The sequence below is a fragment of the Vibrio sp. B181a genome, from assembly GCF_030248375.1.
Taxonomy (GTDB): Bacteria; Pseudomonadota; Gammaproteobacteria; order Enterobacterales; family Vibrionaceae; genus Vibrio; species Vibrio campbellii.
The window spans coordinates 1-57,379 of record NZ_JAHGAD010000012.1 but is presented as its reverse complement, the minus strand read 5'-3'; the positions used below and the strand labels follow the sequence as shown (position 1 = coordinate 57,379).

Genomic DNA, 57,379 nt, shown 5'->3' with positions numbered 1-57,379 from the left:
ATACGACGCTTGGGGTCGACTGAAAAAAGAAACCGATCCTGCGAGTCAATCGAAAAGCTATCAATACGATAAGTTTGATCGTGCGATTCATATTACTCAAGCTAACAATGTAGCTCAGCAGATCACCTACGCAGCGCATACTGATCAAACGCAAGTCACCAAACTAGAGATAGGTTCGCAGATCGTTGGTCAGCGTGACGTAGACGGGTTGGGACGACCTCTTGAGCTTCGTCGAGGGGCGAGCAATCGAGCTTCTTTAGCTTGGACGTACGCAGATAGCAGTAATATTCCAGAAACGGAAACCAGCTTGTCTGCGCCAACAAGACGCTTTACTCGTGATGATCAGTTAGGCGTTCTCAACGAGAAAGAATCCGGCGATCAGTTAACGACATACCAATACGATCCCGTTTCTGGCCTACCAACGGGCAGCCAAGATAACAACGGAAGTCGCAGCACGATCACGTATTCCTCAACAGGCCTACCTGAGTTTGAACAGCATGATGGAAGTATCCGCCAATATGCTTACTCAAAAGGCGGCGTGATTTCTTCCATTCAAGGTGCTCGTGATAGCCGTCAGTTTGGCTACGATGAGCTTGGTCGATTGGTCAAACTAAGTACGGATAACGCCACTGTCGAATACGAATACGATCAGTTTGATCGCGTTACTGAAGAGCGTTTGACGTCCGGCAATCAAACACAAATCACCGAGATTGAATGGGATGAATACAGCCGCGAAATCAATCGCGCGGTGGCACTCAACGACGTTTATATCTTTGAGCAGTCTCAAGACTACAACGAACTTGGTTTGCTTCGCTCTCGCGAAAAAGAATGTGCGACGCAGGGCAAGGTAACGGAGACGTACACCTATGATTCACTCTCGCAGCTAAAGCGCGTCGATTTCTCAGGTAATGGTCCGCTCAGTGATTGGGGGCAGCCTATCGTATTCCTTGAATGGAGCCACGATGACCTAGGCAATATGTTGACTCAACGCTGCGCAACCAACGAGTCCCAAGACTTCGCGAATTATTACTACGAAGCGGATGATCCAACACAGTTAACACGCATCACTCACACGCACCCTCAACTTCCGAGTCAAACCGTACTGAAATATGACCAGAACGGAAACATGATTCAGGATGCCGAAGGTCGAGAGCTTCGTTACGATCACTTCGACAAACTCACTAGCGTGTTGTCCGGCAATACAGAATGGCAATACTCATACGACAGCAATGATCGCCTAATCCGACAACATTCTGGCTCCGAAAGTCGTCAATTTGAGTATTTATGGAGTGACCTCGCGTCTATCGAAGAAAATGGCAGCGTCACTCACTACATCTACGATGATGGCGTGCCGAAATGGTCAGAGCAAGGTTCTGTGGTCTCTATGCTAGCAACCGATCAAAACGGTTCTGTCATCGCTTCCAACACAGCTGGTCAAACTGGCTCGATGTACCGCTACTCTCCATATGGACAACGCGAACAGGTGGGAAATACCAATGAGCAATAAAGATTCTGTATTCATTACTCCGCTTAATCGACGTGAGTTTCTGATTAAAATCGGCCAAACCAGTGCAGTGGCTGGTGGCATTTCATTACTGCCAACGTCTGTGCGTCTTGCAATGGCACAATCGATGACGGTCTCTCCTTCACACTTAGGCTTTAACGGCGAATGGTTGGATCCGGTGCTTGAAGGTTATCACCTAGGTCAAGGTTATCGTGTCTACCAGCCGAAGTTGATGCGCTTTAACGCCCCAGACAGTCTAGCGCCATTTAGCGAGGGCGTGCATAACGCTTACGTATACTGTCACAACGACCCAATTAACTTTACTGACCCAAGTGGCCACTTGAACATCAGTAAGATCTTGTTTGGTGCGTTCGGTATCATTGCGGGGATTGTCGGGATTGCGCTTGCGGCTCCAACCGGAGGCTCAAGCTTGGTTCTTGCTGCTGGTATCATCGGCGGCATAGCGGGCATGACCAGTGGTGCGCTCCAGCTTGCGTCAGGCATCATTGATGATGGCGACATCTCACGTAAGCTGGATATCGCCACCATTCCATTTGACATTATTGGCGTGGTCAGTGGCGGCTATTCGGCTTTCAAATCAGTTCAAAATATTCGTTGGATAAGGGCTGGTGGAGCGTTCGATGATCTAACTCAGCCAGGGCTTGGTTCTCGACTCTGGAACAAGATTCGCCCATCCGGCGAGTACAACCTTGAATGGGCTCGAAAAGCGAACCCTGCAATGAGAATCGGTAGTTCAGAAGGTCAAGTTATTGCAACCAAAATGGTACAAGGCGGCAAAACCATGACTTATACGCCGCCCCCGATTCACGGCGGCTTTACTAAGGTTCTTCTTGGTCAAGTAAAAGTTGGGGCTCATGGCTACACCATCTACCAAGGCATCATGACCGCTCGTTCTATCGGCAGTCTTGGTTGGTCAGTGGTAAAAACCATTCCGGGAAGATTAGATAGCGGGAAGTCATCAGCAGAGAGTATGGTGACGGAAGGAAGAAGTGCAAACCCTGAAGCAAGAAAGACCCAGTTGTATTCTCTAGAGGAGACTCGCCAACGCGTCAAATACGGGAATGACGTGCAAAGAATGATACGTCAATTACCTTTGTCGTAGCGCACGATATGAAAAGCCAGAGTGAAAACTCTGGCTTATTCTTCTTAGTTAACTTTTGTTTTTTAATCAGCTTTTGGCTTGTTCGAGCTTACGCAGGTTGGTCATTTGCTCCATGACTTTATCGACGGAGAAGCTTGGAATGTCTTGTCTTGGAGGGAACTCTTTAAATGACTTCAACATTTCAGCGACTTTCTGCTGAGCTGGGACTAACAAGAACACGTGCTCAAATTGCCACTTCTTGTAACCAAAACCTTGATCGCCTTTCTCAAGTGGATCGACTTGAAGATCGAAAATCATAGGAAGGCGCAGATTCGTCAATTCTTTGGTCCACACTTCCCAACCTTCATGTTCTTGGATCTTAAAGTGCATCTTGAAGCGTTTGTCACGCATCGCTAGAAGCTCGCCATCGTCAGACCAATAGAAGAACTCGTCACGGGCTGATTGGTCTGTTTTGCCCGTAATAAAATCAACTTGGTTGTAACCATCAAGATGGTTTTTGTAAGTCTGGTCTGCCGAGGAAGACTTGTATCCTTTTAACAGGTCTTGCTTAATGGTGTCATTACCTGCAATAGATAGTAGCGTTGGGAACCAGTCTTCACTTGCGAACATATCATTCAGCTTGGTATTTGGCTGAATATGACCAGGCCAGCGAATCATTGCAGGTACGCGGAAGCCTCCTTCCCAACCCGTGTTCTTCTCACCACGGAACGGACTGAATGCCGCGTCAGGCCATGTCGCATTCATTGGGCCATTATCTGTGGTGTAAATAACAATGGTGTTGTCCGCTATCTTCAAGTCATCAAGCTTATCGAGCAAATCACCTACCATGTTGTCGTGCTCAACCATACCATCTGCGTATTCCCCAAGCCCAGTTGTACGGTGCTCGGCTTTAACGTGAGTACTGATGTGCATGCGCGTTGCGTTGTACCACAAGAAGAATGGCTTATCCGCTTTGACCTGACGCTCCATAAAGTTCATCGCAGCATCAAGGGTCTCTTCATCGACCGTTTCCATGCGTTTGCGCGTGAGTGGCCCTGTGTCTTCAATTTTGCCATCGGCATAAGAGTGGATAACGCCACGCGGGCCAAAGTTTTTACGAAACTCGGGATCTTTCGGGTAATCAGGATTCTCGGGCTCTTCTTCTGCGTTTAAGTGATACAAGTTACCCATGAACTCATCAAAACCATGATTGGTTGGCAACATATCGTCTTTGTCGCCCAAGTGGTTTTTCCCAAACTGGCCCGTTGCATACCCCATGTCTTTTAAAGCTGTCGCCATGGTGATGTCTTGCATCTGCATGCCTTGCGCGGCGCCCGGCAGACCAACTTTCGTTAAGCCAGTGCGAGCCGGCATTTGACCGGTGATGAAAGTGCTGCGACCCGCAGTGCACGACTGTTGAGCATAGTAAGTTGTAAACAGTGCCCCTTCTTGTGCAATGCGGTCGATATTTGGTGTCTCATAACCCAACATACCTTGGTTATAAGCAGAAATATTGCCATAACCGACATCGTCCCCAAATATAACTAGCATATTAGGTTTAGAAGCCGCATGGGCTGCTACTGATGATGTGGCGGCCACCATCGCGAGCGTGAGAGTAGATTTATTTATCTTCATAATATTATTTCTATAATGGTTCTTGGTTGAGTGAATCAATAAATATTTAAAAAGGAAAAGGAGACTCACTACCCATGTTTCAGAACAGCATTGTTTATATAGAAATTGACGGCGGATATATTCAATACGTCCACCGTGTCAGAATTAATATTGAGTGCTTAGCTACGGCCTCTCAACTCTATAGGCTGAGACTCATCCACTTGGCTCTTAGTGACTAAGCCACCAGCACGAGCTTCATTCCGCCCTTTTAACTTGATATTAGAGTCAAGCACACGCTCATACTTTACTTGATTGCCCTGCGGCATAGTCATATCGATCGTACCCGTGTATGTGCCTTCACCAGCAACTGCTGCGTTACCAAAGCAAACTGCAAGACCTAGGATTATCAGCCTTTTCATAACTAACCTCTCTTACTCTATTATTGAAATAGTGTCTTTCTAATAACTTGAGTAAAAATGATTACTCAAGCTTTATCGATATAATGATATAGAGAAGTTAAAACAAACAAGGAAATATCACCTTTCCAAATTGGACAGGAAATTAACAAAGATAAAATTAAAACAAAAAGTTATATTAACTATAACTTAATGTATAACACTAAAAGCGTATAATTAATAAAGACAAGTAAGAGTTTACCAATCTAATATATCGTATTATTTCATTGATAAAATATTTAGCGAACTAAATACCAATACATAAAGAAATGACGGTGATGACTTTCCCTTTACCCCTTATTTAAGTACGCGCCTTCAGATTTTCTACCGATTTACCTACCTCTCGATAGTACTTTAGATACAAGGCCTTACCTGACTTACTTAAAAAGAAAATGTAAAACTGACTTATCATAAGCCACAAGAGCAAACCTTTTTGTTCCAAAAATAAAAACTCAAAAGTAGGCGGGAAGAAAATGGCTATTCCAAGATACATGAGGCTATAGATAGTGGCAGTATATCGAGCCCACCCAGTGCTATACAAATGAGAGGCAATGTCTCGATTCCAATAAATCCAAACTGGAAAGTATATGAGAGCTAACCAACCAAGGATGCCTTTTTCTCCTTGGACAACCCACACAAAGAGCATTGGAACCAATAAAAGTCCTTGAATACGTCCCCTGTAATCCGTCAATACTCGCTGGCGATAATATTTTTTTGGGTCTTTAACTCTTTCAATTTCCTCAGCACTAGCAGTTGCGACACACCCACACTCACTGCAATGAGTCGCCTCTGCCGCATTTCCGAAGCCACATGCATTACATGTCCATCGATACTTTACCATTTACCTATTAAACCAAATTCGACCTTTACTGATTTCAGTTAAACACGGAACCAATAATATCCCGAAAGCAGATAAGTATTATTCGAGCAACTTAACTAGAATCCTTGTTAACTGGTGGACGGATTTACAAATCATTAGACGTAAAGTTAGCTTTAAAGGTAAATGCATATGGTGTATCACCGTTTTCACGAAGGTACTGTAGACGAGCTAAAGCCTCGTCTGCTGTTGGGGTATGATTATCCTCAATCCACCAAAGCACATAGGTATCTTCGACTAAACGATGAAACCATTCCCCCTTACGACGCATGAAATCACGATGATGGGTTTGGAACATAAAATTCTTCAGCGTATCCACGTTATCCCACACCGACATATTGATGATCATATTTGGGTCATCGAATAGCTTAATATTGGTGGCATCGCCGGATTCGTCTTTGAGTCGCCAAACAAAGCCTTCACTCTGTTCCGCTATGCCGTTCACCAAGTCGAGATTATCGACGAAATCCTTTATCTCTGGTGCATCGAGTGGGTACTTCGCTAAAGCAATATTCAATTGAGCAAGTTTCATTTCGTCCTCCTTTGCCCTTATTACTGAGAATTACGACTCACTCAGTGATTTTAATCCCGCTTTCAAAAGCTCTACCGTTCCTTGGTTCAAATCCAAGATACAGACTGACTCTTTATCGAGGGGCATTGTGTATATACATTTGCCAGAATCATCATAAATGTGACTCCCTCCCATCCCTCTCAAATTTGGGTCATTCAAGGCATGAGGCCAATTGCATTGCACGACGAAGGCGCCCGCTTCTTTTGCAATAAGAGATGCTCGCTCGTAGTAGCCCTGCGTTTGCTGCTCTTGCGATTGTTGACCGATGTAGCTGGGCCAAAGGATCAAACTGGCTTGTTCTTGTACCTCAGATAAAAACCATTCGATGTCATCAACCTCTCGACACATGACACTCGTTATTGATGATTGCGCCAAGTTAAGCAGTTCACGTCTTTCGCCTCTTGAAAAGAACTTGGCCTCACTTTCCGTTAGCCCTACTTTATTCCATTGCGCCACGACGTCACCATTAACATCGATACATAGATAGCTGTTAAATATACGCTCGCCTTCCGTTAACGGCGCACCAATAAAAAGCGTGGTCTTGTAATCGAAAGCAAGCTCGCATAACGTCTGAATAGCGTGATAAATAGTTTGAGGCTCCGATTCCCGTTTGATGTTGCGATGGAAACCGCTAAGGCTGAGTTCAGGGAAAACCAGAGCATCTAACGCCCTCATATTCTCAACATGAGACACGATTGTTTTTAGATTTTCTCGGACCGTCCAACCCATCCTCATCTGAACTACACCAATCTTCACTCTTAGCCACCTCCTTGACCTTTCACATTTATAGGATTGTGCGGTTACTCGTCTCACTTCGACGTGCCAACCCTTTCAATTCAAATAACTTTTCAATACCTTTTAACACATTCAAATAAGCAATGAGTTTATGAACAAACGGATTCATTCAAAAGCGTGACATTTAACGGAGATAGAAGCTCTCTAAAAAGAATTCATCACCGATGAACGCTGCTAGTTAGGCTCAAGCAATCATGGACAGGTCATTGCTAAGAAAACAATATCAACAACTTAAAAAGATTCAAAACGTATGGCACGAGAGATGTCGTATTTTGATTTGTCGTCAAAGAAAGCTGGGAGTACTAGGCTCACTTCTCTTTAGAAAATAAAAAGGAAAAACAAAATGCAATGCCCAAAATGCAATTCTGACTTTGAACAACTGCAAACTCCGCTAGGCGATGTTGAACGCTGCACTGAATGTAAAGGCTTATGGATCGATGCCTACGAAGTGGAAGCGATGAAGCCGTTAGCTGATGTGATTGATTCAGGTGACGAAGAAATCGGAAAAGCCTTCAATGCGATTGATCGTATCGATTGCCCTGTATGCCCAAACAATCAACTGCTTCGATTGGTCGATCCAAAACAGCCTCATATCTGGTTTGAAAGCTGTCCTACGTGTAAAGGTCGCTTCTATGACGCTGGTGAATTTAAAGATCTAGCGACACTCGACCTATCCGATTTTTTCAAGAAATTCGGCTTGATTGAGCGCGTGTAATTAGTGACATTGAACTCCAAAGGAATGGTGTTAATACATGGATGTTAAAGCTCAGCTAACACAGAGAAGAGCTGAAAAAGGATTGGGAAAGGCGTGTGAATGCGTATTGAGAACACTTCCTGAATGGTTTGGCCGCGAAGACGCTTTGATGGAGTATGTCGCCGAGATCGACGCCTTAGACACTTATACAACTTGGGATGGTAATAACCTGGTTGGTTTTTTCTCTGTGAACTACCACAACGCTGACTCTGCGGAGCTGCACGTGCTTGCAGTGCATAAAGATCACCACCGCCAAGGTATTGGCCTGCTTTTATTTCAAGCGATTGAAAAAGAGTTGAAAGCAAAGTCCGTGAAGCTGTTACAAGTCAAAACATTAGGTGCTTCTGCTAATGATCCGAACTATGAAAAAACGAGACACTTTTACACAGCATTGGGCTTTTACCCCCTAGAAGAAATCGAAGATTTTTGGGGAGAAGGAACACCTTGTCTCTTTATGGTTAAAGCGCTCTGAATCATTCGCCTCATCAACTGTTAAAAAAGGCGCTGTATTCCCAGCGCCTTGATGATTGATAGCAAACCTATACCGTAGGGATAGAGGCACGCCATGCTTGGTTTTGACTATCAGCGATAGAGCGGAAAAGCTCACGCAGCTCTTTTAGCAAACCTTCTTGGAAGCCAATGTTTTCATCGGCTCTCTGTTTGTCTGCTTGAGCACGAGTTGCTAATACCTCATCCTCTTTGCTTCGAGCTTGAGCTTTCGTTTGCTCTACATTTGCAGCTGAATTCGCCATTTGGCCAAGTCCCTGCAGTACCGCGTTCTTCGATTGGTTTGCGCCCATCATCTTGTCGAACTTGCGACCACCGCTAGCCAAAGTATTTGTCGTGTCAGTAATGCTATCTTTTGCGAACGCATGAGCACGTCTCACTTGATCTTGCTGAGTTTTCGACAAGTTAGTATTGCCCATTAACTCTTCAACTTGATCAAAGCCTGCTTTTTGCGTCTTCAATACATTGTTGCCCGCAACTTCTGCCTTGATTTCTTTACCCGCTTTGAAAGAACCCACGGCACCGATAATAGCAGTCACACCAGCCAATACGCCTGATACTACCGCCATCGCGATCATCGCTTTAGCAGAGTTGTTCAACTCTTCCGCTTGGCTCTTGATACTTGCAACGTTTGCTTCAACGGCAATTTCACGTTGCAGAACCTGTTGCTCACGGCTTAACTTAGACACTTGGTAAAGCAGAGTAATCAGAGACAGTGATTGCGAAATGGTATCCGATGGTGACTTAACCACTTGCTCACCATTCAGTGCTTTTTCTGTGGTTTGCATTAATAGATTTACGGTTGGAGCCAACGCGCTCATCAGCTTTTCTACCACACGCGCTTGATCGCCAATCGCAGGCGCTTTTGGCCCATCTAATTGGTAGTTCTTCGCACCCGTTACTGCACTATCATTGCTGCTACGGATAGCAGCAGCTTCGGTTTTAGTCTCAGACGTTTTCTCTGTCTGAGTTGTTTTGCCTAGTTCACCCAAACCGTAAAGGTCAGCGCGTCCAGTATTACTAATTTTATCTAACATAGTTGCTCCTTAAACCGTCGCTGGACGACTCATTACCGCTTGCATCGTTTCGCCTTTCGCCTGAATCATCTGCATGATGACACTCATTAGCTCTTGGAAATCTTCCATCAGCTTAGCGATTTCTTCTTTAAGTTTGTCGATCACCGCTTGGCTAAGCGTCATCTTCGCCCTTAAATCTGTAATGTCAGCTTGGATTTCAGTTACATGCGCATTGTTCGCGGCATGAATACTGTCCGTGGTCCCCTTACCTACGTTGACGGTAAGGTCGACGGTCTCAGCACCGTAACGGATTGCCTTCGCGGTGGTTGTCGCCGCTTTAGAACCCATATCGGCAATTTTCGCCATGTTTGTCGCCGCTTTGGTTGCGATATCAGTGACTTTTTGCGCAATTGAGCTTGCACTTTTCGCCGCTAACTTCGCCACACCACTCGCAGCTGCACCACCAAATGTGACTACAGCGCCAATGACAGCAGTCGCAATCTCTAACGCCATGACGACTTTATTAAGTATATCGACGTTAATACCGGCCTCTTTCATCGCCTCTTGAACAGCAGGCTCTTGCAGAGTCATATTGATTGCGCCCATCACGCCGCCTGCGATCATTAATGCGCCAGCTGCCGCACCAACACCCGTCGCCACCATGATGGCACCAACGACAATAGAAACCACAGCGCTAACCCAACCGAAGATCTTGGAAGCTAAGCCCGATTTTTGTGCTTCTTTCGCTGCCGCTTCAGACTCTTTGATCTTCTCTAGGTTTTCTGCCATTTCTTGTTCGTGCTTCGCTTTCGCTACCTTCACTTCCTGAATTTTGAGCTCGTTTTGAGCGCTTTTCAGTTTGTCTGTGATAGCAGCCAGTTCAACTTCAAAATCATCTGCATAACCTGAGATGATTTTCACTGCTAGCGAGCCCGTACTGTCGGCAACCGCGTGTAAAACCTTGGCAATCGAGTCTACGATTTTTTGTAGCTGTTCCATGGCTTTAAGCGTAAGGTCATTCACCTTATCGCTGACTGCGGCATTTGGTGCATCAAGCTGAACTTTTACCTTACCGGTGTTCAATGCTTCAGCATCTTTACCTTTTACGTTTTCAACGGTTACTGACGGCGATGCATGAGCAGCGGTCTTGTTAACCTTATTTAACGTAGTTTGGTCAGAATCAGGCGTGTATACCTGATTCTGAATGCGGTCAAGTGCAATAGAATTCATATTCTAGTTACTCCTTTTGTTTCTCACCGCTTCTAACATGATGCCTGCTCGTTGATGCAAGTCTGCATACTCTGATTTCCCAGCAGACATCTCCTTCGCGCTATAAAACCCACTCTCTGCTTCCGTCAGTTGCTCAAGCTTGAGGTGACATTCTGCAGAGTGGAAAGGTGGGCGTGGATCATTTACGTCCACAAGCGCAGCGTAGCTGTAGGCGTCAAGCGCCTGCAGGTACTCACCCAGTTCCTGACGAGCCGCACCCAAACCAATGAAAAATCGCGCTTGATAGTGATCAAGCATACTAAGCAGCTGAAATACCTTAGCGGCCTGCTCTATTTTTCCTGACTGGAAAAAGTTGTATCCAACCGCGTAAATGTGCTCGATGGTGTCTGCTGATACATCGTGCAGCATTTTTAGCGTGCCCCCCTCTTCCAAAAATGAAAGGAGTTCCTCTGCTTGCATTTGAGATGGGTCAGTTGGCGCGTTTTGTGTAGTCATGGTTATTTATCCTTAAAGGGCTCGTAGGATTTCTTGTAAAATACTGTGGTACTTCTGAACAAATTTGTTCATCGCTTCAACGGTGGCGTTGTACTGAGAACTGGTGTCGTTTAACTCGGTCGTTTTAATCTGCACTTCATCGTTGAGCACTTTAGATTCTGCGGTGACAGAACTGGAGAAATTAGACAGCTTGTCCCCTTTGAAAGAGTCGCTTCCAACTTCCATTCCCTGCTTTACTAAAAAGTCTTTATGGTTAGTGATGTTGTTGTCTTTTAAGTATTTGTATTCAGGAGAAGCCTTAAACGCCGCATCGTTGTCGTAGCCAAAATCGCTGGCTTTAAAGTTATTCGCTGCGTCACCCGGCTTGTAAGTGCCATCAACACTTTGGGTCGAGTGTATTTTTGACTGAACAACACTAAACACTTTCAATTGGATCGTTAGATCTTCGAGTTGTTCTTTTTGCTCGTTACGCTTTTCAAGGCGGTCGACTCGGCGCTCGTTTAGAGCAAACAAGACGCGTTCATCAAAGCGGTCACCGATACTAGATTCAATCACCGACAGTAGGTCAATAGCGGTCAATGCGTGCTCAGCATTCACTTCTTTACTGCTAATTTCCTCTGGTGTGATTTTGCCCAAACGATCATTGAGTTTTTCTAGGTTCTCCATCATTTTTTGATGACGTGCAATGAAATCCGTCCCGATGTCTTGGCCTGCGACTATTTTGTCGAAAAGGAGTCGGATATCTTGTGCGGTGTTTTGTTTAATCCGCTCAAGTTGCTCCGGTGTTGTTTGAGTGACCTGAACATCGAGCAAGCCGTGATAGAACGCATCGATCTGAGTGTTGATAAGCGCAATGGCTATATTGGAGAACAAACTCGATAAGGTGATCGCACTGGGATCCGATTTTATTCTCGCGATCTCGGCATCAAGGATGGTTTGAAGTTGAGTAACACCACCTGCGCCGTAAGCATTTTCAAACTGTCCTTTTACTTGTGTCGCTAAGCTATTTAGCGCATCAGTAAGTTCCTGCTTAGACATGCCTGGAATCCAAGCAATCTTGTTCGCCAAGGCCTGTGCATCAGCGGTGCTGATAGTGATCCCAATGCTATTGAAAGAGGCAACAAGTTGAGCGGTAACAGCAGCTCTAAAGCTTTCTTCTGTTAAGAAGTAGTCTGAATTCTTAATCTCATTAAGGTTGACCGAGCCAAGATTAGCAAAGGCATTTCGCAAGAACGGAATAGCACTCTCACGAACCTCACTCGTACTCATCTGCACTGCCAGTGCATTTACAAACGAGCTAATCTCTGCCGTTGCTGCTTTAAGAGCACTCGTATCTAAAGCCTCAATTTGCAGTGCTTGGTTACTCTGGTTTCCCAAACGGAAATTAGCGACAAAATCGGTCGGAAGCGAGCTGTCGACCTTGTCTTTTAGCTGTGTGCTAAACCAAGATTGGAATTGATGTGCGAGCGTAGTATTAACGCCCATCTCCACTTCTTTAGGTGCGATCTGACCATTCAACGCGTGGTGTTGCAGTGACTGCATCCAATGCGCAGCGGTCTCAGCGGCAGCAGTCCCGGTAAAGGCATCTTGCTTCTTTAACAAGGTGTCCAATGAATCGGCATAAAGATCCAAGCTTTCTTGTTCCGTACGCCCAACGACCATGGGTAATTGGCGAATCAATGACTCTAATTGATTCGGGTCGATATGGGCATCGCTTAGAATGGGAGAAAGGGTCTTAACCAAACTCTGCTGGAATGCGATCTGAGAATCACGATTGGCTGTTGTATTGAGAACTCCGGTAATGGAGTTCGTGGTTGTCATATCCGTCATGTAAAAACCTCTAGATCACCATGCCACGCATCATGGTCGGTCGCTTGCGCCTAGTGCCTTTGGTGCTCGCGGCTTGTGGCTGATGCTGTTGTTGTCTGCGGCGTTGTACTTCTTCAAGCAGCTCATGCTCTGCTTGTTTCATCAATTGAGGCGAAGCATTTAACCCATCGAGCAGAATGTTGCCTGCTACCGGACCAACGCCTAATCCTTCGAGTAGTTCATTGAATACGTCAGTCCTGTCTTCTGCATTGCGAATAGCAAGTTCTGAGTTTTCAATGGTTTCAGTAAAGGGTTGCTTCATCTTGGGTCCTATCTTAAAGCGAAGCATCTCTGGGATGCTGTCAGTAACAGTCGAGAGTTTTTACTTTTTTCTCTTTTTAAGTGGGCGGTAATCACTGAGGCGCAAGAAGTACCAATCTTCTTGTTCATCATGGCTCGCGCCGCAGGCTCGTAAGTAGAATTGTGCTAACCGCTGGCTGCTCATGTTGCTACCTCGCAATACATCAACGTTGCCACGAATAGCCCAGTCGGGCGGGTACAAGCGGATGGCATGTTCTGCGAGCATAAATAGCGCGGAGAAAGGGTTGCTTAGGCCTTGGTTTGGGCTGATTCTTCGCAGTAATACGATGATGATTTCGCCCTCTTCGACACGGAAGACCAGCTCCATCCCATCACATTCATAACGATGACCAAGTAAGATGGTACTTTTCTGCCAAAAGTAGGGCGTCACTTCGAAACCTGACGCCACTAGAGACTGAGTGAGAAGGCATTCCATCACATACCTACCCTGCCAAGCGGTTGAATATTGATTTGTTGCGTCAGCTCTTGGAACGATAAAACCGGCAACTCGTAGTATTCAGATTCAATCAGTTTGCGTACGTAACGACGCACGTCCATCGACACCACCAGCACAGGCTTATTTGGCATACGGCTTAAATCACCAATGGTTTGCTTAACGTCGCTGACAAATTGCTGAGTGACAGAAGGGTCAAGCGCCAAGTAACTGCCCGCAGAAGTCTGACGAATGCCGTTACGGATCGTATCCTCCAAACTCTGATCCAACAGATAGGCTGGCAGCATGTTTTGACCACTGGCGTACTTGTAACAGATATAGCGTTTCAAGCTTGAACGGATATATTCCGTCAGCTGTACCACGTCTTTCTCTTTCTGGCCCCACTCAACCATGGCTTCTAAAATCACTCGTAAATTACGAATAGAAATGTCTTCAGAAACCAAACGCTGCAGGATTTCCGTCATCTTTTGCAAAGGCACAATACGTTGCGCTTCTTTTACTAGCTCGGAATAACTGCCTTCCATTTGCTCAAGCAGATAGCGGGTCTCTTGAATACCGATAAAGTCTTGCGCGTACTCTTTCAAAACGTGAGACAAGTGATAAGTCAGAATGCGATCGGGGGTTAAAAAGCCCACGTGACTGTTTTGCAGTTTTTCGTGATGACTTTGAGCAACCCAAATGCTCGTAATACCCGGCAGAAAGTCGTCGTCTTTTTCGTAAGGTACGCCCAGTAAATCAATCTGTTCATTACCTTCGGTCACCAACAGTTTTTCGCTTTCAATTCGTCCGCGAGCTACTGGCACTTCTTGCAATTGAATCAAGTACTCGCCGTTACTCATTCCTTCGTTGAAGCGTAAGTGAATACCGGGGAACGGCACACCGAGATCGAGATAAAGCGCGCGCCTGACTCGTGCAAGCTCATCGTTCAGAGCCACGGCTTCTAAACTCTCTTGTAAGCGAGAATCTAAGTCGATGAGCAGCGGTACTGTCATCGCAAACTCTTCTTGCTCACCCAGCTTGCCTTTGCTGTTGCGAGATGGCGTCGCTTTATTAGGCTTAGCCGCTGGCGAACCAGCACCTTGGGCGACAAAGCTAGGCAAGTCAGAACTGTCGGATTCGCTTTGTTTTTTCTGTTGGTAAAACAAGAAGAAGCCACCACCGCCAACAATCGCGGCAAGAATCAGGAAGGTAACCTTCGGGAAGCCCGGAATAAGAGCAAACAAGATGAGCAGAACGCCACCAACTAACAAAGCTCTTGGCTGAGCAGTTACCTGACCACCAATATCTGAGCCTAAGTCAGAAGAGTCCTCGTTTGAAACTCGGGTAACGATGATGCCGGCCGTGATAGCGATAAACAGTGCCGGGATCTGCGACACCAGACCATCACCGACGGTCAGGATCGCAAACAGCTCAAGTGCCTCAGAGGCTGACATCCCCTTTTGAGTCACACCGATGGTGACACCACCGAGAATGTTTACCACGATGATAATCAGGCCCGCGATTGAGTCGCCTTTCACGAACTTCATCGCACCGTCCATCGAGCCATACATTTGGCTTTCTTTTTCTATCAATGAACGGCGGTGACGCGCCTCATGAACATCAATAACCCCAGCGCGCATATCGCCGTCGATACTCATCTGCTTACCCGGCATCGCATCAAGAGAGAATCGAGCGCTGACTTCCGCAACCCTTTCAGAGCCTTTGGTGATCACCATAAATTGAACAATGGTGATGATCAGGAAAACAACAATACCGACCACCAAGTTACCGCCGACCACGAAGTTACCAAAGGTGTATACGATCTGACCTGCATCGCCTTGCAGCAGGATAAGGCGCGTTGTCGTAATAGAAAGCGACAAGCGAAACAAAGTAGTGATCAAAAGCACGGCAGGGAATGCAGAGAATTCTAGCGGTGTGGTGATGTAGATAGCCAACATCAATAAGACGACCGCAATACTCATGTTGGTACCGATCAAAACGTCCACTAGTGCCGTCGGTAGAGGCAAGATCATCATAAAGACGATCGCAAGTAGCATCACGGCAAGCATGATGTCTTTACGCTGTCCGGCTTTGTTTAGAATATCGATCAACTTATTCATTTGATTCACTATTTAGAGATTGTAGATAACGTCGATGTGCGTGGCGGGCACCTTCAACATCCTGTTGTTTCCAGCGAGCTTGGCTTAGGCAAAACCACAAACCGGCTTTATTTGAATGTTCGGTTTTCAATAAGCTTTCACACAGGTCGATTGAACGTGTGTATCGACCTGAATTCAGGCATGCTACTGCTAATGTTTGGCGAGCTTCTTGATGCTGAGGTTCGATTTCCAGCAGTGCATCAAGCAAGGTAATCGCTTGTTCCGGCTTTTGATATTGAACTTGGAGTGCAGCGTGGATAAGCAACAGCTCCACGTCTTTCGTTTGCAACATGGGGCTTAAACCTGAATCAGTAGATTCAACGCCATGGTGAGATAACGTTGGTCTAATTGGGTACTTTGCAGTGTTTCCAGTGCCTGATTGAGCGCATGCGAACCATTTTTCTGCGCCAATTCCTGAAGCCGCTGCTGAGTGGTATCAAACTGTTGACGGTATTTGTCTGGGCGAAGTAGCTCCGAATGCGTCAACTTTGGCTTGGCCAGTGACATCAAGTACTGCTCAGAGGGACGAAGCTCGTACAGCTTCTCTAGGTGCGTCGCGATGGCTTGACCATCAGGCAACAGTTGAAAACGCTGTGGGAAGTCGTTTTCAACTTGCTCAAGCGAAACGTGAGTAAAGCCTTCAATACCAACGTTTAACGTACTAATACGACTCATGAATCCGCCACATCTTTATGTAAACGAACCAGTAGAGCGAACGCTTGCTCGATGGTTGGCAAGGTCACTTCATCCCCTTCAATTTGTGCAGAGAAGACCAGTGTCTGTTCATCCAGTAACCCGGTCTTAATAAGGAATGGCCAACCTTGACCTGCATGGCAAAAACTCAACGCCTTTTTAATCGGCTCATTCGACTGGTGCCAAGGCAGCGGTTTCGCCAGCATAAGAAACAGGCAGTCCTGATGCTTCTCGATATGCAGAGTGCCGCTTTGCTCAAAGCTCAGTTGAACACGTCCTGCGGACGAGAAGTCCACCGCTTCAAGCCCCATTCCTCGGCAAAAATCATCCACTGACGCATCAATCCAGTTCATCGTCCCACATTTCCTCTTCTTCTAAATCAATCGCTTCATCAAGCGCTTTTTGCACAGCTTGTATTAGGTTTTGTCGCTGTTCTTCATCGTTAAACACATCAATTGGAATATGGCGAATCAGTTTGTGCAGTTCCCTAAAAAAGCTGATTTTTCGCTCCGTGGACGCCAACTCCATGGCGTTCGCTAGATTCCATATCTCGGCACTTCCCACCCAACGCTGTTCAACCAAAGCGATGACGTCTGACATCAAATCAGTAACTTGATAAGCCATAGTTTGCCTGCTGAGGTTTGAACATCTGGTAGAGGTTGCTAACTTGGTCTTGAAGCGTATTCAACGTCTTAAGTTTTTGCATATCGGACATCAGAAGCTGAAGCTTAACGGAGTCAATATTGCTACCTTGAACGCTCAAATCTGCGCTCATGCCCTGCAACATAAAGTCGACCGCCGTGGAGACCTCTTTTGCACCAAAACGCTCAACCACATCCTTATATGCTGAGCCTAAACCTTGGTAGCTATGTACCGTGTCGCGATAGAAACCACGCAATTGGTGCAAACTGCTAAAGCCTTGCTCTTGGCTGTATTCATCCGCGAAGCTTGAAACACGAATTTCAGTATCAATCTGAGCCCAAGAGTCCGGATTCTGCTCAAAGGTCAGAATGGCTTGGTCTATCAGCGCCAATAAGTTCTTACTTTCTGGATTGGCGCCAAGGAACTTTTTCACTGCTTGCAGCGCGAGGTACTGATGGCTCTTCTCTTCAGAGAATCCGTTGAGATACGCCTGTAACTGAGCAATCGTTGATAAGTTGCCGCTTGCCATTTTGGTAGCAAGGTCTTTGATCTTTTGGTTCTTCTCAAGATCAGGCACTTTTCTTAGGTAATCAGAAACCAGCTCATGCGCTTCATTCACGCGAATACTGCCGTCTTTCACTTTGCGTTTCGTGAGATCTTTTTCTGCTTTTTCTGAACCTAACGCCGTCAGCTCTTCCATTGCATCAAACAACGACTGAGTTGCATTGTGTACGCGGACAGTTTCACCTCGATAATTACCATTGACCGAGGCTCCCGTGCGGGAAGACTCAAGGTTACTTCGAATTGGCGCGTCAAATTTGTTGCCCGTTAAAATTTGGCTATTGATAGTGCTCATTGATTTGCACTCCTTCCTACAATATGAGCGAATTATAGGAATTGCATTTTTAATCGGCTGTCAAAATCAGACGTGTTTTTTTAGGGCGTTTTAAGTTTTCTAAAAACTCCCGACCAATAGTCACTATAAATACGGCGCCATCCTTTCTATTCTCCCAGCATCAGTTATTGCGCATGTTTTCTTAAATTGAACGACTTCTCATACATCACCGAAACTCAACAATCGGCCATCAAGCAAACGCGTTTGATCCAAATCCGCGGTCGCGTGACTCAAGTGACTGGCACCATCATCAAAGCCGTTGTGCCTGGTGTTCGTGTCGGCGAGCTTTGTGAGCTACGAAATCCCGATCAAACCTTGTCGCTGCTTGCGGAAGTGGTGGGTTTTCAGCAACACCATGCGTTGCTCACCCCACTTGGCAACATGTTTGGTATTTCCTCCAATACCGAAGTGAGCCCGCTTGGAAAAATGCACGAAGTCGGCGTTGGCGATCATCTATTAGGGAAGATTCTCGATGGCCTGGGCCGCCCATTCGATGGTTCTCAAAGCACTGAACCGAGCGCTTGGTATCCGGTTTATCGTGATGCGCCGCCACCAATGCAGAGAAAACTGATTGAAAAGCCGATTTCGATGGGCGTGCGTTCTATCGACGGATTGCTCACCTGTGGTGAAGGACAAAGGATGGGCATTTTTGCTGCGGCTGGCGGAGGTAAAAGTACCCTGCTCGCCAAGCTTATTCGCTCTGCCGATGTCGATGTAACCGTGCTTGCCCTCATCGGTGAAAGGGGCCGTGAAGTAAGAGAATTTATCGAACACGACCTTGGCGAAGAAGGCATGGCAAGGTCAGTACTTGTTGTCGCAACCTCAGACAGGCCAGCAATGGAACGTGCCAAAGCGGCGTTCGTGGCGACTTCCATCGCGGAGTACTTCCGCGACCAAGGTAAGCGTGTTCTGCTGCTGATGGATTCGGTGACGCGTTTTGCCCGAGCTCAACGTGAAATCGGCTTGGCAGCTGGCGAGCCACCAACACGACGAGGCTATCCGCCTTCTGTTTTTGCCGCACTACCAAAACTGATGGAACGTGCAGGCCAATCAGACAAAGGCTCCATCACCGCGCTGTATACCGTACTTGTGGAAGGTGACGATATGACTGAGCCAGTGGCCGATGAGACCCGTTCGATACTCGATGGTCACATCATTCTTTCTCGCAAACTGGCGGCGATGAACCACTATCCAGCCATTGATGTGCTTCGCTCGGCCAGCCGTCTGATGAATCAAATCGTCGATAAAACTCATCAAGCGTCCGCGGCTCACATGCGTGAAATGCTGGCCAAATATGAAGAAGTCGAACTGCTGATAAAAATTGGTGAGTACCAACACGGCGCCGACAGTCGCGCGGATATGGCCATCGCACAGGGAGATGATATCCGAGCGTTCTTACGCCAAGGCACGCACGAGCCAAGTGAACTCGAAGAGACCGTCACACAGCTACGTGGGCTTGCAGGCTTATGATCGAGCAATTGCTAGAGATAAAAAAAATTCGTGCCGACCGTGCCGATCGCGCGGTTCAGCAACAAGAGTATCGAGTCAATAACGCACGAGCCTCACTCCGAAAGGCGGAACAGTCTGTCGTTGATTATCGTCAATGGCGCGAAGAGGAAGAAGAACGGCGCTTTGCAAAAGCCAAACAGAAAACCGTCATTCTAAAAGAACTTGAAATATTGCGGCAAGAAATCGCACTGTTAAGGGAAAGAGAGGCCGATTTAAAACAACGAGCCGCAGAAGAAAAAAAGGCATTAGAACAAGAGAACCAGCGACTCAAGGAAAGAAAGCAAGAAGCTCTGGCCGCCCATAAAACCAAAGAAAAATTCATTCAATTAAACGAACAAGAAATCGCTGAGCAAGCACGCCAAGTGCAGTATCAAGAAGAGCTCGAACAAGAAGAGTTCCGCAGCGTTGTTGTTTCATAGAAGGTAAAGATGCGAGTCAAAAACGATCATCCAAACACAACTGAACGTCCGCAGCAGGTTCAACAGAGGCCGGTCAACCAAGTCTCAGAAGAGCTTGAATCTCGCTTTAATAATGCGCTTAAGCCAACGCAAGCAGAAAGCGAACATGAGTCAGAGACTTCTCGTTTATTCGCTGCTGTATTGAACGCAGACAAGCTCGATAGCATGAAGCACAAAGGCAAGGCCAGCAGTGCTATTCCTGAGGCGGGGAAAGAGCAGCTCGAGGGTGGCCAAGAGCACCCTGAAAACTTAAAAGATCAACCTGCTAATGAGAAGTCAGACGCTGGTTTGCCCCCAGAAAAGCCAAGTCACAATCTCTCAGAAAGAGAGACCCTGCAGGTATTGGACAACAAAGATAAAAACGAAGAGAGCTATAGCGAGACTTCAGAGCGCCCTGCGAAAGAGCCACATTCAGATACTGCAAAACCCGTAAAGCCAAACTCTCTAATCGAGCAGTCGGTAGGAAGTAAAGAAACGGATAAATCACAGCCGTTGGGTTCTAACTCTGCGGCAGAAAAAGACTCGAACAATAAGCAAGTCAGCTCGGCAAGCACGGCACCATTAGATAATGGTTCGTCTCGTGATCCTAAAATACCGATGACCAGCTTGCCTAACGCTCTAAAGGATCAGGTATTACCGATTCAGACTGACCAAGCTAATCTGCGTAACAAAACCAATCTACGGAACAAAACTGAGCCATCAACCGTGCAGAGTGTGCTGCAAGGCCAACTGCATAAGTTAGATGCAGCAGCTCATAAACTCGACCCTGCGGCAAAAGACGCTGCTGCTATTGTGGACTCGAAAATTGTCGACTCGAAAGCCGCATTGTCCGCGCTTGAAGAGAAGGTTAAAGCAGTGAAGCACATCGAACTGCGTCATCCAAGTTCAGAGTCGGACGCTAAGCTTCACCCGATGGCCAACCTAAGCCAATCAACAGCGCAAGGCGACATCATCCTGAAAAACGTAGAGACACACGCGCCCCAGAACAGAGCTCAAGACGTAAACGAATTGATTAATAAGTTGGTCGACAAGATCTACGTGTCTCTTCCTTCAGCAAACGAAAAAGAAGTTCGCCTGCTTCTGAATGAAGGCCAATTAAAAGGTGGCGAGATCTCCATCAAGCAAGACAGTTCTGGCTACAGCGTGCTGATTAAGCAAGAGCATGCTCTTTCGCTGATCAACCAGACGGCTAAGCAAGAGTTGACCGAGCGTCTGCAACGTTTAGGCATCGACCAACCGATTCGGATCGCAGTCAGCGAACAGATGAACCAACAACAAGACCAACAACGCTCGCGACAACAACGCAGCATTTACGATGAATGGAAGCCTGAGGACGAATGATGATATTAGATTTCCCAAAGGTCGAGCCTTCAAGCATTGCGCTAAGTAATCAACTGTGCGCAAAACAGTGTCACTTTCAAGATAGTCAGAGCAATAGCTTATCGGTCACGCTTGGCCAAAAGCCGGAGTTTTCTGGCTACCGTTTAACACTACTCATTGGTGGACAAACCATTCAAATCGATTTCAGCGGTGCGCAATTACAGCAATGGTTGCATGGCATTCTTGACTCGACGGCATTTGAATCACTGCCAAACTCTTTGCAATTGGCGTTGCTCAGTAGCCAAATTGAGCCCTACACCGACATGATTAAGCGCTTATTTGGACAACTTCCGGTATTAAGCAAGCTGCAAGTTCATGAGCAGCCCGCATCAGAAGAAAACGTGTTGATGCTCACCATCAATCGCGATGATGTCTCTCTTAGCCTGTGGGTCCATGAAGGTCGGGATGTGTTGATTGACACTCTGCCACAAGCACCCTCTTACCTGAGCCAAAACATCGCACTGCCCTTCTGGTTGAGCTTTGGCAAAACACGTTTGGCACTCAGTCAATTTGAGCAGCTTGAACTGGGCGACGTGGTGTTTTTTGACGATTGCTACATCGCGCAACACCAAGTGCTGCTTCAGGTCTCCAATCACAACCTTTGGCGATGCCAACTCGACAATACGACACTCCATATCCAAGAAAAAGAAACCAATATGAACGATATCAACAGCTCTGAAGCACTGACCGACCACCAGCAATTGCCAATTGAACTGACTTTCGATGTTGGTCAGCAAACCATTACTTTGGAACAGCTTAACGCGCTGCAACCGGGTTTTACCTTTGAGCTTAACCAGCCAATTTCTAACCCAGTCACCATGCGAGCAAACGGCAAAATCATTGGTGAATGCGAACTAGTGAACATTAATGAACGCTTGGGTGTCCGCGTTCTCGAACTGTTTGGCGGCAGTCAGGAGCCAGCATGATCCAGTTACCTGATGAACTGAACCTCATCGTTACACTCGCCCTTCTTGCTTTGATTCCTTTCATTGCAATGATGGCGACCTCCTTCGTTAAACTGGCCGTGGTTTTCTCTCTGCTAAGAAACGCATTAGGTGTACAACAAATTCCACCCAATATGGCCTTGTACGGATTGGCGATCATTCTGTCGATCTTCATCATGGCACCAGTGGGTTTTGAAACCTATGACTACGTGACGCAGCATGAAATATCCCTAGAAGATTCCGAGAGTATCGAAGGACTGATTGAGAGCGGATTGCAGCCGTACCGTGAGTTTTTGAAAAAGCACATCCGTGAAACTGAATCGGTCTTTTTTACCGATGCAGCAAGAACCTTGTGGCCACAAAAGTACGTCGACCGTTTGGAGTCAGACAGCTTATTGTTGTTGCTCCCCGCCTTTACCGTGAGTGAGCTAACGAGAGCGTTTGAGATTGGCTTCCTGTTGTACCTGCCATTCATCGCTATCGATCTGATCGTATCCAACATCTTGCTGGCCATGGGCATGATGATGGTCTCGCCAATGACCATCTCACTGCCATTCAAACTGCTGCTCTTTGTGTTGCTAGACGGTTGGACCAAGTTGACCCATGGCCTAGTGCTCAGTTACGGATAATGAGGAGAGAAGCATGAATCCGGCTGAAATCATCCACTTTACCACTCAGGCTCTAACGCTTGTTCTGTTCTTGTCGCTGCCGCCGATTTTGGTTGCGGCACTGGTCGGTACCTTGGTCTCTCTCGTCCAAGCGCTAACACAAGTACAAGAACAGACGTTAGGCTTTGTCGTCAAACTGATCGCCGTCATCATAACCCTATTTGTTACCACACAATGGCTGGGCGCCGAACTGCATTCATTTGCTACCTTGACCTTGGATAAAATCCCGCAAATACGATGAGTTACGATGATTTGCACCAAGCCCTGTTCCTATACAGCTTGACGCTCCCTAGGTTAATGGCTTGCTTTATATTTTTGCCGATCTTAAACAAACAAACGCTAGGTGGCACCTTGGTGAGAAATGGTGTTTTGTGTTCGCTTGCGCTGTTTATCTTCCCAATGATCAACCAACAAGACCTGCCCGCAGAAACGGACGGGATTTGGTTGATGGTCATCTTAGGCAAAGAGGTACTATTGGGTATGCTGATTGGCTTTGTTGCAGCAATCCCTTTTTGGGCTATTGAGGCGGCAGGGTTTCTAGTGGATAACCAACGTGGTGCTGCGATGGCAAGTATGTTTAACCCCACTCTCGGCTCCCAGTCAACGCCAACGGCTGTGCTATTGACTCAAACCCTGATCACCTTGTTCTTCTCCGGTGGTGGCTTTGTCGCTTTTATTTATGCGCTGTTTAACAGCTATTCGTCGTGGCCTGTGATTAGTTTTTTCCCAACCGTCACTGAGGAATGGGTGCGCTTTTTCTACGCTCAGTTCGAGCAACTTATGTGGCTTGGCGTTTTGATGTCTGCGCCTTTGGTTTTAGCCATGTTCCTTGCCGAGTTTGGACTCGCGCTGATTAGCCGATTCGCCCCACAGCTGAACGTTTTCTCTTTAGCCATGCCGATCAAAAGTGCCATTGCCAGCGTGCTATTGATTGTTTATTTGGCATTGATGATGGACCACTTTCAAGCCCTTTTCTCTGACATCGTACTGTTCAGAGAACAGCTCAATACCATTTGGTAATAACAGACAGGAAGAGCAATGAGCGGAGAAAAAACAGAACTCCCCACCCCGAAAAAACTTCGGGATGCCCGGCAAAAAGGGCAAGTCGCTAAAAGTCAGGAAGTCGTCTCGTCGGCGTTAATACTAGCCCTAATTGCCGTCTTATTTGCCTTTGCTGACTACTATATGTCGCACATCTCTGCCCTACTTTTGTTGCCGAGTGAGCTGGCTTATCAAGGGTTTCAGGATGCGTTGCTTGACGTAGCCATCGCCATCGCAAAAGAAATGGTTTACTTGCTGGCACCAATCCTGATCGTGGCGGCATTGATCGCCATCATGTCGAACATGGGGCAATTCGGCTTGCTGTTTAGTGGTGAATCCGTCAAACCAGATATCAAAAAGATCAACCCTGTCGAAGGGGCAAAACGAATTTTCTCACTAAAAAGCATCATTGAGTTTATTAAATCGATTCTTAAAGTGTCGCTGCTTTCCTGCATTATTTGGGTCACTCTGCGGGGCAACTTAAATACGCTACTGCAAATCCCGACATGCGGATTAGAGTGTGTACCGACCATCACCGGCGTATTGGTGAAACAACTCATGATCATCTCTTCCGTCGGCTTTATTGTGATTGCAGCTGCCGATTACGCATACCAAAAATTCGACCACACCAAGCAACTGAAGATGACTAAAGACGAGGTCAAACGCGAATATAAAGAGATGGAAGGCAGCCCGGAAATCAAGAGTAAGCGTCGTCAGTTGCACCAAGAGCTGCAAGCTTCGAACCAAAGAGATAACGTTAAACGTTCGAATGTGTTGGTCACAAACCCAACCCACATCGCGATTGGTTTGTACTACAAAAAGGGCGAAACACCGCTGCCTGTGATAACCCTTAAAGAAACCGATGCGATGGCAAAACGTATGATCGCGATAGCCCACGAAGAAGGCATCCCTGTGATGCAAAAAGTACCACTCGCACGTGCTCTTTATGCCGATGGTCAGTTAAACCAGTACATTCCTGGCGATCTTATTGAAGCCACCGCTGAGATCCTGCGTTGGGTTGCGTCTCTTGAGCAGTCTGAGGAATAGCGAGTATAACTCGCTCACAATCATGTGCGTCATACTCAGAGAGCACACAGTACAAAAAAGAACTGTGTGCTAGCAAAGTAGAATGGAATCGATAGATCTAAGCGGTTCAGAAAGCGATTATGCATCTTCTGAAGAGTTAAGGTTTCTAAGCTGTCGTTCAATGAAATCAGTACACATTTTGACATTGAGCGGAGGCGTTTTTGCGTAATTATGAACAGCATAAATAGGAATCTTGGGAAGCGTATACCCAGGGAAAATGTTCTCTAATTCTCCTTTGCGTCTGAGGCTTTCGAACATAAATTCAGGAATTAATGCCATACCGGCTCCCGCTTTGACCATAGAGATAACCGAATGGACCGAATCATTAAAGCGATTCGCTTCCAGCGACACTTCTATTCGCTCACCACTGGACGAGTGTTGTAAAGTATATCGAATAGATTTCCCCTCCCAGATATTCGCCACATAATCGCAGGCGAGCAAATGAGACGGATCCTTAATAAGTTTCGCGATGCTGAGATCATGATTCTGAATATATGAAGGGCTTGCACAAAGCACTTTCTTTAAACTACCTATCCTTCTTTGTCTGTACTCACTTGATGGCAGCTCACCGACATGAATCGCGAGATCAGCCGCCGTTTCAAATAAGTCCACGCTGCCGTCATTGGCTAGAATCGTAGGAACCAATTCAGAGTAGATACTGACTAAATGCCCCACTGCCGGTGATATCACTGGCTCGATCAACGCGTGAGGTGAACTAATCTTAACCATTCCTTTTGGCTCAACTTGGCTGATCCTTGCCATATCCCATGCCTCATCAACAAGCTCGCTAATCTTTTTACACCGCTCAAAAAACTCTATTCCCATAGGCGTAAGTAATTGTTGGCGAGTAGAACGCTTGAGTAACAAAACACCTAACGCCTCCTCCAAAGCTCTCAAATGTTGACTAACAACGGATTTACCCACCCCTAATTCGCGTGCAGCCGCAGTAATAGATCCCGTCTCCACAACTCTCGTGAAGATGATCATATGACGCATATACTTGTTCATAGTTTATAAAAATTAAACAGTCCGTACCAAATTACCCATCTTTTTCACTCCAATAAAATCATTAATAATGCCCTAAAGCAACCAAAGAGGACGAAATAGTGAACAAAACAAGAATAAGCTCAATTGCACAATACTTCTCACGAGAGATAGCAGATGAACAATACAATCCGACGTTATGGACCAATAGATTACCCACGGATGATTTGTTACCGAAACACATAGAATTTACCAGCCAACAAAGTGAGCGTTATCGAACAAACCTGGAAACAGGACTTACCGAAATGGCATATGGAGAAGGCGAGTTTTCTGGAAAAATAGATACCTATAAGCCAAAGGGGATTGCCAAAGATGCGCCTATGGTTATCTACATTCATGGCGGGTGGTGGCAATGGTTTTCAAAAGAACAATTTGGGTTTATCGCGAAGCCTTTCAATCAAAATGGCTTTACGGTTTACATGCCAAGTTACCGAATGGCTCAAGACTGGACAAACGGTGCGCCAATGGAGTCCATCCTTAAACAGATGCAGCTTGCCGTTAAAGAAATCTTATCACTCGCAGTCGAAAATAATTCTCCCGCAGTCTACCTCGTAGGCCACTCGGCTGGCGGCCAACTTGTATCCATGCTCCATAAAACAGATTGGGAACAATTTGGAGTAGAAGCAGAAGGCAAACAGAAACTCAAAGATGTTTTTTCAATCGCTGGCCTTTTTGATATTCGACCACTTGTGAACAGCTTCGTGAACGATAACATTCAGATGACCAATGAATCATCGGAGAAGGTGAGTCCACTGCTTAATGATTTTCCTTCAGAAGAGAAACTGGCGCCGTTGCACTTGATTGTTCCAGAGCTGGACACGCCTGAGTTCTTCCGACAAACAAAGGAATACCACGCCAACGTGCTTGATGCTAAGCAAGAGTGTCGCATTTACCTCGCTCGAAAAAGAGACCACCTTGATGTAATCGAGAACCTCATTAACGACAACGATGACGTACTCAACTATATGCTTGAGAATATGAAAAACTAAAGGTTGGTACTTTAATAAACCTCTAAGAATTGGTTTACGCATACCAACTTAGCTTTAATGGGAGCATTAGAGAAAATGCTCCCTTTTGCTTTTCTTCTTAATTAGGATTTCACCGCGAGCTTTCTTTTAAACTCAACGGATTAAATCCAGCCTTCTGCTAAGTACATCAATCTTAACTGGCTTGGTGAGCCTAGCTTCTCTAACGCTGACAGTTGCCCTTCACTCAGGTTCGGGCTTTTATCTAAGTACACGCGTCCGTTCGCTGCATCAAGAGGTAGTTTGTAGGTCAAAGTCTTATTGATGTCCTGTGCCTTACCTTGATCAATGGCTCGGACTGCTGGCATCAACCAGTCCCAATCTTCACTGAGCAGTTTCTTAAACGCACCATTCACCACCGATTCAGTTTGACTTGGAGCATCTTCCACACTCAGTTTAAGCATAGGATCTACATCTGGTACTAAATGCTCGCTAGCATCTGAGCCCAGCATCTTCTTAAGAGTCAAACGCGCTGTTTCCATTTCCTGTGCTTCTTTCGGCGCCTGAGGAGACGTCATCGACTTGTCCTCTTTTGGGCCTAAATACGCCATCAAAGCACGCACTGACGCGGCATCTTGCATACTAAAGGTAAAATCTCCTTTGCTGTTAGACACTTCAATACGCGGCAGTACACCAGACATAGGATCTTGGCGCAGCACCTCTTGAGCTTCGTTATTCAAACCATATGAGCCCGCTTGACCTGCCACAAAACCAGATCCACTGATTAAGCCAGATGCCGCAGCACTGCCTATTGCTTCTTTTGCAAGAGGGAGCACACCCGCCGTTCCCACAGAGTTAACTCCAAAAGCACCAAGACTGCCTGTCGCCATCCCTAATGTTGCTGTAACAGCGCCTTCAGTCGACAAGGTGGCGTGCCCGTGAGCTAAGGTTTGTTGCATCGGCAAAGCAAGCCTCTGATCACGACCGGGCAGTTGCGCAATTAGATCCAATTGATGATGGTAAGCCTCCGCATCGCCATTTACCGCTGCTTTGTGCAACTCGCGACCTGTCGCCACCAGTAATCCAACGCCCGGCAAGGCAAGGTTAATCGCCGCATTCACACCAGTGCCTTTGAGCTTCTCTTTTGCCATCTCAAGCAGTTCTGCACCAAAACCATCCATTTTCCCTGGATGTTGTTTTTCGAGGCTCACCTGTAAGCGCGGATCGTGACTAATTGAATCAAACGTACCTTTGAGGTTTTCATAAGCGCTACCGTCAATCTTAACCTCTTCTAACAAGTTCACTACTTCAAGGATCTTTCGTTCCGTTAGCGGTTCACCTCGGTATCCTGATGGGCTGACAAGGGAAAAAGCTAACAATGCTGTCTGAGGCTTTTCTTCTTTCAGCAGTGCCTGTTTTAAATCAAGATGAGTCTTAATATTTTCTTGAAAGTACTTTGGGTATTTTGAACGCAGCAAATGTTCACTCACTGCCGCAAACTTTTGCCCTTTATGGAAGGTCGACGGCTCTTTTACCTTGCCACGCTTGCTGATCACTCGGTCATCTTTTTGCGCCGCCACAGAGCGAAATTGATCTAAGCTAGGGACCGGGCTTTGGCTGATTTTATTGGTTGGATTTACCATGGATGAACTCCTTAGACTCGAAGGGTCTGTACGTGAGATGGCTGTGTGTTGGGTAATGGAGTGATGTCTTGGTCTAGCATCGAAAATCGAGCCTGCCAGAGCTGAGCTTGCTCATTGAGCGCATGGAACCAAGTTGACAAACTCGCGGCATCTAAGTGCTCTATTGGCTTCCTGCCAGCAAGAACAAGCTGCCTGCCATTTGGTGCCAGTGACAGGGTTAGCCCCCCCTCTGCAATGGCGAAGTAATTGGCATGAGCTATGAGCTCAAGGCCTTTCACCCTCAGCTCACCACTTTTTTCGAGTCCACCAAAAGCCACGGACAGAATAAGATCGTTGTTATCTGTTGCGCTAAAATAAATAACATAGCGGTCATCAACTAATAATTGACAGCGACCTTCTTCAGAAAAGTTAAGTGGTGGTAGCTCATTTATCTCACAAAACTCATTTAATAGAACTTGTAGTGTATTCATTGCAATTCCCTCTATTTACTCTCTCTAGTAAACCGTAAATAGAGATTTTGCGATGTCGAAATTAGCTTTTATTTTGTTGTTTTCCATTATCTCTCGTGAACTACTGCACAAAATAATAGAAATAAACAATTGAATAAAACCTAGCGGAATGAATATAAAAATCCGTTTTAAACAAGACATTTAAATATAATAACCCATCAATAGGTTTAATTTATTAATTCAAGGAGAAAACATTAAAACCAGTAATAAAAACTTATTACTTTGGTTTAACACTTCAATATTTATATATAACTCACAACGAAAAAGAGCGACTTTCGTCGCTCTAAATATGGAGTGGATATTTACTTAATCCCGTGAAGGCTAAGCTCTGCGCTTAAAGCGAGAGGCGTAAATGAATCGTTTCTCAGCTCAGCAATCGCATACAGCATACGTCCCATACGACCGTTACCATCCGTGAAGCCATGGTAGCCAATCACGCCAGCAAACAACTGCTTACCAAGATCTTTATCTGCCACTGGGTTTTCTTTCAAAAAGCCCTCTATGTGCTGTTTTAGCATGCCTTCACCACCAATGCTTGATGGAAGTGCGCCACCAGCCGTCGCTGGGCCTCGGTAATCTCTTTCAATATTCGGCACCGCTCGCGCATGAAGCTCTTTTAAGTTATCCATGTTCAGCAAGTCTTTATCATTGGCCGCGTACTCTTTAAGAAGCGTGGTAATATTATCAGCATCGTTTCCTTTCGAAGTCGATGCGTTAATGATCCAAGCCGCTGCGCGTTCAAGGTTGTTCGTCGTGCCGGTTTTATTGAACTTATCTTCCGCTAGCGAATCCGCATAGACACCCGAACTCAAGTCTTTGTTTGCCAAACCTTCAATATGTGCTTGTGCCGCTTTTAAGTTCTTAACCTCGGTTTCAAATACAACTTCCAAGCCCATCGCGGTATTTGGGTTGTTCTTCACGCCCATCGCACCGCCACCAAAAGCTTTAACCACTTTGCCAGCTAATGCTTTTGTTGCACCCTCACCAATTTGTGACTTCAAGTCCTGTCCTGATTTCGTATCCAATAGCGCTTCTGACATCGCGCGCTCAGCCAATTGGTTAAGTTCACCACTGTCTGACTTAATCGCCTGAGCATCAAGTCGGCTAAAGGCATTTAACACATCGGCCGGCGTTTTAAGGCTGGCATCTTTAAACAGCATTTGACCGTGCTCAACAGAAGAACTGGTTTGCAAGCGCTGAGCTTGTCCAAGCTCATTATCAAATACCGATTTCGTAATCGCTTTCGCTACTGAGTCTGTGTTGCCTTCTCTAAATAGCTTACCCGTTGCTTCAAAGAATCGAGCGACTGCACTATTACTTGGGTTTGAACGAACAAACTGCTGAGTATCTGCATCGACCTTATATTCCTTGCCACCAACATTGAGTTTACCTTCACTTAGAATCTCATTTCGCGCTTGCGGAAGTGCCGCTTGAAGTGCGCTTACGTTTCCAAAACTGATCATTATTTATACCCTTAATGTGGCAAATTGAGCCGCATCTATTGTCTGTGTTTGTTTCTGTTCTTGCGCCGCTTGCTCCTGCGGGCTTGCTGACAGCTTTAACCAATCAACAAATTGAGCAATCGACGTTTCAAAATATGTCTCGGTTAACATCGTTTGATGAATGTGAATAAAACCGATGTAGCCAGCATCTTCATCCCAACAAACGTAGGGCTCATCTTTTGTTAATGCTGCCTTCATGTGTTTAAAATAAACATCGGGATGTGGTTTATCACCGGAAATTAAACCAATAAGCGTTAGCTTCTCTTCATTTGAGCGAAGTGTAATCGCCACTTCGTTATCCATAATTAAGCGGCAACAACCTTCTTCATCAAATTCCAGCGTTTCTATTTGGCAACGCTTTGCAAAGTCGTTTAGAAGGGTCGATATAAATCCGTTGACCATCTGATTTACATTCCTATTTTTGTATTTATTAGTATTTACATCTCTGCGGTTTAGATAAGCGCAGAGTGTTGGCTGATGGGGTTATTATGCTGAATACAGATGGGTGAATATGCTAGATATGGTCGGCTTTTTTTCATTTTAAGCCGTTTATGATAAGACACATGATGAGAAAAAAGCTCAGCATGGTGTGCTGAGCTTTACTGTTTCAGTCTCAAGCAAGCTAAAACTGTTGAGAGACCTCGAGTTGAATAAACTTACTTAAGTAGTTGAGCATTTGGCTAAACAAAGCCACCAGAGTACATTGGTTTAAAGGCTTCTGTTGCCGCTTTATCCGCATTCGCGGTATTGACGCTTGGTGCACTGGACTCTCGGCTCAATACGACAACCTTGGTTTGCTCTTCCATAGTCGAGGGATTTTTCTTGATATGCTCAATCAAGTCAGCAAGCTCCGCCTCTCCTTTTGGATCGCTTTGACCACTTAGGCCCGCTTCCTCCATCTCTGGCGTCGTTATGCGTATGGTCACATGAGGTTTGCGGCTCCCCGTAGCCACTTCTGCATCGTAAATTCGCTTTTTCATCGCCGTATTGGCTGCAGGCGGGTAACCTTTCTCCAGGTGTAAGGTATAGCTTTGTTCCACAGTAAAAGACGTCCCTGCAGGAACCAAGATTTCTCTCTCACCTTCCGCATTACTGATGGGTTCAATATTCACCCCAAGGTCTGGTGCCGGGTTAATGACCAAAAGCGCACCTTTCGCCATATAACTTTGTGCCACGTCTGGAGCACGCGTTGTACTCATAAAGCCAGGAAACTGAAAACCGGTTCCCTTCTCTAACGCCGCATCGGCAACACTGGTGTGACAGCCGTGCCAGACTTTACCGGAGTATCGTTCAAACATTGGAGAGTCTATCGCAGCCTGTAACATATCCACGTTCTGGCGATACTCTTTCTTCGCCTGCGCTCGCTCAGCAGAACTCGTGTATTGATTACGTTTTAGGAACGATTGAAGACGCATCTCCATTTCACTCTCGTTCTTTGGTGGAGCAAAATCGCCGTAGCCTGGGTTGATAATATTTGCGCCATTCCCTGTATAGAATCGAGTCGTCGCCAGCAGCATCGCGTTAATCAGCGTCGCTTGGTTATTTGCATCATCACCAATGGCTTCTAATACCGCTTGTTGGCGTTCAGCTGGTGTGGCTTTGCTGCTCGCGATATCCTGTAAAAAGGCTAACGCATCTTGGTGATCAGGTTTGTTTTTGAGCACCAACTGAGCATCAAGCATGTTCGACTTATCTACCGTACGAAAGGTTTCCCACACGTCATTACGCTCACCGTAACGAAAAACATTACTTAGCGATCCTTCCTGTGAAGATTCTGCCAACAAAGACGCAGCATTACTGAGAAGCTGTTGGTATTGCGCAGGAGACTTACCCTCCAACCAGTTGCCTAATGCTTTCGCTTTAACACCATCGATAAAGGGTAGCCCTGACGGTTTTCGCTCAGGCAATTCCGGCATGGTTCGCTGCTCGGTATTGTATAACTTCAAGTCATTCATATTTTGCGGAGCGTAGTGAATTTTCTCTGAAGCTAGGCCAAAGGTATCGTCTGCTTCTTGATCACTCTGCGCAGCCTGCGCCAGTACATCAAGATACTCACTCCCAGCATATTGTGATGGGTAGCCTTTCCCTTGAGTCACAGATTGATCGAACTCTTCGACACTCATTTTCACCGGTTCAATCGCGGGTAGATGAACCTCTTGTCCATTTAGTGTGATTGTCTTGGCATCCATACCGGGTAAGTCGATGTCTTGGGTTATCAGCCCCTCGTAAGCACCAAGCCAATTGCCCGTCTCACGTGCTTGCCACGCCATCATGCCATCACTGTCTACTGTCGCAGCGCCGTGATCATTGTGTTCCATTGCATAAGCATCTAGTGCTCCCATGATCTCTGTAAAACTGTGATCACGCGGCTGAATCATCCACCCCAACAGCAAGGCTCGAAAGGCTTGCGCTTCAGAAGCAGGCATTTTGAGAAGGCGTGCCACTTCGTACATAAAAGAGGTGGTACTGGATGGCCCCGCAAACATAGGTAACTTCTTATCCATGTTTTGTTGGCGCCAGTTGACCGAAGTTGGTTTATCGTCGCCAATCGTGGTTAACGTTTTGTCATTGATAACGAAACCACCATAGCCGGACTCATGTTCTGGACGCTCTTTTAAAGCAACAGCGTCGTTGTGATAAGCCGCAGGCTTCATAGCCTCCTGCATTCCTTGAAACTTGAATCCGGTCCCTTTGTGAGGGTCGCCATTTTGACGACTGCCGATAAAGTCATTGCCGGTTTTGTTGCCGAGCACTTCACTTGTATTCCAATCGGCATACTTAAGCCATGCCCAACCGTGGGGCTGGGTGGTGGTCGGCGTCGAGATCTCTGGCTGCGCCCCTTCACCGTGTAAGTGGAAAATGTTCAGCCTTTGGTTTGCTTCCTTAGCATTCAGCAGCGGCTGATTCACAGCATCGCCCATCATCTTAAGTCGTGAAGGATCACGAAATACCCTCAAATGGCTATAAGCTAATGTGGTCAGTACTCGAGCATTGGCTTTTGGGTCCTTGAGTACGCTGTTGAGCTGTTCTGCCCACTTAACGTCATCATCACTCCAGCCGTCCAGAAAACCGATGCCAGCGTCTTCATTTTTCTTTGCTACTGGCACTGAAGGATCTTTCGCTTGAGCGATCGCTACGTTTTCTAGGATCCGACGCAAAAACGATTGAGACATGTACTCAACGGCAGGGCTCTGCAGCAGGTCATTGCCCAAATGGTTAAACTCAAATGCTTGGTTGGCTTCTGCAATCTTTTCCACCGACTGAGCAACTATCTGGTTTTTCACCGCGTCAGAGGTTGTTGGAAACTGCGCATTTACCTTGTCTCGGACTAAATTTTCAATGCTACCTTCATACTGGGCAGCACGCATGATGGCGTGATTAAACTCTTCCTCGGCCTGACGCAATGGGGGCATCGAGACTGGTTGAGTGTTCAGCGGCGGTTGATTGCCGACTAAGGAAACGGAGACCGATGAAACCTGACTTAAAGAGGTATTAGCCGCGGTGCTTGCCGCGCTTAGTGTCTGCTGTGAGGACAGCAAAGCCGCAGTACTTGCCGCGCCGTCTGTTCGAATCGTTGTTTGCATCGATCACCCCGCAGTGGATTCAGTGATCGCATCAAACAAGGCACTGCGTAAACTGAGTGCATTTTGCCAAAAGACATTGAGATCGCTATTCACCACAGACTCATCCGGCAATGCAAAGTTGAGTACAACAGTGGCGTTGTCAGCGGCTAACGAGAACGACGCAATGCCGACAACATCGGGGTGAGAATTTAGCGCCAGCAGTTTGGAAAGTGATATTCCCCCCTCAGGCTGCTTGGCTGGTGACAAAGGGAACATGGCCACCATGCGGTTTTCATAATTGAAAATCGTGGCGTAATGCATGCCATCTTCGCCAACTAAGTTGCATTGACCATTCAAAAGCTGCCATTGCCCGCCAGATAAGTCGGATAGCCAGTTGTTTATGATTTCTTCTTTGTTCATTGCGAGGACCCCTTTTCGTATTGAGTAATCAAAACGATAAGCGTAAGGGCATTCGCCATATATCACTTTTGGTCAGAAGTTTTTAGGGCGCCTTTATCGGCTAGCGCTCACGGCTTTCAGTTGAATGCTAGTGAGAGGAAATTGATGCTGAATCTAGAAATAGCCAGCCACTGAAAATAAAAAAGCCCAGCATGGCTGGACTTTCGGAGAGCAAAAATAAACGCATTAGGGCTGTATCTGCTGGCGTTCACTCAATTGCTTGGTAATAGCTTGCTTGAGCGCTTGCAGCTGACCGTCGATACTCGCATCGATAATACCGACCTCGGTCTCCAGTATGCAGCCGCCGTTTTTTAAACGCGCATCGGCAATGACTTCAACGTACCCCACTTCAGGGAAATCACTGAGTATGGAAGAAACCTTCTCCCGCACTTCAGTAACCTGCTCTGGATGCACATGAAGAATCACTTGCTTTTGGTTACTGACAAGCTGAAGCGCCTCTCTCACGACACTTGCAGTGGTATCCACATCATCAAAGCTGTTGATGATCTTTCTGACGGCATCGAGCACAACGCCTGTCATTTTTTGCTCGACCTGCAAATAGTACTCGTTGCATCGAGCAAGTGTTGCCAGCATGGTTTCGGCGTTCTCGATCTTCGCTTGATCGATGCCGTCCTGATAACCTCGCTGCCTTTCTAGCTCATAGGCTTCGTCCGCTTTCGCAATGATACTTTCTGCTTTTGAGTGCGCCGCCTCAACCAAATGCTGCGAATCTAAGTAACTCACATAGTCTTTTGCTTTGAGCACTTTTAAGCCCGGCGCCAATTGCAAGTTGTCGGTTTTTATTTCAACAAATGAAACCATTGAGGAATTACCTGTTTTGCGATTTTCTTGATAAGTCGATATGCGAGATCACGATGCGCGTCATCCAACCAATCTGCACTGCGATCCGTCAGCGTCAGTTGACGATCGAGCTTAAATTGCCATCGTTGCACTAGCTCTGATGGTGACTTTGCCAGTAAGAACGTGACCCATAAATAACCCAGCTCTCGGGCTGTCTTTTCAAAGCTTTTTTCATCAAGGCTGGTTGGCAGTGGCTTTTGCCAACCGCTGGGCCAGTTGGAAATCATCATCGGTCCTTGTTGGATCAAAAAACGCGTTTCATCCACCCCAAAGACCTGATTAAGACATTGTTTAGGTTGCTTTAGCACCACTTGGCGCATCGCTTGGCAATGCATGATTCCGCCAATCATCAACAGCAGCCGATTTGTTGCCTCTACAGGCAGTAAAGCCAGACTGTTGTATGGATGATTAAAAGCATGATCCGTAATTGGCGACAACGACCAGTCTTCAATACACCACTGATTGATGGCCGCTTGGTTTCTCCATCCTTGGAGTTTTAACAACCAAGGCTGTTTTTCCATTACCCAACTTTCGTCAATATAACTGCAAGGGCAATAGTTAAACTGATGCTGAATTTGGGAAGCCGGCGTTTCGGAATTAACCACGTTTCACGTTCCTGCGGCACCAAGCAAACGTTGCTGCGTTAGAGCCAATGATCAGCAGTACCAAGAAAACAAGGATAGCAATCAGATGGCTTGCGGTGTCTTTGGTCACTTGAATCGACAGAATGCTTTCGAATTGATTACCTTGAGAAGTCACGCGAACTTCCGAAGATGGCACCATCACCACGCTAATACGATCGTAGTTCAACCCTTCGATACTGTTGTTTACTAACAGCTTAATTTGAGGGACATAAGAGTCCAACGCGACATCCGCGGCATGTTTGATAAATACAGATGCCGATGCTGGCGTTGGGCGCTCACCAGGACGAAGATTTTGGTCTTCAAGTACCACGTGAACGCGAGCAATCAACACACCATCAATTTGTGACAATGTGGACGACAGCTCTTGCGATTTCGCGTAAATAAGTCTTGCTCGCTCAGCAAGCGGAGACGAAATCAGGTCGTCTTTCGGGAAGACTTCTTTTAGTGTCGAGAACTCCTCTCTTGGGTAACCTTTGCGCTTAAGCGCATCAACCGCAAACGCAATTTGTGCGTTATCTACCATCAACTTGACGGTGTTGTCTTTATCCGGTTCTTTGGTGGCGACGACACCTTCAGAAAGTAAGATTGACAACATTTCGTTGCCTTCTTTCTGGCTCACACCGGTGTAAAGTTCGGTCTGACAACCCACCAAAAATAGAACCAGTAACATGCTTACTGCACGCATTGTTTTTCTTGTGATGACTGACTTCATTGTGACTACTGTGCCTTTAACAGTGTTTCTACGTTTTGCGTCGTTTTACCTACCGTCTTGGCGATCAGTTCCTCTTGAAAGGTAATTCGAGTCAACGCCCATTGCATTTGCAAAAGCTGAGCAGGATCGTCACCCACCATTTTCATACTGTCGGTTAAGCTGCTTTTTGCGTTATCGATGGTATTTTTCAGTTCGCTAATGTTTTCTAACAAACCACCTTCTAAACCATTGTTTCCTTCCGGGGCCAACATCGCTTGCTCGAAACGTTCGCTAAGCCCATCCTGAGCTTGCGCATCTTGCACTTGCTCTAGATTCGTCTGCATGACTTCGGTGTATTGCGTATTGATCATCTGCGTTCCTATGAGAGCTCTAGTTTGTGGCTGTAAGTCAGCATGTTTTTGACCATTGAGTTGATTTGTATAACAAAGCTCAACTCTTCCCGAACCATGTCTAACAATGGCTCTTGATCAGGAATGTCTTTCAACTCGGCCCAGCTATGCCAAAGTGCTTGTTCCTTTTGCGCGCCCAGAGGGAAATGCTCAGACAGCAGCACTTTTAGCTCCTCACGGTCTTTTGGAGGATCGGCGAGCAAACGTCCAGAAAAGCTGCCCAGTAACTCTTGTTCGAGTGAAGCCAGTAATTCTGGAGACGCTTTATCGGTGCCTTTTACGCTTCTTTCCTGGCTAAGTGCATACCACAACGCCTCTTTCTGCTCGCTTGGAGAAGTAAGCGCTCCGTCAAGTGAGCGGTTAAGTGCCGCTGAGCTAAAGTTTCCGGAACTCTTGAGCGATTCATACCACTCTTTAACTGCCGTCACTTTGGCCTCAGACTGAGAGACGATGTCCGTGCTTTTTTGCACTGGCGATGCACTCTTGTTTGATGAATTGCTTTCTGATGCACTGCTGTCTGACGCACTTTCACTCATCAAACGGCTCATCTTATTTGCCTCATGCGGATCAACTTTGGCTGGCTGCTGAACCTGACTGAGCGCATAGTTGAGCGAGTTGTTTTCAACCTTCATTAAAGGTTCCTGATATCCTGAGAGAAGCTCGTTGCAAAGGCTTGGCTTTCTTCACTGCCTTTTGAAGCGATCGCCAGCCAAGATTCCGCTTTGCTCGCTAACCCTGCTTTACCCGCCGCCAGAGCCGCTAAGCAGACTAAGTCAGGCGAGTTCACGCACACAGGTTCAAGCAGGCGATGCGCCTCTTCGTAGCGACCACGATTCATCAAACTCATAGAACGAATCATTGCCACAACTTCTTCGGTATCCCCTTGGGATTCGAGGCAAGACGCAATTGTCTCTGCCTCTTCGTGGCGATGCATACCGGTTGCCATCAAAGCCGTTTCGGCCAGCAGCAAACGCATGTCTTTTTCCATAACTTACACCTTCTGCAGAATCGACTGCATCACATCCTTGATAGCACGAGTCGTGGTCGCGTTGATGTTGTAAACCACCGACCATTTGTTGATGGTGTGCTGCAATTCAGCCAGCTTTGATGGGTCATCAGCGTTGGTTTCTAGGTTTTTGATCGCTTCGTTCACGGCTTCATTCGCCGCTTTTGCTTGTTCTTCTAGTTTCGCTTTAACATCATCGAGATAAACACTGTTACTCGCATCGTAAAATGACATAGGTATCGCCTCTTGGTTATTTATTGCATTCGACAGTTTCAATCACAGCTAGGGCCGCTTGATAGGCTTCATGCTGTTTGAGTAGCAACTGATATTCATGGGGAGCACAGCCAAGATCGAGCTGGCGCTTAACTGCAGATTGCGCTTGCTTGAACTTGAGGACAATGGCCTCTTTCTGTTCCTGCCCTGAGTCGCTTTGTAGTAGTTGTTCAAGATTTGTCATTGGTATTTCCACCTTCATACCCTAGATCGATCGTGATCACTCGCCCGCCTTTCACCAGCTCTATTCCTGATGGGGTGACGCTAGAAATGCGATACCCTTGAGGGGTGCGAGCCCCAACCATGTAACGAACATTGTCCGTAAGAATCACATAAGGGACTTGGCCGAAGTTCACGCTACGAAACGGAAAATCGATGTTGGTTCCCTTGCTTACTTTAGGAATGGACTTCAAAACCAAATAAGGTTTCTCGCCATACTGCTCACGGAAATCCCTCGTTACGCCATAGAAGCGAGTGGTCTCGATATCGTCCAACTCACCGCGCACTTCAATACGATCGCCACTTGTTACTAACTGAACTTTCTTTAGTAACTCTGCTTTTTCAAGCAAAGCTTTGAGCGTATCCATATAGGCGCCCGCTCTTTGCAGTTCAACCTTCCAAGCGACCAGTCCCGGGACATCGCGTTCTAATATCTGCTCAACTTGGCTCCAACGGCTCGCATCATCAATGTACCCCGTTAAGAGCAGCGTGCCGGTCTCTTCACCATTCTCAACTTTGACTTGGTGATAACCGAGGTTACGCAAGATAAAGCGCACGCCACGACGAATCTCTTCCATGGTTCGCAGGTCACTTTTGTAGTTGATCCCTAGCGCGTCAATTCTTCCCAACAGTTGCAGTTTTGCGGTTCTATCCTCGACGTACCCTTCCAGTACTGCCTGCCTTGCCGTGGCATTCCATTCAACTCGCACATCATCGAGTTTCAATTCGCTCAGAATATTGCGCACTAAAACGATGGGCTCCGCTTCCGTAATGGCATCGCTGTCGCTGGCTCGGATTTGGCTATACCAAACACCGGCAAATATCACGCTTGGGATCAGGCTGCACATCAAGCCGATCAAGACTGTTCTCTTCCAACCTGATGACGGTTTATGAGTGACCGGTGTCGCTTGTTTATCTGCTGCTTCCGTCGTGATATCGATCGCCAAGTCATCTTCAAGATGCCCTACCGCAAACGTTAATCGGCCAACCGAAACCAAGGCGTTGCGTGATAATTCAATCCCATTAGCGTCAACGGTAACGCTCTCGCTATTGATCGAAACCTCATCACAATCACGCAGTAAGACGGTATCGCCATCGCATACCAATACAAGGTGACTAGCCTTGATGTCCGAATCGGTCAGCACAAGGTCGGCGGTAAAGTCATCGCTCCCCAACACCAATGAATCATTGGGTAAGGTCACCTCTACTCCGGCATGAACACCGGAGAGAATACGAATTTTCCATTGCTGCATTGAGGCTATTGCTCCTCTAATGGTCGAACGCAATGATTCTCTGAGCCATCACACTCTTTGATTTGCACTCGCCATCCTTTTTGCCCTGAAGGCAGCTCGCATTGTGATAACAGCGAAGATTTGCCCTGTGACAATAGATCTTGCTGATGACGCTCCGCTTGTACTTGAGATGTACAGCTGTAGAGCGCGAGTGCCGATTTCAGCTCTGAACTGTTATTTGAAATATTGTTCAAGGTGCCGAGCTTCGGTCTTAAGTCATACTCATTCCCGATAAGCACGTTGTCACCAATGCCATCGACAACAATTCTCGGCTCAATAATGAACATGCGCACCGTTCTTCTGGTGGTATCAGTGGTACTTCTAAACAAGGCACCAAGGTATGGGATGTCCCCTAACAAAGGCACTTTACGCAGTTGGTGACTAACTTCATCACGGTACACACCACCGATGAGGAGGCTCTGCCCTTGCTTCACGGTCGCCAACGTGCTGATCTCTGTCTTGCGGATGGATGGCACATCATCAACACCGCCATCTGGAATTTGCGCACCATCTTCAAGATGCAAACTCAGGTTGATTTCTGGTCTTTCAACAAATCGGTCTCCGACAATACGTGGGACGATTCGCAGTAAGGTACCGTAGGTCACTTCTTCAAGCGCCGCCGTTTCTCTACCAATCAACTTGACGTAGAACGTGCTGCTGTTGTTCAACACCGCCTCAACGTTTTCTTGAGTTAGCAAAGTCGGTCGAGACACGACTTGAGCACTACCTTGAGATTCCAACAAACGAATTTGAGCCAACAAGTAGTTTAAATTGGTCGCATCAAGCAGTGACTTAAAGGTCTGCCCGCTGCCTAGCGTCACATCACCACCATCCACGTCACCCGTGGTTTTGATGTCTAAAATACTGTTATTACCGACCTCGATACCCGCTCGCCAATCCACACCAAGTTGGCTCAAATCGTTCGCACTGATATCGACAATCGAGAGTGCCACTTCGATTCGTGACTGTGGCTGATCCAACTGAGCGACCAACTTACGGTACAAAGGCAAACGTGCTTGCGTATCACGCACTATGATGGCGTTTAAACCTGGCTCTGCTTCAACCGACGCACCGCCGTGTACAGAAACATTCTTCGTCGTGGTTGCTGCCGTATTGATGTCCGTTTCTTCACTCTCTTTGGTTGCCTTGATCTGAGTTTGAACACCCGACAATACTCGGCTCAATACCGATGCAATGCCCGGAACCGTCACCGCTTGATCGCGATAAGTGATTTCTCTGTCCGTCGCCGAGGCGTATTTCAAAGGAATAATTTCAACAAACAGCTCATCAGTAGAGTTCGACTTTTGAACCAATCGGCTTTCCAGCGCTTCGGCCGTTTGCACAACCAAATCCACGTATCTAGGTGGGCCCGCTAAGTAAACCAGCCCTTTGTTCTCTGCCGCACGCCAACCGTAGCGAGAATCCCAAATCCCTGTCGATATCAGAGTACTGCGCAGCTCACGGGCAGTCAGAAGTTCAAGCTGTAGCAGTCGTGAACGGGTTTCCGTCGCTTTGTACACATGCAACACCGCGCCATCGAAATACCACATCAGGTTGTAGACCTGTGCTAGGTAATCAAGAAACTCGGCTGGGTCTTCTGGCGTAAATCGACCACTGACTCGATCGTTGACTTTGTCACTGACCGACACAGAAACACGATAGTTAGCGCCAAAGTTATTCAATAGTTCTTTTAAAGAATCGTTGTCGGCATAGTAACGAAACGGCTGATCAGGCCAATCCAACTCTGATGCGTGTAAAGGCAATGCCGCCAACAAACTCAAAGTACATGCAACAGACCAAACAAGTCGGCGAAGTTGTTTTTTTAAAACGGCAAGCATTATGGAATCCAAATACTGTGGCTGACGGTATGATTAACGCGTTGATGCTCTAGCACACCACTAAACTGCTCCACCAAATTCACATGTTGGGAGAGCTGAGCGCATAATGCTTCTGCGGTTGCGCTTTCCATGTTCATCTTTCCTTGCACAATCAACTGTTCGTTATCATTCACCGTCAGTGTGCTACTCGTATCTCGCAGTGTCTTCAAAGAGAGCTGCATACAATGCTTGAGTGCCTGCTCTTTTTGGTAATCGAGGTGCTGTTCAAACTGAAATGGGAGCACGGTTTCCCACAAGACCCATGATGAATGCTGCCGAATGTTAAGCAGCATCTGGTCGACTTCGATATCGTAGGAACCATTATTTGAGGCAATAAAATCCCCAACCCCAAGCGTTGCCGCGAGAGATTTCATCATTTGATCTAACATATTTAGCTCTATTTAAATCTGGCTGAGATGGTTACAAGCTTGACCGCACTGGTTACTCTGAATATCAAAATAGTAGTGATCCACATTGCCAACGGTGTGCATGTCTTGAAACCACTGCCAAATCTTCGCAACCGCATTTAAGTCGCTGTACACATGGTCACAAGCGTCCCACACGTCGTTGAGCTCAGGCGCTTGTACTCGAGCTTCGCCACACCAGACTTTCCATTCAGAGATAAACTTATCTGACGTTTCGCCGTACTGAGATAGACCTTTGAGCTTCTCAAGCGTTGGCTTCCACTCTTCCACCATCGCTCGGTGAGATTCGACTGCCTGATTTTGTTGTTCATTAAGAACATCCAGCTGCTCATACAGTTCACTCTGCTGGCTCTGGATCAGTGCTAACTGCTGCTCTGCAAAAATCGCACTGTTTTCTTCTGTCGACAGTCTCAACCAGTAGTCTTTCTGAATACTCAGCTGATTAATCAACTGCTCAAGCTTGATGGTGTCATGCAACACCGCCTGATCTGTCTTTCGGTTCACCCACTCATTCAGGGTTAAATACATCGACAGGATCAGCGTTTTAGGGGACGCTAAATTGAAGCGAAAACCTAATCGGCTGTTAATGTAATGCAGCCTTTGCTCAAAAGAGCTCAACACATGATTGTCACTCAGTTGCCCACCCACCTCGAGAAAGAGGCGCATGGCAAACCGGTCTAAAGAGGTACCAAACCTTTGATAGGTTTTCACCACTTGGCTTGCACATAAGCAATCAACGACATTGCGGTCAAGCAAACGTTGCAGCAAAGACAATTGTTCTGAACTCAAAACATCTTCACTAAGCAGTTGTCGGTGATTGACATTAACAACATTGGGCACTTGCGATGATTGGGTTAAACCTTCGTATCTTGCGCCTCTCTGCAATACAGTGACCTTCCTTTGCGTCACAATGTTGTTAGGAAAAAGCGAACGGCGTCGCCAATGCAGCTTTTTCATTGGTGTTGTTCTCCGCATCTACTTCGAACAATCCAGAAGGAAGTAGAGGTAATAGTGTTGTTCGTTGTTACGCTGAGCATAATAGAGTTTACGTCAGTTGATGCCTTTCAAAATTAGTCAGAAAATTTTAGTCGTCAGACATTTCACTTAGCAATAGCGACTTGTTCATCCCCAGAACGTACACGACTTGGTGTCGTTCCAAAACGGCGTCGGTAACTTTGCGTAAAGTAAGATTGACTAGAAAAGCCCGCTTCCATTGCGACGTCGACAATGCTCATTTTGCTGGTAAGCAATAACTTATGGGCATGCAGCAAACGGCGCTCACTGATCCACGCCCTAGGAGAAACGCCATAGTGCTCACTAAAGAGCTCTTTAAACGTCGTCAGGCTCGCGCCAAACTCTTGTGCGTAGTCGGTCAGCTTCCACTCCTTCAGGTAATGGAGTTCCATAAAGCGACGCAGTCGGTCTGAGGTTTTGTTGGTCAGCTGTGATAATAACGCATACAGGTTCTCACCTTGCTCACCGTGGAGCAATAAGATGAGCATTTCCTCGTATTTTAAGCGCATGATGGTGTCAGGATAAGACTGCTCTTCTAGCGTCTTCATCCCTGATAAGGTCTGCTCTATCAACAAATTGAAAGTAAACGGGAACAATCCAGACTGAACGTTCTCAACTTTTGGTAGCGACATCAGTAAATCACTGTGCTTTTGCAAAAATTGACTGACAAGTTCATTGTCGAATTCGATCACTGACGCCGTATATTGGCCATCTACTGGCGTGTATTCTAGTAAGTAATCCCCTTGAGAGAGAAACACACCACAACCAGCGACGATATCTAACGTGCAATCCCCCGTCTGAACTCGCAATTGCCCATTGTGAACGACAACAATGTGAGACTGGCGAGAATGAAAAACTTCATCGTATTTTTCATAGTAACAAGTACTATGGATTTTTCGCGATAGCGAGTTGACCCTTTCTGTGTTTAGTTGGCCTAACACATCCATTTTCTACCCTTCATAATCCTAATTTCTCTAATCCAAATAGAGAAATGCCAAAGCCTGACTACGCCTATACAAAAACGTACGTGCGATGTTTAATCAGAACGATGTCAATTAAAGAAGCAAAGAAAAGAGCATAGGTGCCATAGCACGACCATACTCCCCGAATAAATTACAAATAGCTCAAAAACTACCGGTGGTAGCAAAAAATCATCTTGGAAAAACGTCTCGATATTGTTTGTTATATTCTCGAGAAATTAATAAGCTTTTGCTAAAGTTCAACTTATAACTAGTGATACTCAAGCAACCAAAGCTCTTATTACATTAGAATAAATGAAAGTACTAATATTTAAGCCTACTCTCACCTATATTGGTATTTCCACAAAAAATGGAGTGTTTATTTTTAAACCACTCTATCTAGCCAACTTCATAGAAGCGGAGGATATAAACATAAAAATTGCAGTGAGTGCAACTGATATTCATATAAAGAAGCACTGAGCCGATGACTTGACCCCATTAATAATTAGGGTTTTAGCTCCGGATTATTCGCTTCATTCAACTTAAATTTTTATTAAAATAGAAAAAATGAAAACGATTACTTTTCTAGTTATTATTGTAAGCTTCTAGTTTTAAATCCTTATGCACTCTGCCTTGCGTAAAAATATAGCCTTCTTCTTTACTGGCTCTGATTTCCCCTTGAGAACGTAACACTGCGCGGATCTTCATTTCACCCTTACCTGCTTGTATAGGCGCAATAACAAAAGAGTACTGCACAGGCAGCTGAACCCCCTGATATGTCTGCTTTGCGACTGTAATACACCGTTCTGTGGTTACTTGGCACACATCAATATCAACCGATGTACTCACGGGCGCAATATACTCATCAAAAGCCACCCACCCATACAGCACAGCTTGGGAAGAGCTCGCAAAGCCGCCGTTTGAGGAATTGGTGTGAGTGCAAGCATTCAAAAACAACAGACTTAGCAACCCAATAAGCGTTCTAGATTTCACTGCGTACTCTATCTACTTATCTTTTTATTAAAAATGACAGTCGCAATTCTGGTACAGAAATATATAAAAGATCAACCTGTATTTTATAAATAACTCAAAAAATAAATTCTCAAAAATAAGAAATCATTAATTACACTGGATTTGCTTTGTTTTAAAATTTGACATTAGTTCCAAGCACATAATCAAATATTATATAAGTGAGATTTATATGCACTAATGATATAAGCAACACCATCAATACTTTCTTTATTAACCTTATAGAAAAAACGTTTATATAAAAAAATCCAACCAATTTTGATAAACATCGAAATGCACTTGCCATAACTTCACCCTTAAAATTCTAAAAAGGATGACTTCTATGTCTGCGCGCCAAATCGTAGATGAGGTTTTACTTAAATTTGCTCATCAAATAGGGTTACCTAAATTACAGTTGATTGAAGACGAATTGGGTTTAGCTTTTGATGACAACTTAAGAGTGCATGTGATTTTTCACCCAACGACAGGGATGCTTCAATTAGAAGCTGAGATCGTCGATCTACAAATTGTTAATTCTGACCTTTACCGTTCTTTTATCGCATTCAACTACCATTGGTCTGAGCATCAATTGTTTTTTAGCTTAGATAACCACAGGCACAAGCTTTGTTTAAATAGACTGCTTCATGCAGAGTCACTCGACTACGAACTGTTTGAAGATGCATTGGCTGAGCTGCTCACACAGAGCGAATCTTGGGAAGACTTGTTATCCGCCCACATCGCCATGGAAGCTTTGCCATCTCAGCTTCAGAGCTCGGATTTAAGAGTTTAGGTAATCTATGTCCAATGACATCCAACCAACACAAAAGCACTTATCTATCGATTGGATCGAGAGCAATAGCCAGACTGAGTCTGTACAGAAGGGAAACTTTTTAGGCAGAACCGTGGTGCAGATAAATCCAAACGAGCGAGAGCAAAACCGCACTAACTCAAAATTGGAGCTAGGCGAGACGCTTTCTATACTTGCCAATACTGAGCGCTCCAACGCGATTTTAAGCTTTGAAAAAGACTCGAACGCAGCAAAGAGCCTATTGAATAGAAAAGTTCAAGTGATCGCGACCAATAGGCCGATGAGCTAGGGTTAGACTTCACTTTACAAGAAACGCAAAGCCCCGAGATTTCGGGGCTTTGTTGTTTTGGAAATTAGAGGTACAAAAAAGACGCTCTAAGACGTCTTTGTGGGAAGTCACTCTGCCACTGATATCAATTTTTCGGCAAACACTACATTGGTTTACATATGTTTAGCTTTGTAGTCTCTAAAGCCATTTCTTAATTTAGAGATGGCTTCGCTTTCCATATCTGGGTCTAGTGGAGTAACCCCCATAAGACGGTGTCTATCATGATGTACAAGTATTTTTTCGAGTGAAGGACCTGACGAATTACTAAACAAAAATCTATTCGCTTTACCCAAGTCGGTCGTCATCCCTATAAACTCTCGACCAATCTTAATACCAAGGTTGTCTTTATACAGCTTACACTCAACTGCAATCACCACTTTTAACTTTTTGGGATGAACATTATGAGCCCTACAGAATGTTGCTTCATGTTGGTCAACAACAGCTACATCACATTCATGTATTACTCCCGCTAGACCTTGAACATAAACACCTACGTGAGCTTCCAGCAACGGAGCACCATTAAACGTAATCACCGCATGAGTAAAAGAATTGACTTTAGAATAGATGCTAGAAGGAGAGCTTCTAAAGACTAACTTACTAGGATTGGACTTATTTCGATTGTCTTCAAAATGAACAGTGGCACCCTCAGCCTGGGCAGCCCTGATAACAAGCGACAACAGGTAGACTTCGTATGCATCATGCGCATGGCTTGAGTGATTCACAGGGGCATGTGCTGCCAATATTGAATCATAGGCGTTTATCAAATCCGATATATTTGGCTTATTTACAGACACGATTAACCTCCTTTAGAAAACGGTCAAACCTTAACTGACGCGTTTCTATGTCATCCTGATCTTCATTCCATTTCAATAAGCCAATATCTTCTATCAGCTCGAATTCCTTTAGTTCACTCTCATCACTGTTTACAAATTGAACTTCTTCCAATGCAGGATTAATTGACTTAAACAATTCGAAAGCACTTTGCTGGAACTCTGGAACTTCTAGATGTAAGAATTTAAGCCTATCTAGGACGAGAGCAGAAACTTCGTCTTGAGTGTATTCTCTTGTTTTTTCATAACCTCTTAGCTTTTTGTGATCAGCTTTAGAGATAGATTCCCCTAATTGAAAATTGTCAGCAGTAAAAGTTGATGTTGCTTCTTCCGTATATCCTTGCTTTATAGTGTCAACGACCTCATTGAAGACCCAATTCAGGTCCCTTTTTTCGTTCAAAAGGGTGAGTAATTTCATTGATCTATTCATTGATTGTCCCTATCGCATTAATTCTTATTCACTAACCATGCGCTGTATGCTTTGCGTCCAAGATGCTTTAAAAGCAGGGTCTTGTGCAAACAGCTTGTACAGCTCTAATTCGTCTTTACGGCGTTGAAGCATGATTTCTTTCAACATCTTCTCAAACGCTAGATCTCGCGTATGAGGGTCTGCGTTGTTTTGGTATTTAGCTTCGAAGTCTGGGTGATTCCGGATACTCTCAGCAATGTTCACAAACTTAACTCGTTGCTCTTCTGGTGTTGCGCTCCACCCTTGGAACCAACGTTCGTTAAAGATTTGGATGATCTCATCTAACGGGTCTTTCTCAGTTTCTGCACCATGAGCTCCGCGAGGGTTCGGGTTTTGAGGAGCTAACTCAGTTTCAGAGTCATCTAGCTCGATGGAATGGTTAAGCTTAACCCTTTGTAACCCATAAGAGCTCAAATCAACTGAATCTAGTAACGAGTCTAGTGCTTCTTTATCTGGATCTTCGACGGAAAGTTTTGGAATCAAAAACTTCAAGAACCAGAACAGTTTCTCCCACTGAACGACCTCATACGGCATGATAGATGCCATCTGGCCATAGATTTTCACAAACTGCTTGGCCTTCACTTTGAAATCGACTTTTAACTCGTTGTCTAGTTCTAACTCGTGGTTAAAACGCGCTGCTGCGATGTCAATGATTGGGCTAAGATCTTGAGCATCTCTTCCTTCAAAGAAACGCTTGTTGAACTCCTCAACTTCAAACCACTCATAAACACCTGTGTCGTCCATATCATCTTTTAGTTCATGAAGAACATTTACATCTGTCGCTTCAGAGAGTGTTGTCGATGTATAGAAAGGGTCGAATGCAGTTTTTACATCATCCACTGAGTTGAAGAAATCCAACACAAACAGATCTTCCGTTTTCTTACCGTATTTTGGTGCCGAGCGGTTCAAGCGAGACAGCGCTTGCACACACAGTACACTCGCCAGTTTCTTGTCCACATACATGGCACAAAGCTTCGGTTGATCAAAACCTGTCAAATACTTATTGGCCACGACCAACAAACGGAAAGCATCCTGGTCTACATGCTTAGGAATTGGGGAGTCCGACTCCTTACGCTTGTAATTCACATCAAAGTAATCTTTGGTATCACCTTCTGGGAAGCCATTAAGATCTGCTTCAGTGTATTCAATTCCATCAACTTCTTTGGTGCCAGAGAAGGCAATGGCAACTTTAAATGGGTTACCCATCTTATCGAGTTGCCGTGTTAACGCTCGATAATAACGGATAGCTGACTCAATATTTTGAGTCACCACCATGCCTTTGCCTTTACCTTTTAGCTTCTTACCGTTAATTACATGTTTGATAAAATGTTCAAGCATGATCTCGGCTTTAGTATCTATCGTCTCTTGGCTTGCCTCTACATACGCTCGCAAACGCTTCTGCGCTTTTTTACTATCGAACTCGGGGTTATCTTGGATTGATTTTTCAATCTCGTAGTAACTCTTATAAGTCGTATAGTTGGCAATAACATCGAGAATGAACCCTTCTTCGATCGCTTGTTTCATCGAATACAAATGGAAAGGAGCGTAAGTTCTGTCCGCTTGTCGCTGACCAAACTTTTCTAGAGTGGTGTTTTTGGGCGTTGCAGTGAAAGCAAAATAAGAGGCATTTCCACGCATCTTACGAGAGCGCATTGCCTGTAGGATTTTGTCCTGAGCATCTTCCAGCTCTTCCACTTCCCTCTTGCCCATTGCACGGTTCATATTGTCATGAGCGGAGCCTGACTGAGAGCTGTGGGCCTCATCAATAATGACGGCAAAACGCTTATCACTTAAATCTGCAATACCATCAATAATGAATGGAAACTTCTGAATGGTGGTAATGATGATTTTCTTGCCACTCTCTAATGCTGACTTTAGCTCAGACGATTTAAACGCAGGCGCAACAATGTTCTTCACTTCGGAGAACTCTTTAATATTGTCGCGTAGCTGCTTATCGAGCAATCGACGGTCAGTAACAACGATGACCGAATCAAATAGAGGCACTTCTTTCCCTCTACTTCCTGGTAGATCATCGCTGATAGGATAAGTCTCAATGAGCTGATATGCAGCCCATGTAATTGAGTTAGACTTACCTGAACCCGCTGAGTGCTGTATCAGATAGGTTTGCCCAATACCATTAACTGAGCAGTGATCAACCAAGCGACGTACGACATCCATTTGGTGGTATCGAGGGAAGAACAAAGTTCGTTTGTCCAACTGCTTTTTGCTGCTGCCATCAAGGCGAACAAAGTGCTGAATAATATTAGCGATGCTTTCTTTGCGAAACACCTCTTGCCACAAGTAAGCCGTCTTGTGGCCATATGGGTTAGTCGGGTTTCCTTTGCCTAGATTGAAGCCTTTATTGAACGGTAGGAAGAATGTCTTTTTACCTGCCAGTTTGGTCGTCATATAGACTTCATCAGTATCAACCGCCATATGAACCAAACAACGTGCGAAGTTCAACAGAGGTTGATTCGCGTTTCTATCATCTCGGTACTGTTTCTGACCATGATAAGCCGCATTTTGTCCCGTCCAATGGTTTTTAAGCTCAAGAGTAATCAGCGGAATACCATTGATGAAAAGCACCATGTCAATTTCTTCCAATGGATTTGCATTGGAATAACAAACTTGGCGAGTCACACTGAACAGGTTGGCAGAAAAATCTTTTTTTACCTTATCTGAGCTACTCGCGAGTGGTGCTGGATACATTAACGTTAGAAACGCATCATCAACGTCTAACCCCTTTTTCAACAAACGCAAAACACCATGACGCTTGATCATACGATCAAAACGCTCAAGGATTTTTCTCTGCCAATCGTGAGGGCTGGTGCGCTTGAGTTTTTCTAACTCACTCGCTTGAGTATCTTCGAGAAACTGCCAAAACAAACGGGTATCTAAAGCGTACTGTTTATCAAAGTCACTTGGAGAGCCAATAAGATAAAGATCATTATTGTAATTAAGAGGCGCTTCACCCAGCGCTAACTCTTCTTTACAAATACCTGCTAAACCTTTTTCAATTGCGGCCTCTAGTGCCTGTTCATTTATTTTACTAACCATAAATAACACGTTGTTTGGTTTGATGACTCGAAGTTTTTATTGATGTTTATAGTGTTGAGCAAATACTGCCATCATGTCTTTTAGATGGTTATCTATTTGCTGTTTGCCCCATCGCCCCTGCCCTTTTTCAGCAAACATTTCTCTTAACTTGAGTGCGTCGAAATGGGACTTCCTATCGAAATCAATACGCTTTTTGTCAACATCTTGATTGCTGTAAGAAGAGTTTTCACCGGGACTAAGTAGTACTAAATTACCAAATGAGTTTAACGTTTCATATGCTAACTCACTCTTATATTCATCATTTTGAGGATGAACATGTTCTACTGAGTTTTTGGATGTGATTCGGTACTTTTTGAACTTATTCAATTCTTCAGAAGACAGTGAAGATTCTGAAGCTTTCATTTGCTTCCAAATCAAATATTCAAGCTTCTGAAACCAGTAGTGTTCGAAACTCGTTCCTAACGATTTTGCAAAGTATGTCGATTGGGATTGCCAACTCTGACAATTTGGCTCTATGCCTACAGCGAGTGCGAAGCTGGCCTCTTTTTGAGTATCAACAGACAATGACATTTTGTTGTCGATGTTTTCTAGCAGCTCTAGCGTATCGGAGTCTTGCTTGATACTCGAACGGATCAAGCCGGAAATAAATGGTGTTAGCCAATACTGGGCGCTGCGCTCACCGGTAAAGTTGCGGACACTTTGCAAAAGCACACTGTCCGTCAGCTCTTTCTGCGTTCGGTTGATGTAGTAAGTGTCGTTCGACTTGCTGCGAGATTGATACGTTAAACCAAGCTGCGCATCTGTCGTATCGTCACGTTCAACCCATTTCACAACCCAACGGTCAAACTGGTAGCGAACCTGCCATAGCGTTTCGATAAACAGCTTTACCGATTGCTCATCACCGTTGATAAGTGGGTCGAATATTTCCAACAAGCGATCACTATGCAGTCGTGGCTCGATATCATTATGATCATTAAGCGCTAAGTAGACTCGGTAAGCGTGAATCAATAACAGTGGGAACTTGATGATTGGGCGACAGTAAACCGTTTCTACATCCAGATCGTAAGTTTCAAACTTCTCTTGCTCGGTGTTATCAGGAATTGAACTTGCTTTAACTTGTGACGCTAGCTCAGCAATCGACAAGCCAGAGAACGCCTCTGACGTTTCATCTTTTGCAGCGAAACGTTCAGCATCAAAAGACGCCAAATGTTCTGGTTCAATATGGTACCAATCCGCATTAGGAAATACTTTGCGTACATTGCGTTCAAAATAGTTTTCCAGATGCTCACACGCCACCCACATTGCATCATACTGTGCTTTGTTAGTATGAATATTTTTGAACAGTTTCGCCTTTAAAATGTCCGCTTGTTCTAACTGAATGCCAGCGGTATTCATGGTGGCAAACAAACGGTTTAAGTCCATTTGTGTTGGGACAATGTTGTTCACCCATTGAACTTGGCGGTAAAGGTAATCCCCCATGGCTTCGGCACTCACCACATCGTCTGACTTGAGTTTCTCTACCTCTTTGGTCAATACATCTAACGCCACGCCCATCTGTTTCAAATAAGCATTGTCGGCGATCGTTTCCTTAGACGGCACTTGATAGTTATTTAGCCCCGCTAGGCCACCCAAAAGCTGCTGAACTTGCTCACGAATTGAAAACTGGAGACGAGGCTTATCTTCGCCGTTACTCGATGTATAAACAGCAAGACCTGCAAGATCGGATTTAATGCCAGCGTATTTAAAGGCAATGGTCATGAGCATCAGCGTCGTCGTTCGCTGCTGACCATCGATAAGCTCATAGATCCGCTCTCCATCTTGTTCAATGCGAGAGGACAGGATGGTGCCGATAAAATAGTTTGGCTCTCTTAATCGACACGCTTCTTTAATATCTCTGAACAGCAGCAGGACATCATCATCTGACCAGACATAAGGACGCTGATAGCTAGGAATAGAAAACTGGTAGTTATCGGTGTAGATTTTCTCAAGCGTCAGAAGCTCAGTTTGCACTGATAAGTGATCACCCATGTTTTGCTCCTAACGCGAAGATGTGTTGGCTAAATGCAGGGCCAAATTGATTAGCATAATCTTGCTTTTCTATATCAAGGCCAAAGTATTGAGATACTTTTTTGACGAAACGTTTTTTAACGCTGTTTTTGTCAAAGCCACTCTTGTCGACCGACAACTTAAAACCGTCTAGCTGTGCGAAACACTGCTCTGGGGTATAGCTCATTGCAATCCAATCCAGCACTGGCGTTTCTTTTACGAAAGCAGGAACCGATTTCTCTTTTACTGCTTTTTGGTTCTCTACTCGTCGAGAATAAACCACGCGGAATAGCTTTTTGGCCGCTACCTCTAGGCTTTGCTGCCCATGTTGGCTGATGTAAAGCAGCAAACAAGCGTCATAAAGCTGTTTAAGATAGCCGCAGCCATCGAGTTTACACACCAGCTTTTGGTAGAACTCGTAAAAACCTGCAAGCTCTCCTTGCGCTGTATTATTCAATAAGTAGGTTTGGCGCAGCTGCTCAAAATACTGCAAATAGTGAATGGTATTCGCGCCACTATTTAACGGCTGACGCAGCTCATAGCCGACTTGAGGCTGTGCCAAACTCTCACCACCATTGGGCATATAAGTACGAGCAATTCTGCCAAAGGCAATATCGTCGCCTTTGCCTGTTTGCTCTGCCAGTTCGGTGACAATGCTATTTCGCACTTGCTGAGTTTGGTTGTGTAGCGGGTAGTCTCGGAAGTTCAGATATTGCCAATAGCGACCACGCAACAAAATATCGACCACGGGGTTTAAATCCCCCAGTGCTTCCCAACGAGTAGCAAAGGTGTTTACCGCAGATTTGTCTTTCTCATCAACGGCTCGCAGATGGTGCGCTTTGATAATATCTGGCCCAGCTAATCGCACCCCGCCCGTGTTTTGGGTTTCAAAAAAGCGGTAGGCTTCATCTTCGCTGTCTGTTACCACCAAGGTGATGTTGATTTGCGCAAAATCGATATCAGCCAATGAAGCTTCATGCTTATACAGCCAACCAAGGTTATGTTTGATTTGCTGTTGGCTCTCAGGGGATTCATAAACCAACTCAAGGTCGGAGTGTTTATTTGCTAAGTGGGAAATCAACGCCATTGTGGTAAGGCGTTGCTGACCATCGATGATATTAAGCTTGCTGCCTTGTTGATGCAAAATGACACTGCCCAAGTAAAATGGGCAATGTTCTGCGTCAGGTTTACCAGCTAGATCTTGCTGATGAAGCTTAAAGTCATTCAACAAGCGTGTGATTTGCTCTTCATTCCAGCGATATGGGCGCTGATATTCAGGGACGGCAAGCATCCCATGAACGTCTTTTTTAACCTTACCGTCCGAAGCTGAAATCGGCACACCAGAGAACAGCGTATCCAGTGTGCAACTGGCAACAACAACCGCCATTTATGCCAGCTCCGTCACTTTGATTTTACCTGTAACGGCGCTGTTGATTAGGGTAGTTTTGTATTCTTTTAGTTTACTTATCTGTTCATTTAGATGCTTGATACCCGCATCTAACTTTGCTGATTCTTTTTCAATAAAAGACACTATATCTTCCTGCTCTTTTACAGGAGGAACCACCATAAACAAAGGCGCTAAGTTATTGTAACGAATTCGCACGGCACGTTGACGAACTGCATTACAAATAACCTGAATATACTTAGCAAGAGCCATTTCTCTTAGTAAGTAGGCAAAATAATACTGTGATACATTAACACTACTGATAGGGTCACATATCACGTATTCAGGCGTACATTTTCCATCAGAGTCTGAAACACCAATAGCGCCTTCAAAAGCATCCATTGAGTTAAGAACTAGTTGCCCTTTTCTGATGCCCTGATAGCCACCTTCCAAGATTGCTTCAGTGTACCCACCTACACGGCGGTTCGAGCGTAAAGTGACCTGCCCATCCCTGTAAGAAGTAACAACACCATCTCCTTTGCGTACTGGCAGTCGACTCTGAGTGAACAGGTTCTTAAACCTTACCCCCCCCCAATGCTCAGGAATTTGGCCAATCCAATCCACACCAGAATCTTTCATCGGAGCATCAGGATTCAAACCTTGCGTCACCGCTTGCTGGATGATGATTTGCTTGCGTTCTTTTAGAAGCTCGATTTGCTTTCGTTTAATTGCGATGGCTTCATCGATTTGTGCTGTTTTTTTATCTAAAAAAAGAGTAATCGCGACTTGCTCAGAAATAGGTGGTAGAAAATACTTATATTGATATAAATCTTCCATTCTAAACGAAGCTTGCATGTGTTCAGGTATCTGTTTTCTATGAAAACTAAATAAGGGCTGAAAAGCATAAAAACAAAACTTTGAATTAACCTCGGTTTTATTTCTATTTATGATTACCATACAGTTTTGAGATAAGCTAAATTTTGAATCTAAATACTTTAACGTCATAGCTTTAGCACCAACAGTAGTGCTAAATAAACAACCTTCATCAGTCATATCAAATTCATATGTATCAATCTTTCCCATTACTCCATCATTTCCAGTTTGACCACTGTAAACGGGGTAATCTCCATTTATCAAGTCACAGTACTCTTTGGTTAACAGTGCTGCTCTATCTCCTTTCTTCGCATAGAAATTATGGAATATTTTTTTAATTTCCCAGTGTTCAGGTAGTTCATTAGACCATTCTACGCCTGACTTTTTATAGGAGTCGTACTTTGGCATCTGCTCAATCATAGTATCGCTCACCTTCCTACCCCTGAACCTTAGCCACGGAGATACCCAAAATGTCAGCAATCAAACCTTCCGCTTTTTGCTCTAGCGCAATGATGTCGCTCGCAACTTCATCCATTGAGCGTAGCGGCTTGTGGCGGTAGAAGTATTTATTAAAGCTGATCTCATAGCCAATTTTGACTGATTCAAGGTTTACCCACGCTTCATCAACATGCGGCTTTACTTCATCAAGGAAGTATTGATAAATACTTTGTTCAAGTGGTACGGATTCACTATCACGCAGATCTGAGCTTGATTCATAAGTCACAAACTCGTTGTGGTTGCCCGTTGGGTAGTAACCAAAATCAGGTAAGTCTTGCAGTTCACATTCGTAGTTTTCTAGCAAGTCATCTAACTTGTCTTGCTTTAGCTTGGCGACTTTCTTGATGACCTTTTCTGCGTTTTCGTCATACCAGCTGACAGCATCCAAAATAGCTTTCTTTTCAGGAGCCGAAAGCTTAAGGCCGAGTGATTTCAGCTCTGAATCTACTAACTTTTTGAACTGGTTGAAGTCGTTGTAAACTTCGTCACCAATCTTGCTATGTAATTGACTCGCTGCATTAACCAGTGTGCGCTGCTTAGTCCAATTTTTCGTATCCAGCAACTTGGTTTTCGCTGCTTTGTTTAGGCTGGTATCGTTTTCTTCACACCACTTGGTGATCTCTTTTTCAATCCCTTTGACAAAACCTGCTTCATAGACATTTTCGCCATGTTCCGCGTACAAGTACTCCATCACTTCACGCAGTGATTTTTCAAAACGTAGTGGCTCAATCAGGTCGGCACGGAATTGGGCACTGCGGCGATCTGGGCGCTCAATATTCACTTTGTAGTAACCAAAATCTTGGTTCTTGAAGACTTGTGCAGCAATACCCACCGAATCGCCTTTCTCATCAATAGCACGTTCAACAGATTGGTTATCCAGATAAGTCGAGACAATTACCGCAATGTGCTCTGGCGAAAATTCGCAGTTTTTATTACCCAAGTTCTTACGCAGTTTGCGGAACAGTAAGCTTGCATCAATCAGCTGCACCTTGCCTTGGCGACTTTCAGGCTTGTTGTTATTTAGAAGCCAGATATAGGTGGTAATGCCCGTGTTGTAGAACAGGTTGTTTGGCAACTGCACAATCGCATCCAGCATGTCATTTTCGATGATGAAACGACGAATGTTGCTTTCACCACTGCCTGCGTCACCGGTAAACAAACTTGAACCATTGTGAACCGATGCAATACGAGCACCTAGTGGGCTCACTTGTGGCGATTTCATTTTAGTGACCATTTCCATCAGGAACAGCAATTGACCGTCACTTGAGCGAGGAATAGCATCTTGTTCTGACTCAACACCCCAGTAGTCTTTCAGTGTCACTTTAAAGCGACCATCTACGACATCTTTACCGTCTTTGATGTGCTTTTGTTCACTCGCCCAGCTCTTACCGTAAGGCGGGTTAGAAAGCATGAAGTCAAAACGTTCTGATGAGAATTCGTCAGTGGAAAGGGTTGAACCAACACGGATGTTTTCTGGGTTGTTGCCTTTGATCATCATGTCTGATTTACAAATAGCGTAAGTCTCATCGTTAATCTCTTTACCGTAAAGGTAGATATCACGGTTTGATGCTGGGTACTTCTCTTCAACAAAGTTCTGTGTTTCTGTCAGCATACCGCCACTACCACATGCTGGGTCATAAACTGTGATAGAAAGTGGCAAGTTATCTTTGATTGGATCGAAAACAAGGTGAGTCATCAGCTCGATAACTTCACGTGGGGTAAAGT

60 protein-coding genes (1 of these 60 cut by a window edge) are annotated in these 57,379 nt (G+C 45.4%); 15 read left to right on the top strand and 45 right to left on the bottom strand.

Going from position 1 to position 57,379, the window contains the following annotated elements:
- Nucleotides 1-1,507, top strand: partial view of an RHS repeat domain-containing protein gene (locus KIO97_RS06480; protein WP_285381581.1) — the 3' portion only. Its footprint begins 2,186 nt before the window's first position; 1,507 of the gene's 3,693 nt are visible here — the last part of the coding sequence; its start codon lies beyond the left edge, outside the window; it ends in the stop codon at nt 1,505-1,507.
- Nucleotides 1,497-2,627, top strand: coding sequence for an RHS repeat-associated core domain-containing protein (locus KIO97_RS06475; protein WP_010646196.1), 1,131 nt, complete (start codon nt 1,497-1,499; stop codon nt 2,625-2,627). The genes KIO97_RS06480 and KIO97_RS06475 overlap by 11 nt, the downstream gene beginning before the upstream one ends.
- 66 nt (nt 2,628-2,693) lie before the next feature.
- On the opposite strand, the gene KIO97_RS06470 is transcribed toward KIO97_RS06475, so the two are convergent.
- From KIO97_RS06470 to KIO97_RS06450, 5 genes are all read right to left on the bottom strand, one after another.
- Nucleotides 2,694-4,241 (bottom strand): arylsulfatase, encoded by a 1,548-nt coding sequence (locus KIO97_RS06470; RefSeq protein ID WP_162092633.1) that lies wholly within the window; start codon nt 4,239-4,241, stop codon nt 2,694-2,696.
- A gap of 158 nt (nt 4,242-4,399) precedes the next feature.
- Nucleotides 4,400-4,639: a hypothetical protein gene (locus KIO97_RS06465; RefSeq protein ID WP_045377997.1), complete on the bottom strand. Its 240-nt coding sequence runs from the start codon at nt 4,637-4,639 to the stop codon at nt 4,400-4,402.
- Between the two features lie 337 nt (nt 4,640-4,976).
- Nucleotides 4,977-5,516, bottom strand: a complete 540-nt coding sequence (locus tag KIO97_RS06460; protein ID WP_285381578.1) for a Ran-binding zinc finger domain-containing protein — start codon at nt 5,514-5,516, stop codon at nt 4,977-4,979.
- 124 nt (nt 5,517-5,640) lie between these two features.
- Nucleotides 5,641-6,084: a DUF3291 domain-containing protein gene (locus KIO97_RS06455; RefSeq protein ID WP_285381576.1), complete on the bottom strand. Its 444-nt coding sequence runs from the start codon at nt 6,082-6,084 to the stop codon at nt 5,641-5,643.
- Nucleotides 6,085-6,114: 30 nt separating this feature from the next.
- Nucleotides 6,115-6,879 carry a carbon-nitrogen hydrolase family protein gene (locus KIO97_RS06450; protein WP_285381574.1) on the bottom strand — a complete coding sequence of 255 codons (765 nt, stop codon included), beginning with the start codon at nt 6,877-6,879 and terminating at the stop codon, nt 6,115-6,117.
- Between the two features lie 382 nt (nt 6,880-7,261).
- On the opposite strand from KIO97_RS06450, the gene KIO97_RS06445 reads away from it, so the two are divergent.
- Nucleotides 7,262-7,633, top strand: a complete 372-nt coding sequence (locus tag KIO97_RS06445) for a zf-TFIIB domain-containing protein (protein ID WP_050906477.1) — start codon at nt 7,262-7,264, stop codon at nt 7,631-7,633.
- 37 nt (nt 7,634-7,670) lie between these two features.
- Nucleotides 7,671-8,144 carry a GNAT family N-acetyltransferase gene (locus KIO97_RS06440; RefSeq protein ID WP_285381572.1) on the top strand — a complete coding sequence of 158 codons (474 nt, stop codon included), beginning with the start codon at nt 7,671-7,673 and terminating at the stop codon, nt 8,142-8,144.
- Between the two features lie 67 nt (nt 8,145-8,211).
- Here KIO97_RS06440 and vopD read toward each other — a convergent pair whose 3' ends face one another.
- Genes vopD through sctW form a run of 12 tightly spaced genes read right to left on the bottom strand, consistent with a single transcriptional unit; the run spans nt 8,212 to nt 17,872 of the window.
- The gene (gene vopD, locus KIO97_RS06435; protein ID WP_005426184.1) at nt 8,212-9,216 is read right to left on the bottom strand and encodes a type III secretion system translocon subunit VopD; all 1,005 of its coding nucleotides are present in this window, start codon (nt 9,214-9,216) and stop codon (nt 8,212-8,214) included.
- 9 nt (nt 9,217-9,225) lie between these two features.
- A complete protein-coding gene (gene vopB / locus KIO97_RS06430) occupies nt 9,226-10,425 on the bottom strand; it encodes a type III secretion system translocon subunit VopB (protein WP_005426168.1) in 1,200 nt (399 codons plus the stop codon).
- Nucleotides 10,426-10,428: 3 nt separating this feature from the next.
- Nucleotides 10,429-10,920: a SycD/LcrH family type III secretion system chaperone VcrH gene (gene vcrH / locus KIO97_RS06425; protein ID WP_005426175.1), complete on the bottom strand. Its 492-nt coding sequence runs from the start codon at nt 10,918-10,920 to the stop codon at nt 10,429-10,431.
- 12 nt (nt 10,921-10,932) lie between these two features.
- Complete coding sequence (locus KIO97_RS06420) at nt 10,933-12,750, bottom strand: virulence-associated V antigen (RefSeq protein WP_285381569.1); 1,818 nt, start codon at nt 12,748-12,750, stop codon at nt 10,933-10,935.
- A 10-nt stretch (nt 12,751-12,760) separates the two neighbouring features.
- Nucleotides 12,761-13,051: an LcrG family type III secretion system chaperone gene (locus KIO97_RS06415; protein WP_005426293.1), complete on the bottom strand. Its 291-nt coding sequence runs from the start codon at nt 13,049-13,051 to the stop codon at nt 12,761-12,763.
- A 60-nt stretch (nt 13,052-13,111) separates the two neighbouring features.
- The gene (locus KIO97_RS06410; protein WP_285381567.1) at nt 13,112-13,525 is read right to left on the bottom strand and encodes an LcrR family type III secretion system chaperone; all 414 of its coding nucleotides are present in this window, start codon (nt 13,523-13,525) and stop codon (nt 13,112-13,114) included.
- Entirely contained in the window at nt 13,525-15,651 is a 2,127-nt protein-coding gene (gene vcrD, locus KIO97_RS06405; RefSeq protein ID WP_285381565.1) for a SctV family type III secretion system export apparatus subunit VcrD, read from the bottom strand. The genes KIO97_RS06410 and vcrD overlap by 1 nt, the downstream gene beginning before the upstream one ends.
- The gene (gene vscY / locus KIO97_RS06400; protein WP_285381563.1) at nt 15,635-15,973 is read right to left on the bottom strand and encodes a type III secretion system chaperone VscY; all 339 of its coding nucleotides are present in this window, start codon (nt 15,971-15,973) and stop codon (nt 15,635-15,637) included. The genes vcrD and vscY overlap by 17 nt, the downstream gene beginning before the upstream one ends.
- A gap of 5 nt (nt 15,974-15,978) precedes the next feature.
- Complete coding sequence (gene vscX / locus KIO97_RS06395) at nt 15,979-16,356, bottom strand: type III secretion system protein VscX (protein WP_005426245.1); 378 nt, start codon at nt 16,354-16,356, stop codon at nt 15,979-15,981.
- On the bottom strand, nt 16,353-16,727 hold the full coding sequence (sycN, locus tag KIO97_RS06390; RefSeq protein ID WP_005426085.1) for a type III secretion chaperone SycN: 375 nt from the start codon (nt 16,725-16,727) through the stop codon (nt 16,353-16,355). Before sycN ends, vscX begins: the two co-directional genes overlap by 4 nt.
- A complete protein-coding gene (locus KIO97_RS06385; RefSeq protein WP_285381561.1) occupies nt 16,714-16,998 on the bottom strand; it encodes a TyeA family type III secretion system gatekeeper subunit in 285 nt (94 codons plus the stop codon). Before KIO97_RS06385 ends, sycN begins: the two co-directional genes overlap by 14 nt.
- The gene (gene sctW, locus KIO97_RS06380) at nt 16,979-17,872 is read right to left on the bottom strand and encodes a type III secretion system gatekeeper subunit SctW (RefSeq protein ID WP_012127547.1); all 894 of its coding nucleotides are present in this window, start codon (nt 17,870-17,872) and stop codon (nt 16,979-16,981) included. The genes KIO97_RS06385 and sctW overlap by 20 nt, the downstream gene beginning before the upstream one ends.
- A gap of 186 nt (nt 17,873-18,058) precedes the next feature.
- Between sctW and vscN the strand changes: the two genes are divergently transcribed.
- From vscN to sctU, 8 genes are read left to right on the top strand one after another with little or no spacing between them, the layout of a single operon-like run.
- Complete coding sequence (vscN, locus tag KIO97_RS06375; RefSeq protein WP_285381559.1) at nt 18,059-19,381, top strand: SctN family type III secretion system ATPase VscN; 1,323 nt, start codon at nt 18,059-18,061, stop codon at nt 19,379-19,381.
- On the top strand, nt 19,378-19,839 hold the full coding sequence (locus KIO97_RS06370; protein WP_285381557.1) for a YscO family type III secretion system apparatus protein: 462 nt from the start codon (nt 19,378-19,380) through the stop codon (nt 19,837-19,839). Before vscN ends, KIO97_RS06370 begins: the two co-directional genes overlap by 4 nt.
- 9 nt (nt 19,840-19,848) lie before the next feature.
- Nucleotides 19,849-21,219: a type III secretion system needle length determinant gene (locus tag KIO97_RS06365; protein WP_285381555.1), complete on the top strand. Its 1,371-nt coding sequence runs from the start codon at nt 19,849-19,851 to the stop codon at nt 21,217-21,219.
- Nucleotides 21,219-22,184 (top strand): type III secretion system cytoplasmic ring protein SctQ, encoded by a 966-nt coding sequence (gene sctQ, locus KIO97_RS06360; protein ID WP_005426297.1) that lies wholly within the window; start codon nt 21,219-21,221, stop codon nt 22,182-22,184. The genes KIO97_RS06365 and sctQ overlap by 1 nt, the downstream gene beginning before the upstream one ends.
- Nucleotides 22,181-22,831, top strand: a complete 651-nt coding sequence (vscR, locus tag KIO97_RS06355) for a SctR family type III secretion system export apparatus subunit VscR (protein ID WP_005426130.1) — start codon at nt 22,181-22,183, stop codon at nt 22,829-22,831. Before sctQ ends, vscR begins: the two co-directional genes overlap by 4 nt.
- A 13-nt stretch (nt 22,832-22,844) precedes the next feature.
- The gene (gene vscS, locus KIO97_RS06350; protein ID WP_005426136.1) at nt 22,845-23,111 is read left to right on the top strand and encodes a SctS family type III secretion system export apparatus subunit VscS; all 267 of its coding nucleotides are present in this window, start codon (nt 22,845-22,847) and stop codon (nt 23,109-23,111) included.
- Complete coding sequence (gene sctT / locus KIO97_RS06345; protein WP_005426270.1) at nt 23,108-23,890, top strand: type III secretion system export apparatus subunit SctT; 783 nt, start codon at nt 23,108-23,110, stop codon at nt 23,888-23,890. The genes vscS and sctT overlap by 4 nt, the downstream gene beginning before the upstream one ends.
- 18 nt (nt 23,891-23,908) lie before the next feature.
- On the top strand, nt 23,909-24,958 hold the full coding sequence (gene sctU / locus KIO97_RS06340; protein ID WP_005426254.1) for a type III secretion system export apparatus subunit SctU: 1,050 nt from the start codon (nt 23,909-23,911) through the stop codon (nt 24,956-24,958).
- 117 nt (nt 24,959-25,075) lie between these two features.
- Here the strand turns inward: sctU and KIO97_RS06335 are convergent, their stop codons facing one another.
- On the bottom strand, nt 25,076-25,993 hold the full coding sequence (locus KIO97_RS06335) for a LysR family transcriptional regulator (RefSeq protein WP_285381553.1): 918 nt from the start codon (nt 25,991-25,993) through the stop codon (nt 25,076-25,078).
- Between the two features lie 110 nt (nt 25,994-26,103).
- Here KIO97_RS06335 and KIO97_RS06330 point away from each other — a divergent pair, with 110 nt between their 5' ends.
- Nucleotides 26,104-27,030 (top strand): alpha/beta hydrolase, encoded by a 927-nt coding sequence (locus KIO97_RS06330; RefSeq protein ID WP_285381551.1) that lies wholly within the window; start codon nt 26,104-26,106, stop codon nt 27,028-27,030.
- A gap of 140 nt (nt 27,031-27,170) precedes the next feature.
- Here KIO97_RS06330 and KIO97_RS06325 read toward each other — a convergent pair whose 3' ends face one another.
- From KIO97_RS06325 to KIO97_RS06230, 20 genes are all read right to left on the bottom strand, one after another.
- The gene (locus KIO97_RS06325) at nt 27,171-28,649 is read right to left on the bottom strand and encodes a CesT family type III secretion system chaperone (RefSeq protein ID WP_285381549.1); all 1,479 of its coding nucleotides are present in this window, start codon (nt 28,647-28,649) and stop codon (nt 27,171-27,173) included.
- Nucleotides 28,650-28,660: 11 nt separating this feature from the next.
- The gene (locus KIO97_RS06320) at nt 28,661-29,119 is read right to left on the bottom strand and encodes a CesT family type III secretion system chaperone (RefSeq protein ID WP_285381547.1); all 459 of its coding nucleotides are present in this window, start codon (nt 29,117-29,119) and stop codon (nt 28,661-28,663) included.
- 341 nt (nt 29,120-29,460) lie between these two features.
- Nucleotides 29,461-30,621, bottom strand: a complete 1,161-nt coding sequence (locus KIO97_RS06315; RefSeq protein ID WP_285381545.1) for a VopS family T3SS effector adenosine monophosphate-protein transferase — start codon at nt 30,619-30,621, stop codon at nt 29,461-29,463.
- Nucleotides 30,622-30,624: 3 nt separating this feature from the next.
- Nucleotides 30,625-31,062 carry a CesT family type III secretion system chaperone gene (locus KIO97_RS06310; protein ID WP_285381544.1) on the bottom strand — a complete coding sequence of 146 codons (438 nt, stop codon included), beginning with the start codon at nt 31,060-31,062 and terminating at the stop codon, nt 30,625-30,627.
- Nucleotides 31,063-31,340: 278 nt separating this feature from the next.
- Complete coding sequence (locus KIO97_RS06305; RefSeq protein ID WP_285381543.1) at nt 31,341-34,244, bottom strand: ADP-ribosyltransferase; 2,904 nt, start codon at nt 34,242-34,244, stop codon at nt 31,341-31,343.
- A 3-nt stretch (nt 34,245-34,247) separates the two neighbouring features.
- Nucleotides 34,248-34,643 (bottom strand): hypothetical protein, encoded by a 396-nt coding sequence (locus tag KIO97_RS06300; RefSeq protein ID WP_285381541.1) that lies wholly within the window; start codon nt 34,641-34,643, stop codon nt 34,248-34,250.
- A gap of 225 nt (nt 34,644-34,868) precedes the next feature.
- Nucleotides 34,869-35,504, bottom strand: a complete 636-nt coding sequence (locus KIO97_RS06295) for an HrpE/YscL family type III secretion apparatus protein (protein WP_005426171.1) — start codon at nt 35,502-35,504, stop codon at nt 34,869-34,871.
- On the bottom strand, nt 35,483-36,148 hold the full coding sequence (vscK, locus tag KIO97_RS06290) for a SctK family type III secretion system sorting platform protein VscK (RefSeq protein WP_103410051.1): 666 nt from the start codon (nt 36,146-36,148) through the stop codon (nt 35,483-35,485). Before vscK ends, KIO97_RS06295 begins: the two co-directional genes overlap by 22 nt.
- Entirely contained in the window at nt 36,141-36,872 is a 732-nt protein-coding gene (gene sctJ, locus KIO97_RS06285; protein ID WP_373417315.1) for a type III secretion system inner membrane ring lipoprotein SctJ, read from the bottom strand. Before sctJ ends, vscK begins: the two co-directional genes overlap by 8 nt.
- Nucleotides 36,873-36,904: 32 nt before the next feature.
- Nucleotides 36,905-37,249: a type III secretion system inner rod subunit SctI gene (gene sctI, locus KIO97_RS06280; protein WP_005426285.1), complete on the bottom strand. Its 345-nt coding sequence runs from the start codon at nt 37,247-37,249 to the stop codon at nt 36,905-36,907.
- A gap of 8 nt (nt 37,250-37,257) precedes the next feature.
- Nucleotides 37,258-37,920, bottom strand: a complete 663-nt coding sequence (locus KIO97_RS06275; RefSeq protein WP_285381538.1) for a YopR family T3SS polymerization control protein — start codon at nt 37,918-37,920, stop codon at nt 37,258-37,260.
- A complete protein-coding gene (locus tag KIO97_RS06270) occupies nt 37,920-38,276 on the bottom strand; it encodes a YscG family type III secretion system chaperone (protein ID WP_047478813.1) in 357 nt (118 codons plus the stop codon). The genes KIO97_RS06275 and KIO97_RS06270 overlap by 1 nt, the downstream gene beginning before the upstream one ends.
- 3 nt (nt 38,277-38,279) lie before the next feature.
- On the bottom strand, nt 38,280-38,528 hold the full coding sequence (sctF, locus tag KIO97_RS06265) for a type III secretion system needle filament subunit SctF (protein WP_005426103.1): 249 nt from the start codon (nt 38,526-38,528) through the stop codon (nt 38,280-38,282).
- A 16-nt stretch (nt 38,529-38,544) separates the two neighbouring features.
- Complete coding sequence (locus KIO97_RS06260) at nt 38,545-38,751, bottom strand: EscE/YscE/SsaE family type III secretion system needle protein co-chaperone (RefSeq protein WP_005426287.1); 207 nt, start codon at nt 38,749-38,751, stop codon at nt 38,545-38,547.
- The gene (sctD, locus tag KIO97_RS06255) at nt 38,738-40,039 is read right to left on the bottom strand and encodes a type III secretion system inner membrane ring subunit SctD (RefSeq protein WP_285381532.1); all 1,302 of its coding nucleotides are present in this window, start codon (nt 40,037-40,039) and stop codon (nt 38,738-38,740) included. The genes KIO97_RS06260 and sctD overlap by 14 nt, the downstream gene beginning before the upstream one ends.
- 5 nt (nt 40,040-40,044) lie before the next feature.
- Complete coding sequence (sctC, locus tag KIO97_RS06250) at nt 40,045-41,916, bottom strand: type III secretion system outer membrane ring subunit SctC (protein WP_285381529.1); 1,872 nt, start codon at nt 41,914-41,916, stop codon at nt 40,045-40,047.
- On the bottom strand, nt 41,916-42,344 hold the full coding sequence (locus KIO97_RS06245; RefSeq protein WP_039975162.1) for a YscB family type III secretion system chaperone: 429 nt from the start codon (nt 42,342-42,344) through the stop codon (nt 41,916-41,918). Before KIO97_RS06245 ends, sctC begins: the two co-directional genes overlap by 1 nt.
- Nucleotides 42,345-42,356: 12 nt before the next feature.
- Complete coding sequence (locus KIO97_RS06240; protein WP_285381525.1) at nt 42,357-43,337, bottom strand: T3SS regulon anti-activator ExsD domain-containing protein; 981 nt, start codon at nt 43,335-43,337, stop codon at nt 42,357-42,359.
- A 143-nt stretch (nt 43,338-43,480) separates the two neighbouring features.
- Nucleotides 43,481-44,341 carry an AraC family transcriptional regulator gene (locus KIO97_RS06235; RefSeq protein ID WP_285381523.1) on the bottom strand — a complete coding sequence of 287 codons (861 nt, stop codon included), beginning with the start codon at nt 44,339-44,341 and terminating at the stop codon, nt 43,481-43,483.
- A gap of 597 nt (nt 44,342-44,938) precedes the next feature.
- Nucleotides 44,939-45,346 (bottom strand): YscW family type III secretion system pilotin, encoded by a 408-nt coding sequence (locus tag KIO97_RS06230; protein ID WP_021017830.1) that lies wholly within the window; start codon nt 45,344-45,346, stop codon nt 44,939-44,941.
- Between the two features lie 358 nt (nt 45,347-45,704).
- Between KIO97_RS06230 and KIO97_RS06225 the strand changes: the two genes are divergently transcribed.
- Nucleotides 45,705-46,151 (top strand): CesT family type III secretion system chaperone, encoded by a 447-nt coding sequence (locus KIO97_RS06225; RefSeq protein WP_005537110.1) that lies wholly within the window; start codon nt 45,705-45,707, stop codon nt 46,149-46,151.
- Nucleotides 46,152-46,158: 7 nt separating this feature from the next.
- Nucleotides 46,159-46,458: a T3SS regulon translocated regulator ExsE2 gene (gene exsE2, locus KIO97_RS06220; protein ID WP_285381520.1), complete on the top strand. Its 300-nt coding sequence runs from the start codon at nt 46,159-46,161 to the stop codon at nt 46,456-46,458.
- Between the two features lie 152 nt (nt 46,459-46,610).
- Here the strand turns inward: exsE2 and KIO97_RS06215 are convergent, their stop codons facing one another.
- The 7 genes from KIO97_RS06215 to KIO97_RS06185 form a co-directional block, all read right to left on the bottom strand.
- Complete coding sequence (locus KIO97_RS06215; protein WP_050918440.1) at nt 46,611-47,291, bottom strand: hypothetical protein; 681 nt, start codon at nt 47,289-47,291, stop codon at nt 46,611-46,613.
- On the bottom strand, nt 47,278-47,745 hold the full coding sequence (locus tag KIO97_RS06210) for a hypothetical protein (protein WP_285381516.1): 468 nt from the start codon (nt 47,743-47,745) through the stop codon (nt 47,278-47,280). The genes KIO97_RS06215 and KIO97_RS06210 overlap by 14 nt, the downstream gene beginning before the upstream one ends.
- Nucleotides 47,746-47,781: 36 nt before the next feature.
- A complete protein-coding gene (locus tag KIO97_RS06205) occupies nt 47,782-50,853 on the bottom strand; it encodes a type I restriction endonuclease subunit R (RefSeq protein WP_285381514.1) in 3,072 nt (1,023 codons plus the stop codon).
- A gap of 36 nt (nt 50,854-50,889) precedes the next feature.
- Nucleotides 50,890-52,881, bottom strand: coding sequence for a DUF262 domain-containing protein (locus KIO97_RS06200; RefSeq protein WP_285381512.1), 1,992 nt, complete (start codon nt 52,879-52,881; stop codon nt 50,890-50,892).
- Nucleotides 52,874-54,286, bottom strand: coding sequence for a DUF262 domain-containing protein (locus tag KIO97_RS06195; RefSeq protein ID WP_285381510.1), 1,413 nt, complete (start codon nt 54,284-54,286; stop codon nt 52,874-52,876). Before KIO97_RS06195 ends, KIO97_RS06200 begins: the two co-directional genes overlap by 8 nt.
- Complete coding sequence (locus tag KIO97_RS06190; RefSeq protein WP_285381508.1) at nt 54,287-55,576, bottom strand: restriction endonuclease subunit S; 1,290 nt, start codon at nt 55,574-55,576, stop codon at nt 54,287-54,289. It abuts the gene before it with no gap.
- A 16-nt stretch (nt 55,577-55,592) separates the two neighbouring features.
- Nucleotides 55,593-57,379, bottom strand: a 1,787-nt coding sequence (locus KIO97_RS06185) for a class I SAM-dependent DNA methyltransferase (RefSeq protein WP_285381506.1), incomplete at its 5' end; no start/stop codon positions are given.

Excerpts from the sequence above, each read along its gene's own strand:
- vopB (WP_005426168.1), bottom strand. The coding sequence starts at position 10,425 with ATGAATTCTATTGCACTTGACCGCATTCAGAATCAGGTATACACGCCT.
- KIO97_RS06470 (WP_162092633.1), bottom strand. The coding sequence starts at position 4,241 with ATGAAGATAAATAAATCTACTCTCACGCTCGCGATGGTGGCCGCCACA.
- sctF (WP_005426103.1), bottom strand. The coding sequence starts at position 38,528 with ATGTCATTTTACGATGCGAGTAACAGTGTTTATCTCGATGATGTTAAA.
- sctU (WP_005426254.1), top strand. The coding sequence starts at position 23,909 with ATGAGCGGAGAAAAAACAGAACTCCCCACCCCGAAAAAACTTCGGGAT.
- KIO97_RS06270 (WP_047478813.1), bottom strand. The coding sequence starts at position 38,276 with ATGGAAAAAGACATGCGTTTGCTGCTGGCCGAAACGGCTTTGATGGCA.
- KIO97_RS06475 (WP_010646196.1), top strand. The coding sequence starts at position 1,497 with ATGAGCAATAAAGATTCTGTATTCATTACTCCGCTTAATCGACGTGAG.
- vcrH (WP_005426175.1), bottom strand. The coding sequence starts at position 10,920 with ATGACTACACAAAACGCGCCAACTGACCCATCTCAAATGCAAGCAGAG.
- KIO97_RS06315 (WP_285381545.1), bottom strand. The coding sequence starts at position 30,621 with ATGATCAGTTTTGGAAACGTAAGCGCACTTCAAGCGGCACTTCCGCAA.
- vopD (WP_005426184.1), bottom strand. The coding sequence starts at position 9,216 with ATGTTAGATAAAATTAGTAATACTGGACGCGCTGACCTTTACGGTTTG.
- KIO97_RS06205 (WP_285381514.1), bottom strand. The coding sequence starts at position 50,853 with ATGGTTAGTAAAATAAATGAACAGGCACTAGAGGCCGCAATTGAAAAA.
- KIO97_RS06305 (WP_285381543.1), bottom strand. The coding sequence starts at position 34,244 with ATGCAAACAACGATTCGAACAGACGGCGCGGCAAGTACTGCGGCTTTG.
- vscX (WP_005426245.1), bottom strand. The coding sequence starts at position 16,356 with ATGAGTCGTATTAGTACGTTAAACGTTGGTATTGAAGGCTTTACTCAC.
- vscY (WP_285381563.1), bottom strand. The coding sequence starts at position 15,973 with ATGTTGCAAACGAAAGACGTGGAGCTGTTGCTTATCCACGCTGCACTC.
- KIO97_RS06210 (WP_285381516.1), bottom strand. The coding sequence starts at position 47,745 with ATGAAATTACTCACCCTTTTGAACGAAAAAAGGGACCTGAATTGGGTC.
- KIO97_RS06260 (WP_005426287.1), bottom strand. The coding sequence starts at position 38,751 with ATGACAAATCTTGAACAACTACTACAAAGCGACTCAGGGCAGGAACAG.
- KIO97_RS06275 (WP_285381538.1), bottom strand. The coding sequence starts at position 37,920 with ATGAAGGTTGAAAACAACTCGCTCAACTATGCGCTCAGTCAGGTTCAG.
- KIO97_RS06195 (WP_285381510.1), bottom strand. The coding sequence starts at position 54,286 with ATGGCGGTTGTTGTTGCCAGTTGCACACTGGATACGCTGTTCTCTGGT.
- exsE2 (WP_285381520.1), top strand. The coding sequence starts at position 46,159 with ATGTCCAATGACATCCAACCAACACAAAAGCACTTATCTATCGATTGG.
- sctJ (WP_373417315.1), bottom strand. The coding sequence starts at position 36,872 with ATGCGTGCAGTAAGCATGTTACTGGTTCTATTTTTGGTGGGTTGTCAG.
- KIO97_RS06415 (WP_005426293.1), bottom strand. The coding sequence starts at position 13,051 with ATGAAGCAACCCTTTACTGAAACCATTGAAAACTCAGAACTTGCTATT.
- vscR (WP_005426130.1), top strand. The coding sequence starts at position 22,181 with ATGATCCAGTTACCTGATGAACTGAACCTCATCGTTACACTCGCCCTT.
- vscS (WP_005426136.1), top strand. The coding sequence starts at position 22,845 with ATGAATCCGGCTGAAATCATCCACTTTACCACTCAGGCTCTAACGCTT.
- KIO97_RS06370 (WP_285381557.1), top strand. The coding sequence starts at position 19,378 with ATGATCGAGCAATTGCTAGAGATAAAAAAAATTCGTGCCGACCGTGCC.
- sctI (WP_005426285.1), bottom strand. The coding sequence starts at position 37,249 with ATGATCAATACGCAATACACCGAAGTCATGCAGACGAATCTAGAGCAA.
- KIO97_RS06460 (WP_285381578.1), bottom strand. The coding sequence starts at position 5,516 with ATGGTAAAGTATCGATGGACATGTAATGCATGTGGCTTCGGAAATGCG.
- KIO97_RS06465 (WP_045377997.1), bottom strand. The coding sequence starts at position 4,639 with ATGAAAAGGCTGATAATCCTAGGTCTTGCAGTTTGCTTTGGTAACGCA.
- KIO97_RS06300 (WP_285381541.1), bottom strand. The coding sequence starts at position 34,643 with ATGAACAAAGAAGAAATCATAAACAACTGGCTATCCGACTTATCTGGC.
- KIO97_RS06310 (WP_285381544.1), bottom strand. The coding sequence starts at position 31,062 with ATGGTCAACGGATTTATATCGACCCTTCTAAACGACTTTGCAAAGCGT.
- KIO97_RS06235 (WP_285381523.1), bottom strand. The coding sequence starts at position 44,341 with ATGGATGTGTTAGGCCAACTAAACACAGAAAGGGTCAACTCGCTATCG.
- KIO97_RS06410 (WP_285381567.1), bottom strand. The coding sequence starts at position 13,525 with ATGGAATGCCTTCTCACTCAGTCTCTAGTGGCGTCAGGTTTCGAAGTG.
- KIO97_RS06320 (WP_285381547.1), bottom strand. The coding sequence starts at position 29,119 with ATGAATACACTACAAGTTCTATTAAATGAGTTTTGTGAGATAAATGAG.
- sctW (WP_012127547.1), bottom strand. The coding sequence starts at position 17,872 with ATGAGCACTATCAATAGCCAAATTTTAACGGGCAACAAATTTGACGCG.
- sctD (WP_285381532.1), bottom strand. The coding sequence starts at position 40,039 with ATGCAGCAATGGAAAATTCGTATTCTCTCCGGTGTTCATGCCGGAGTA.
- KIO97_RS06200 (WP_285381512.1), bottom strand. The coding sequence starts at position 52,881 with ATGGGTGATCACTTATCAGTGCAAACTGAGCTTCTGACGCTTGAGAAA.
- KIO97_RS06325 (WP_285381549.1), bottom strand. The coding sequence starts at position 28,649 with ATGGTAAATCCAACCAATAAAATCAGCCAAAGCCCGGTCCCTAGCTTA.
- KIO97_RS06225 (WP_005537110.1), top strand. The coding sequence starts at position 45,705 with ATGTCTGCGCGCCAAATCGTAGATGAGGTTTTACTTAAATTTGCTCAT.
- KIO97_RS06445 (WP_050906477.1), top strand. The coding sequence starts at position 7,262 with ATGCAATGCCCAAAATGCAATTCTGACTTTGAACAACTGCAAACTCCG.
- KIO97_RS06245 (WP_039975162.1), bottom strand. The coding sequence starts at position 42,344 with ATGTTAGATCAAATGATGAAATCTCTCGCGGCAACGCTTGGGGTTGGG.
- KIO97_RS06440 (WP_285381572.1), top strand. The coding sequence starts at position 7,671 with ATGGATGTTAAAGCTCAGCTAACACAGAGAAGAGCTGAAAAAGGATTG.
- KIO97_RS06295 (WP_005426171.1), bottom strand. The coding sequence starts at position 35,504 with ATGGTTTCATTTGTTGAAATAAAAACCGACAACTTGCAATTGGCGCCG.
- KIO97_RS06455 (WP_285381576.1), bottom strand. The coding sequence starts at position 6,084 with ATGAAACTTGCTCAATTGAATATTGCTTTAGCGAAGTACCCACTCGAT.
- sycN (WP_005426085.1), bottom strand. The coding sequence starts at position 16,727 with ATGAACTGGATTGATGCGTCAGTGGATGATTTTTGCCGAGGAATGGGG.
- sctT (WP_005426270.1), top strand. The coding sequence starts at position 23,108 with ATGAGTTACGATGATTTGCACCAAGCCCTGTTCCTATACAGCTTGACG.
- KIO97_RS06420 (WP_285381569.1), bottom strand. The coding sequence starts at position 12,750 with ATGACGGATATGACAACCACGAACTCCATTACCGGAGTTCTCAATACA.
- KIO97_RS06365 (WP_285381555.1), top strand. The coding sequence starts at position 19,849 with ATGCGAGTCAAAAACGATCATCCAAACACAACTGAACGTCCGCAGCAG.
- KIO97_RS06385 (WP_285381561.1), bottom strand. The coding sequence starts at position 16,998 with ATGGCTTATCAAGTTACTGATTTGATGTCAGACGTCATCGCTTTGGTT.
- sctC (WP_285381529.1), bottom strand. The coding sequence starts at position 41,916 with ATGCTTGCCGTTTTAAAAAAACAACTTCGCCGACTTGTTTGGTCTGTT.
- sctQ (WP_005426297.1), top strand. The coding sequence starts at position 21,219 with ATGATATTAGATTTCCCAAAGGTCGAGCCTTCAAGCATTGCGCTAAGT.
- KIO97_RS06190 (WP_285381508.1), bottom strand. The coding sequence starts at position 55,576 with ATGATTGAGCAGATGCCAAAGTACGACTCCTATAAAAAGTCAGGCGTA.
- KIO97_RS06240 (WP_285381525.1), bottom strand. The coding sequence starts at position 43,337 with ATGAAAAAGCTGCATTGGCGACGCCGTTCGCTTTTTCCTAACAACATT.
- KIO97_RS06335 (WP_285381553.1), bottom strand. The coding sequence starts at position 25,993 with ATGCGTCATATGATCATCTTCACGAGAGTTGTGGAGACGGGATCTATT.